Consider the following 57,443-nt stretch of genomic DNA (forward strand, 5'->3'; position numbering starts at 1 on the left):
GCTTCGGCCAACGCCAGAATCGCTTGCTCGCCCAACTCGCCCTTGTCGCCTTCGAGCGCCAGCTTGGCCGAACCCTTCACGATCGGCGTATCGTCGCCCGGAAAGTCGTACTTCGACAGCAACTCGCGAACTTCCATTTCCACCAGCTCGAGCAGCTCGGCGTCATCAACCATGTCCGCCTTGTTCAGGAACACGATGATGTACGGCACGCCAACCTGGCGGCTCAGCAGAATGTGCTCGCGCGTTTGCGGCATCGGACCGTCTGCGGCCGACACCACCAGGATCGCGCCGTCCATCTGCGCTGCACCCGTAATCATGTTCTTGACGTAGTCCGCGTGACCCGGGCAGTCAACGTGCGCATAGTGCCGCGCTGCCGTCTCGTATTCCACGTGCGACGTGTTAATCGTAATACCACGCGCCTTCTCTTCTGGCGCCGCGTCGATCTGGTCGTAGCCGCGGGCTTCCCCACCAAACTGCGCCGACAACACCGTCGTGATCGCTGCCGTCAACGTCGTTTTGCCGTGGTCAACGTGACCAATCGTACCCACGTTCACGTGCGGCTTGGTACGTTCAAACTTGCCTTTTGCCATGGCTGACTCCTGACCTGGATTGAAGCTTCTGACTAGAAGAGAACAAAAAAATTTGTGGTGCCCATGACGCGGATCGAACGCGTGACCTCTCCCTTACCAAGGGAGTGCTCTACCACTGAGCCACATGGGCAATCTTGGAGCGGGTGAAGGGAATCGAACCCTCGTCGTAAGCTTGGAAGGCTTCTGCTCTACCATTGAGCTACACCCGCGGGCCACCTTTCACCACTCGTCCCACATTTGCTACACCCAGGCTGTCGTACGATCAGTCGCAAACAACAGGGCTTTACATCAAGAATCCAGGCAGACTGCCTGGATTCAGAATATGGGTCTCTGGTGGAGGAGGTTGGATTCGAACCAACGTAGACGCAAGGTCAACAGATTTACAGTCTGCCCCCTTTAACCACTCGGGCACCCCTCCGGAGAACTTGAAATTATGGACACTTTTAAAATGAAAGTCAAATCCAGTGACTGGGTTTTTTAAGGATTTGGCATTTTTTTTAATAGCGATCGAAAAAATCTTGTAGCTGAGTGGAATTTTGCGTCTTCGACAGGCCCAGCATCAGCAAGATACGGGCCTTTTGGGGACTCAGCTCACCCGCGGCGATGAATCCCGCCGCGTCGTCGTCGACTTCGACATTGCGGCCAACGTGCCCACTGCCAGTCCGGCTGGATCTCACCACCGCCACCCCGTTGGCCATTGCACGTGCCAGGGCTTGCATCGCCACATCCGTGGCATTGCCGTCGCCGACCCCCGCCAAAACGATCCCCTGCACACGCGTCGCCAGAAAATCGATCAGATCGCTGCCCAGATCGACGCCCGCATGAATCACCTCTACACGCGGCCAACCGGCCTTGTCGAGCATTTCGAGCGAGAATTCGCTGGCCGTACTATGCACGCTGTCGTTGCGAGAAAAAAAATGAACGGCCGGCCCACGCATGACTGCCGCCCTACCCCGATTGGGCGAGGCAAAGGCATTGACCCCAGCGCAAGCAACCTTTTGGACTTCGCGCGCGTAGTGGACGTCTTCGTTCATGACGACCAGCGGTCCGCGTCCGGCCGCTTCGGCGCGGCCCGCCAAGGCAACGGCGTGGAACAAGTTCGCCGGCCCGTCGGCACCCGGCGCGGTGGCGGGACGCATCGCACCCACCAGCACGAGCGGCTTGTCATGCCGAATCACCAAACTGAGAAAGTACGCGGTTTCCTCGAGCGTATCGGTGCCGTGGGTCACCACGATACCGTCTACGGAGGGATTCCGGCTCAGCGCCTCCACGCGCCGGGCCAGGTCGGCCCATACGGCGTGGGTCATATTCTGGCTACCCACACTGGTCACTTGCTCTGCTTGAATGTGCGCCAATTGCGCCAGAGCGGGTGCGGCAGCCAACAATTGGCCAACATCCAGTGCGCCGGCACGGTACGCGTGCGTGGCAGCCTCAGCTTGGGCGCCCGCGATGGTGCCGCCCGTCGCCAGGACAACAATCGTCGGCAAGCGCCGTTCAGGCATCCAGCACTCCCGAGAGCCCCTGGCGCTCCAGTAGTGAGTTCAGGTGTTCCCAACCGTGAAAATCGATCACGATCTGCCCCTTTTCTTTCGTGCCGACTTTCAAGGCCACACGCGTGCCCAACTGATCCGACAAGGCTTCTTCCAGACGCGTCACGTCTCGCGAAGCACCGTTGCTTTTTTTGCGAATCATCGATTCGCTATCTCTGTCTTTGACGGCTTTGGTAACCAGCTTCTCGGCTTCACGCACGGACAAACGCTTGGCAATGATCACGTTAGCCAGTTGAATCTGCATAGCGGCCTCGACCGCCAACAACGCGCGAGCGTGGCCCATGTCGACGTCGCCCGCGAGCAGCATGGTCTGTACCGGCGCCGCGAGATTCAACAAACGCAGCAGGTTGCTGGTCGCCGAACGTGAACGACCAATCGCCGTCGCGGCCTGTTCGTGAGTCAGGCCAAAATCATCAAGCAGACGGCGCACACCGTGCGCTTCTTCGAGCGGGTTGAGGTCTTCGCGCTGGATGTTCTCGATCAGCGCCATGACAGCCGCATTTTCATCCGCGACTTCTCGAACCAGTACCGGAACCTCTTTCAGCCCAGCCAACTGGGCCGCACGGTATCGACGCTCGCCGGCAATGATCTCGTAATGCCCGGGCTCATCATTGAGTGCGCGCACCAGGATGGGCTGCATGATGCCTTGCGTACGAATGGACTCCGCCAGCTCGTTCAAGGCGCCCTCGTCCATGCGTGTACGTGGCTGGTACTTGCCCGCGCGCATCTTACCTACGGGCAATATCGATGGCGGACCTTCTGGTGCTTCGGCGGCTGCAGTGGGTTTACCGATGGTATCGATCGCGGGCCCATCTGCACCGAGCAGGGCATCCAGCCCACGACCCAGACCTTTGGGTTTTTTGGTGGCCATGTGGCAAATCCTTTTTACAACTTGCTATGCGTGCTGTGGATATCTTGTGAGTGGCATAGATGGCGAGAATCCAAGGAATACGCTTGGAACGCAAATGGGAACGATACGCCCGATCATCTATGTCGTGAACGTGTGGATAACCCCAGCAAGACGATATGAATGGTCATGAAAAAATCAGTCCATGGCTTCGACGCGCTTGACGACTTCGGCGCTGAAAGAAATATAAGCTTGGGCGCCACGCGATCCCTTGTCGTACACCACGCCAGGCAAGCCATAGCTAGGCGCCTCGGCAAGGCGGACGTTGCGCGGGACGACGGTCTTGAAGACTTTTTCGCCAAAGTGCGATTCCAGCTGCGCCGAAACCTGCTGCTGTAGCGTGATGCGCGGGTCGAACATCACGCGCAACAGGCCGATCTCGCGCAGATCCGCGTTGATATTGCGATGCACGCGCTTGATGGTGTTGACGAGATCAGACAACCCTTCGAGGGCAAAGTATTCGCACTGCATCGGAATGATGACGCCATGCGCGGCCGCCAGACCATTGAGCGTCAACAACGATAACGTCGGTGGGCAGTCGATCAGGACAAAATCATATTGCGTCGCGACAGCTTGGATCGCGGACTTCAGTTGCCGTTCGCGCTCTTGCATGTTGACCAGGTCGATTTCGGCGCCGGAGAGCTCACGGTTGGCTGGCAGTACGTCATAACCACCGGCCTCGGAAGGTACGCGGGCCTGTTCGATCGTGGTATCGCCAATCAGCACGTCGTATAGCGTGGATTGCAGCGTACTCTTGTCAACGCCGCTACCCATGGTGGCATTGCCTTGTGGATCGAGGTCTATCAACAATACGCGCTTGCCTAGCGTGGCCAGGCCTGCAGCCAGATTGATGGTGGTCGTCGTTTTGCCGACACCGCCTTTCTGGTTCGCAATGCAAAACACGCGGGTGGAACGCGCGTCGGACGATGGTTTGTTCATAGAGTTCCTTGACTGCGACGCATCCAGACCAGGCAACGTTGCGCATCCAATTGCGGCACCTGCAGAGGCTGGACATTTTCAACCTGCCACGCGCCCTGTTGATGCAAGACTTGAATCTCGTCTTCAGGAAGCTTTCCCTTCATGGCGACGAGGGTACCATCGTTGGATACATGATGACCGGCCAACGATGCAAAATCATTAAGCGAGGCAAATGCACGCGAGATGACGATGTCGCAATCTGCCGGCGTCAGGTCTTCGACCCGCGCATGCTTCGCAGATAAATTGGGTAGGGACAGCACCCCTGACATCTGGCGTACGAAAGCCATTTTCTTCTCGACCGCATCCACACAACTGACTTGCCAGGCAGGCCGCATGATAGCCAGCACCACGCCTGGCAAACCGCCACCCGAACCGATGTCATATAGTTTGGCGGTGACAGCGCTATCGAACTTGCGCACAAGCGGATTCACCACGCTCAGGCTATCAAACAGATGCTGCACCAGCATTTGCTCGGGGTCGCGGATTGCCGTCAGGTTGTAGGTACGGTTCCACCGTTGCATTTGCGCCAGATACGCTAGCAACAGATTGATTTGTACACTCGTAACGGACAAGCCCAAGGTATCGCAGGCTTGTTCCAGCTGCTGTGCCAGACCGGCGTCAGACACGGTGCTCATGCGGCTTGTTGGCGCGTGCCGTAATGCAGGCGCTTGAGGTGTATGAGCAATAGCGAAATCGCGGCCGGGGTAACGCCAGAAATGCGCGCTGCCTGTCCGATCGTTTCAGGGCGGTGCGTTTTGAGCTTTTGGCGAACCTCGAAAGACAGGCTGCTGACCGCATCATAGTCGATGTCTAAGGGGATATGCTGTTGTTCGTGCGAGAGATGCTTTTGCACTTCGTCTTGTTGCCGCGCGATATAACCCGCGTATTTGACCTGTATTTCGACTTGCTCGGCCAGAACATCCTCATCCGAAACCCCTGGACCCGCCAGCAAGGTGCCATCGACGTTGTGAGCCGCCATGAGCGTGGCGTAAGAAACACCGGGGCGTTTCAGCAAATCTGATAGTGAGTACTCACGTTCAATTGCTTTGCCCAGTAATGGCTCGGCCACTTCAGCAGGAAAACTTCTGGGATTTACCCACGTCGATTTCAGGCGTTCAATCTCTTTCGCCACGGCATCACGTTTGCGGCTAAAGGCGTCCCAGCGCGCATCGTCGACCAAGCCTAATTTGCGTCCTGTTTCGGTCAGGCGTAGATCGGCATTGTCTTCACGCAAACTGAGCCGATATTCGGCACGTGAGGTAAACATGCGATAGGGTTCTGTCACGCCGCGCGTGACCAGATCATCGACCAATACACCCAAATAGGCTTCATCGCGACGAGGAGTCCAGACCTCTCGATCCAACGCTCGCAATGCCGCATTTGCACCCGCCAGCAATCCTTGAGCGGCCGCCTCTTCGTAACCAGTCGTACCGTTGATCTGACCCGCAAAGTACAAACCCGCAATTGCCTTCGTTTCAAGCGTCGATTTGAGACCGCGAGGATCGAAATAGTCATATTCGATAGCATAGCCTGGTCGCAAGATGTGTGCGTTCTCCAGACCCGGCAGCGAGTGGATCAGATCCCATTGCACATCAAACGGCAGGCTGGTGGACACGCCATTGGGATAGACCTCGTGGGTATCCAACCCTTCGGGTTCCAGGAACACCTGATGCGACGTCTTGTCTGCAAAACGATGGATCTTGTCTTCGATGGACGGGCAGTAACGTGGCCCGACTCCTTCAATGACGCCGCTATACATCGGCGAGCGGTCCAATCCCGCACGGATGATGTCATGCGTGCGGGCGTTGGTATGCGTAATCCAGCAAGGCAACTGTCGGGGATGCATCGCCGTGTTCCCCATGAAAGAAAACACTGGCACTGGATCCAGATCACCGGGTTGCTCTTCCAGGGCGCTGTAATCAATCGTGCGTCCATCAATACGAGGAGGCGTGCCCGTCTTCAGTCGACCCTGTGGAAGCTTCAACTCTTTTAGACGTTGCCCCAGCGAGGTGGCGGGAGGGTCTCCCGCACGGCCACCTGAATAGCTCTGCAAACCAACATGGATCAGCCCGTTAAGGAAAGTACCGGCTGTCAGTACGACGGTGCGTGCACGAAATTTCAATCCAATTTTGGTTACCGCACCGATGACGCGATCGCCTTCGACCATAAGATCGTCAACGGCTTGCTGAAAAATCCACAGGTTGGCCTGATTTTCTAGTCGATGCCGGATCGCTTTTCGATAGCGCACACGATCGGCCTGTGCCCGGGTAGCACGGACGGCAGGGCCCTTTGAACTATTCAGGATACGAAACTGAATCCCAGCCTCGTCCGTGGCGATGGCCATGGCACCGCCCAGGGCATCGATCTCTTTGACCAAATGGCCCTTGCCTATCCCGCCGATTGACGGGTTGCAGGACATCTGGCCTAAGGTCTCGATGTTGTGGGTCAACAGTAATGTCTTAGCACCAATGCGGGCTGCGGCGAGGGCAGCTTCGGTGCCGGCATGACCGCCTCCGACGACTATCACGTCAAATTCGCGCGGGTAATTCATGATGAGGGCTGGGAGAAAGAGCTTGTTAGACTCCATTATAGAGGTGCCAGCGCCGATGTTTCACGTGAAACATGCAACGGAGTTGCAACGGTGGGCATTTTTTCGCCGTGCGTGTGCTGTAGCCACGGCTATTCTCGAACGATCCCTTGTTCCACGTGAAACAATGGAAGTCTAGCCACAGGAATAGGCGTGCCTATCAACAGCGGCGTGAAGGTCGGAAGATGTTCCACGTGGAACATTACCAGCAGGCATCGATCACTGGCAGGCCCTATACGGATACAAGCACATAGATCAATTTTTCAGAAATACGCGCATATCTACAGCTTCATGTGATGCTATCGCGTCTATGACAAACTAGGATTATTTCACCGTGGACTTATTCTCCGGCACCACGTGGAACAGAGGTGCCGACTCAGTCAAACACGATGATGGGGCCACCAAGCCTATTCGCAATTTGCAGCCTGCTCTTCCAAGTCAGTCCTATGAAGATGAATCCGAGCTATTCAACACCAATACCACATAGAAGAATCCAAAATGAAATTGTTTCACGTGGAACAGTCTTCTCTTCCACTGGAATGGTAGGAAGCCTTCGCGCTGGATGCACCAAGTCAAAAATGGGGTGATAGGTGTCTAGTGGAGGAAATAGACATGTTCCACGTGGAACATACATAGCGGAAACTCCATGAAGATGTCATTTCACAAAGCTAAAGCACGGAACGGCTACCCGTGACATGACATACATCGGTAAACCTACATATCGAAACCAGTAGCTAATAGAACAACCAGCTCATAGCACCCACATATTTTTCACAGTACGAAGCGAATAAAATTAGATTCACGGAGTGTTTATCAGAAAGAGAAGGGCTGAGCATTGATAATGTCCACCACCGGTAGGCAGCGGCATAACCCAATGTTCAAGTACTGGATTGATCTCACGTTTCACGTGAAACACAAAGGGACAGTGACTCCGTGAGCTTTCACAACGTAAGCGAAAAACGCGCTTAACCAAAGACCATTTTCAATATCTTCTAGAAAATTTGCGAAGAAGGTCTGGTCTACTGGCCCCAAGAAAACCATAGCTGTAACGGAGGATCCACGACCAAAGCTCGCAGTTGGATGCCAATTCCTATGTTCTTCTTTATCCCAAAAATCCTCGGACAGTTTGTTATCTGGGAATAGCTCGGTACATACGATGGAGTAGGAAGAAGCGAGGAGTTCGATCTATATACCCTAGACAACTACCAAGGTATTTTTAATCATCGCTACTCGTATTCAACGCCGAGTGCCACATTTAGCGCTTCACGTGCACCAACCCATCACCACTTATCCACACCGATATGTGGTCAATTGCAGCTTCTGTGAATATCGTTGTGGGGTCAAATAATAAGACTGGGGTTCAACCCCCTATCTACACGTCACGGCAACACTTTCTACGTAGAAAACTCGCACGATCCCGCGGGAATCACAAAGCTATCCACAAACTAATCCAAGATTTTCAGTGATCAGAATTTGGAAGAAAAGGGTGCAAAATCGCCTGGGGATATCTTTGTGAACAACTCTGATCAAGCAACCAAGAATCGGACCGAGAAAACCATAGACCAGCTTGCGTATCTGTCGAGGTTTTACCGTCCAACTAGAAGAACCTCGGCTTAAGCCTTGAAAAACCTAAGAAAAATATCAACAGCTAGCGGATGCTCAGTTATTTCTGTCCTGATAGCCTACACACTATGAATCGAGACATTCATATAGCGTCACTGTGCAAAACCCAGGATTTTTTTAATATGTGGCAACGCCTCGTGATTTTCACGTAGGTTGTTTATTCACACCTTGTCCACACGCTTACTCCCAATGTTATCCACAGCCCGGGATAACTAGGCCCCAATGACCTTCATGAGTGATCTGCACTAACGCAGGTCGCCGAGCGCAGATGCAACAACGCCCCGGAGCCAAGCGGCCAAGGGGCGTTGTAGGCCAGGTCGAACCTGGCTCACGGGAAAGCGGGATTTCCCGAATTAAAGCGGGCGAATCTCGGCCGCTTGAGGCCCTTTCGGACCATCCTTTACTTCGAATTCCACTTCCTGACCTTCGTTCAGGCTGCGGTAACCGCGGCCCTGAATAGCCGAGAAATGCGCGAATACATCAGTACCGCCGGTGTCCGGGGTAATAAAGCCGAAACCTTTGTCGGCATTGAACCATTTAACCTTGCCCTTCTGAACCATTTGTATAGCGTCCTGGTAGTAAAAACGAATTGCCAGTGAATCAAGGACGCCGACTGGAAAGGTCGGTACAACGCTTGAATCAACCGCGATAGTCAGCATACTCACGCATATTGCGTTAAACAAATAGTTGTTTACCCCTATGTCGCTTTTTGCCCATGCTGCAGGCGGCGCAATACACCGGTCATAAAAGCCGGCTATCTGGCGTGCAGACGGTCGAGTTAATGGGATACTTACCAGGTCCTTTACTCCACTGAAACTGTGTCATTGCCATGATCCGATCCAAGCTGCCCGATGTGGGCACCACCATTTTTACTGTCATGAGCCGCCTGGCCATCGAGCATCAGGCCATCAATCTCGGGCAGGGATTCCCCGATTTTGATCCAGACCCCCGCTTATGTCAGTTGGTGTCGGATGCCATGGCGGCCGGCCATAATCAATATCCGTACATGCCTGGCGTCGCGCCGTTGCGCCAGGCGATTGCTCAAAAAGTCCAGGCGCTTTACGGCCATACCTACGATCCGGAAACCGAGATCACGATCACCAGCGGCGCAACAGAAGCCTTGATGGCGACCGTACTGGCAGCCGTCAATAGTGGTGACGAAGTCGTCGTCATCGAGCCCTGCTATGACTCATACCTGCCCGCGATACGTTTGGCAGGAGGCACTGCCGTGCCCGTCCCCCTGCGCGCACCAACCGCCGAGGATCCTTACTACCGCATCGACTGGCAACGCGTACGCGACGCGATTACCTCGCGGACTCGGCTGCTCATGCTGAACTTTCCGCACAATCCTACGGGCACCGTGCTGGATTCAAGCGATCTGGATGCCCTGGAAAGTATTGTCCGCGAAACCGGCGTCCTGCTGCTATCGGACGAGGTGTACGAACATATTGTCTTCGACGGTAAGCCGCACGCCAGCCTGGCCACGAGACCGTTGTTGGCCGAACATACTTTCGTGATTTCGTCGTTCGGGAAAACGTATCACACCACGGGATGGAAGATTGGCTATTGCTGCGCACCCCGTCAATTAAGCGCCGAACTGCGCAAAGTGCATCAGTTCATGGTGTTTACCGTACCGTCGCCCATGCAATTCGCGCTAGCCGAATTTATGCAGGACCCCAAACCCTATACCGAGTTGCCCGCGTTTTATCAAGCCAAACGCGACCGGTTGGCGGCAGGCTTGGCCAACACGCGATTCAAACCGCTGCCCAGTCCTGGTACCTTTTTTATGTTGGCGGATTACAGCGCAATCTCTAAACAATCCGAGGCCGATTTTGCGCGGGATCTGACTGTGCGACACGGCGTGACGGTGATACCGATCTCTGCCTTTTACCAGCACCCCGATGCAGAGGCCTCTAATCATCGCCTGGCGCGGTTTTGCTTCGCAAAGAAGGACGCAACCCTGGATGCAGCAATTGAACGCTTAGCGGACGTTTAAACCCGTTTACACGTTATTGGTTTATCCAGAAAAATGGGCCGAAAGAAACATTTCTTTCGCCCCATTTTCTGCAAGTCGTGCGACTAAGCCGTAACTTGCTCCGACTTTTGACGTTTGCGTAATTTGCGCACGATCTGCGGAACCACCACCACAGCAATTGCCGCTGCCCATAATCCGATCGATACCGGGCTGTCGAACAGCACGGAGATCTCGCCATTTGTGATCGACAAGGCGCGACGCAGATTCTGTTCCATCATATTGCCGAGCACGACACCAAGCACCAGGGGCGCCATAGGTACACCAAACTTGCGCAGGAAATAACCGATCGTGCCAATGCCGGCGACCAACAGCAGATCAAATGTACCCGCGTTGATTGCATAAACGCCGATGTAACTGACGGCGAGAATACCCGGCACCATCAACCAACCCGGCACAGACAAGACCTTGGAGAATACCCGCACTAACGGTACGTTCATGACGAACAACATCACGTTGGCGATGAACAGCGAAGCAATCAGCCCCCACACCAACTCCGGCTTGGTATCGAACAACACCGGACCCGGTGTAATGTTGTAGAGCGTCAGTGCGCCCATCATGACTGCGGTCGTGCCTGAGCCCGGCACACCCAGCGTCAACATTGGAATAAAGGACCCGATCGCGGAAGACGTGGCCGCAGATTCAGGCGCAACCAGACCCCGCATATCGCCTTTGCCGAATTTGGCATTGGGGTCTTTCGCTTCGATGATGCGCTTTTCCTGCGAGTACGCCACCGCCGCGGCAACACTGGCCCCGGCACCCGGTAACACCCCCACGACAAAGCCAACCAATGAGCTGCGAACAATACTCCACCACGTAAAGGCCAGCTCTTTCAGATTGAATAGTTTGCGGCCACTGGATGTCACTTCGACGCTTTGGCCCGCTATGACTTTCTCCAGCATTTCCAGCATTTCCGCGACAGCAAACAGCGCAATGACGACGACGACAAAATCGATGCCATCGGCCAGGTGAACGGACTCGAAGGTATAGCGATACACCCCCGAGTTGGCGTCCACACCGATCACCGAAATGCCCAGACCGATCATCGCTGCCAACACCCCTTTGACAGGCTCTTTACCCAACAGGCTAGTCAGGCAGCAAAATGCGAAAACCATCAGTACAAAGTACTCGGCAGGCCCGAATGCCAATGCCCATTTCGCCAATAAGGGTGCCAACAAAATGATGCCGGTCACGGACACGATGGCGCCGATAAACGCCGAACAAGCCGACAAGGACAGCGCAACGTTAGCCAGTCCCTGCCGTGCCAAGGGATAACCGTCCAGCGTCGTCATGATCGCGCTGGCTTCACCCGGCACGTTCAACAAGATGGACGTAATACGGCCACCGTACTCTGCGCCGACGTATACCGCGGCCAGCAGAATCAGCGCGGTTTCCGGAGGCAAGTTCATGGCAAAGGCAATCGGAATCAGCATTGCCACGCCGTTGACCGGGCCCAGGCCGGGCAACACGCCCACCATGGTGCCAATAAAAGAGCCTATGGCGGCGACCAACAGATTGTTCAGCGAGAACGCAACGCCAAAGCCAATGGACAAATGATCCATGATGCCGCTCATAGCAGATCTCCCAGCAGACCGGTGGGCAAGACAACATCCAACAGTCTGTCAAACAAGAAAAAGAAGAAAACGCCCATGATGACGCCACCCGCCACGCATTTCAGCCATCCACCGCCAAACAGGCGACCGACATAAACCGTCATCAGCGCCGTCGCAATAATGAAACCCAACCACTGGAATAGGAATGCGTAACCTGCAGCCCCCAATACCATCAATGCAATACGCGAATTCGCCGCCAGCGAATTCCCTTCGATAGGATTGCCGCCCTTGATTGCCAGACGCAAACCGCACAGGCCGATGATCAAGGCAACCAACATGGGGAAGGCGCGCGGCCCGACAGGCTCATAGGCAAAAGGCGCTTCGATGTCCCAGCCCGCCCATGTCATGAAGGCAGCCAGAATTAGGGCACAAATGCCCAGCGTTCGATCATTCATGATCCCGATTCCTGAAATCGATGTGCGTCAACCGTTCATCCACGCTTGGTCAAGCGCAAAGATGACGCAAAACAGGGCGCCACGAGCGGGCGCCCCCCAACACTACGTTTTTATTTTTTGATCAAGCCGAAACTATCAGCCAGCTCTCGGTACTTTTGCACCTGCTGTTTCACGTACGCATCAAGCTCGGGACCCGTTTTGTTAAACGGGAACAGGCCTTGCTGGTCGCGCAACTTCGCGTATTCCGGCGAGGCCATGGTCTTGTTAAATGCATCGACCCAGAATTGATAGTCTTCGTCGGAGACTTTGGGGCCTACGTAAAAGCCACGGATGATGGGCCAGGTGATGTCATAGCCCTGTTCTTTAGCGGTCGGCACGGAATTCAGCTTGCCTGGCAGACGTTCGTCGTTGAACACGGCCAACACACGAATCGGCGCGCCCCCTTCGAGCATGGTAAAAGCCTCGGCAGCATCACCCATATAGGCCTGAATGTGCCCGCCACGCAGCGCCGTGACGGCTTCGCCACCCCCTTCAAAGGCCACAAAGCGCATTTTGCGGAAATCAACATCCGCAGCCTTGGCCGTGAGGGCGGCTTTCATCCAGTCCTGGCTACCCACGGTACCGCCGGCGCCCAACACAACCTTGGTCGGATCCTGCTTGAAGGCCTCCATCAAGCTCTTCAGGTCGTGGTAGGGCGAATCGTTGCGGACCACGGCGACACCGTAATCCGTACCAATCCCCGCCAACCAGCGCACGTCATTGACGTTGTATTTGCCGAATTTTCCTTGGGCAATGTTCAGCAATGAACCTCCCGAAAACGCCACGACCTTGCCTGGCTCATCAGGGTGTTGTGCAACGATGTTGTTGTAGGCCACTGCGCCAATGCCACCCGGCATGTAGACGATGCGCATGGGGGACTTTAGTGCGCCGCTCTGTTTGAGGCCTTCGACCGCTAGACGGCAGGTCAAATCAAAACCGCCGCCCGGTTGAGCGGGAGCAATGCACTCGGGCCGACGGGGTTCGTCAGCAGCATGGGCGGTTGTTATGCCCAAAGATAGGGCACATGCGCCAAATACCGCAGCAAGGCGGGCTTTTAGGAAGGGTTGCATCTTGCGGTCTCCGTGAATCGCATTTTTTGGATGTCGTCGTAGGCGGGCCACTCCCATAAAAACGGGATCATGGCCAACGGATCAGAACCGTACCCAATAATGCCTTTCCGGAACCTTTCAATTTCCTGCAATTTCATGCCGCATTGCAGCATCCGGGAATGAATCCACGGTAAACACCAGTGCTGCACGCAAGCCGGGCAGAGGATCTCGGTTTTCGAGAACGATCTTGCCACCATGAAGTTCCACGATCGTGCCGACGATGGCCAGACCCAAGCCCGCGCCAGATTTGTTTTTCCCGGCGGCCCCCCGGCGGAACCGGACGGTGGCCTGAGAAATGTCGCTGGCCGACATGCCGGGCCCATGGTCTTGGACCGTGACCCTGGCATGGCGATCATCGGCATACACCCTAACGGTGACCTCGCTATTGGCTGCGGTATAGCGAATCGCGTTGTCGACCAAATTGCTGAGGGCTTCGCGCAATAGCCAGTCTATCCCCTGGATGCGAACCGGGCGGGACGCCTCCAACCCCAGATCCAGGTGACGTGCCCGGGCGGCCGGCAACAGCGTGCGGATGACGCCTTCCGCTATCTCGACCAGATCGACGTCCTCGGGCATCAGGCCGGCTTCTGCGAACGAGGCGTTCTTGGCGCGAGCCAGTGCCAGCATCTGGTTTGTCGCGCGGACGGCTCGATCTAGGCCGTCCTGCATGGCCAGCAGGACCGCGCGGATTTCTGCAGGATCCGATTCGCGTAACGCATAGGCGGTCTGAGTTCGCAAAACGGACAATGGCGTGCGCAACTGGTGAGAAGCGTCGTCCAGGAACTGTCTTTGTAGCCTCGCCTGGGCCGTATAACGGCTCATGTGACGATTTACGGCATCAACCAAGGGAGCGACCTCACCCGGAATATCTGGTGCGTCTACGGGCCTTAAATCGTCTGCCGAGCGTTTCTCCACATCCTGACGTAATCGTTCCAGGGGACGAACCGTCCGAAAAACGCTCCAGACCACGACCAGCACCACGATCAGAATGACCAGGATGTCTCGCTCGACCGAGCGCAGCAATGCCTGGTTGAGGAAACTTTGGCGCGAATCGATCGCTTCGGCAACCTGCACGACAACGCGTCCCCCGTAGTTGTTGTACAGGGGAGGATCCATTGGCCGGGCCATCGCGGCAATACGCAACGCCAACCCTTGATATTCGGCGTTAAAAAACTGAGCTTGACCCGAAATCAGCGGTGCCTTGGGCAAGGGCAGGTCTTGATTGCCAATTTCCGCCAAACCGTCTTCTGTCGCAACGCGGTAGTACAGGCTGCCATTGGCTGTGAGCTCGAAAAACTCCAGCATCAGGTAGGGCTGTTCGAGACTGAGTCCGCCGCTTGCTGTGGATATGTTGTGGTCGATGGAACGCAGTGCCCCCGCCAGAGCACGATCGTAGGCGCGATCGACTTGTTCGCGCAGTTGATAATTCGACAGCCACAAAGCGATCAACATGATGAAAACCAGCGCGGGAATCAGCCACCACAACAGCAGCGATTTCAGCGTGCGCCGATGGGCAGGCTGTGCCCAACGTAGCGGCCTAATCTTCAAGAACCGTCTCCAGGCAATAGCCTATGCCGCGCAAGGTGACGACTTGTACACCGGTGTTGGCGAGTTTTTTACGCAGTCGATGTACAAGAACCTCGATGGCCTCGAGGTTGATATCGGAATCATCAGTCTGGATGCGATCAAGAATTTGCTGTTTATTGATCGGTTCGCCGCTGCGTTGGATAAGTACGCGAAGCACAGCTTGTTCACGGGGAGATAGCTGTAACGGTTGACCGCGAACGGTAAACCGCTGTGCAGAAGTATCCAGCACCAAATCACCCAGTGTCAGTCGCGGATGTTCGCGTCCGCGACTGCGGCGAATCAAGGCAACAAGCCTGGCCTCGAGTTCTTCGAGAACAAAAGGTTTGGGCAAAAAATCATCAGCACCCTGATGCAACGTACCGACACGTTCGGTCAACGAGTCGCGGGCCGTCAGCACCAACACCGGTGTTCGGTCATCGCGACCTCGAATTTTAGCCAGCAAACTGTGCCCATCCATGCCGGGCAGGCCCAGATCCAAAATAACGGCGTCGAACTCCTCCACAGCGAGCCGTCTTTCGGCGATGTGTCCATCGTCTGCCCATTCCACCACAAATCCGGCATGACGCGCAAGGCTGCGCGACAGCCAACGTGCCAGTTCGGATTCGTCTTCGATGAGGAGTATACGCATGGCTTATTTTCGCACTGGTTGCCGCCGGCGATAGAGTATCTATGTTTTCTCTTATCTTTTTCTTTATATAAAGACTAATGATTAATGGGTGTCTGTGGATAACTGCATCAACTCAAAAAAAACATTTTATTTCATGGACTTGTAGAGGTTTTTGCTTGTGCAGCAGTTGTGTTTAGTTGGGCGAACGAAGTTGAACAACTTTTGAGGGACAGGCTAAAAGGGGGACTTGTTCAATTTGCGTCCACACGCTGTGCACAGTCTCGCGTTCTAGAGGTTATCCACAGGGGCGTTTTCGGGGAATGACGGATTTTCAGATAGTGTGTGAATGCTTACTTTCTACTAATTTCGGCAGAAAAATTTTTGTTAGAGAATTCAAGCGCAAGATATGGAGTTCTTGTGCTTGAATTCTGATTTACCGTGATATTTCCATCGAAAGGGTGATTTTTTGGTGACTATCATGTCAACCGTGCTGACTGACGTAAACCCGTCCAGCGATCATTTGTACACGACTGAAGAAGCCCGCTGGCGAGCGGTACAAGAAAGAGATGCTACTGCCGACGAGCATTTTGTCTACGCTGTATGCACGACCGGGATTTACTGTCGTCCCAGCAGTTCGGCACGCTTGCCACGCCGTGAGAATGTCAGATTTTTTGATAACCCGGCAGCGGCGCAAGCGGCGGGTTATCGACCTAGTCAGCGCGCCAGTGCAGATCGTAGCGTGGCGGCTGCTCGTCGCGCGGCGCTTGCTGCGCAGGCTTGTCGCTGGATAGAAAGTGCGCAGACGCCCCCCAGTCTGGAAGCCTTGGCTAAACAAGCGGGTGTCAGCGCCTTTCATTTTCATCGCTTGTTTAAGGCCGAAACCGGATTGACGCCGAAAGCCTACGCCAGTGCGCATCGGGCCAAGCGTTTGCGTCAGGAACTGAGCGGCGCTTGCACTGTTACGCAGGCCATCTACGAAGCTGGGTTCAATTCCAATAGCCGATTTTATGAGGCGTCGGCGGATATGCTGGGAATGCGCCCACGCGACTATAAGGCGGGAGGCGCGAATACGGTTATACGTTTCGCGGTGGGTGAGTGCTCACTTGGATCGGTTTTGGTGGCTTGTAGCGAACGAGGGATTTGTGCGATCTGGTTGGGTGATGATGCGGATCAGTTGGTAAGAGATCTGCAGGATCGCTTTCCTAATGCCCAGTTGAGCGGAAACGACCCTATTTTTGAACAGTGGGTTGCCCAAGTGGTCGGGTTTGTCGAAACACCGGCGCTGGGATTGAATCTGCCTTTGGATGTGCGTGGAACGGCATTTCAACAACGTGTCTGGCAAGCGTTGCGTGATCTGGCCCCAGGGACCACCGTCAGCTACGCCGAGATTGCCCAACGAATCGGGGCGCCCAAGGCGGTACGCGCGGTAGCCCAGGCTTGCGGCGCCAATCAGTTGGCGATTGCAATCCCTTGTCATCGTGTTATTCGGCGAGACGGGGATATTTCAGGGTACCGATGGGGCGTGGAACGTAAGCGGGAATTATTGCAACGGGAGAGGGAGTCCGATAGCGTGACCCAGGACAATTCAGGCTGTTGATGGCATCGGCGTGCCTAGCGAAACGCCAATAGCATGATGACGATGGCGACCAGTATCACGCTCAACCCTTTCCAGAAGGCGAGCGGGTTGCGCTCTAACAGAGATATGTGCCCGCGCCCGGTGTTTGCATGAGGATGCTGCAATGCGTAGACGAATTCGGACAGTTCTTGATAACGCGCTTGCGGATCGGGATGTACGGCTTGACTCAATACCCTATCGACCCAGGCAGGAATTGCGCGTTGATCATTCAAGACGGAGTCATATTGCAAACGGCGTTGGGCGGCACGCGTCCGGACTTTTGCCACTTGCGTACCGTAGGGCAATCGACCTGTGAGCATCTGATAGGTAATGACCCCTAAAGCATAGATGTCAGAGACGGTAGAGCCGGATTCGCCTAAGAAATATTCAGGAGCCGAATATTGCGCGGTGCCAAGTATTTGTGGGATGGGATGACCAATCGCTATTTCCGCGATGCCCGCAACCCGTGTCGAACCAAAATCAATAATTCGAGCTGTTCCGTCTGGGTCGATCAAGATGTTGTCGGGACGTAGATCTTGATGGATCATTTCTTGTCGATGAAATGCTTGTAGACCTTTTGCGATCTGCTCGATGATGTGAATGACTTGATCGAGCGTCGGGTCGGGGTGTTCATCCATCCACTGTGTCAACGTGATGCCTTCGAGATATTCGCAAACGGTGTAAAGACTCAGGCGGGTGCGCGTTTGCGGCCAGGCTTTGAGCACGTGACGACTATCAATACGCCTGGCTATCCATTCCTCCATCAATAGCCGTTCCAGATAAACGGGATCGTGACGTAGATCTAACGACGGAATCTTGATCGCGACGTGAACGTCGGTGCCGATATCAACGGCGCGATAGACATGACTGCGGCTGCTGGCATGGCGCTGTTCAATAATCCGGAAACCTTCGAACACGGTACCGGCGGTTAACAGAGGCGGGCATGGCAATGTCCCCGCTAGATGGGCGATTTCGCTCGTATCAGCCGACGGCAGTTCATCGATTCGCACGATTTGCACGGTCAGGTTGTCGGTGCTGCCGCAGGTGTAGGCAATGTCCCGCAATGTCTGTGCGGCGAGATCCAGCACATCGGCATGCATGGCAATGGCATTGACGATGGCTGCGGGGTGAAGATGTTCGTACACGCCGTCCGTCGCCAAGATAAAGATATCCCCGATTTCGAGGCGCTGGGTGTGATAGTCGATCTCTACATGGCGAGACAAGCCCAATGCTCGACTGAGATAACTTTTATCGTGCGCGAGCCAGATACGATGGTCTTCGGTGAGTTGCTCTAGCGTTTCACCACGCAGTCGAAAAATACGGGCATCACCGATATGGAAAAGATGGGCCGTGGTGGATTTCAACACCAAGGCACTCATTGCACAGACGTAGCCGCGATCTTGATCGTGACGGTGCTGACTCTGGCGTGTCTGTGCATGCAGCCAGCCGTTGGCGGCGTGCAAGACGCGTTGCGCCGATTTTTTAACCGACCAGGTTTCGGGGGTGCAGTAATAGTCTTCAAGAAAACTCGCGACAGCGGTTTCGCTGGCGATGTGGCTGACGCCGCTGCTGCTGATGCCGTCGGCGATGGCGACGGCAATGCCTTTCGTGTCCAACAACGGCTTGCCTGGAATACATAGGCCGTGAAAGTCCTGGTTGCTGGGCTTACGGCCCCGGTCGGAATACTGTCCTGCCGTGACGCGTAATTGCTTTACGACAGGTTGGAATACGAAGCGATCCATGTGTGGGGCCGGCATAACGATGCGGACGTTAATCGGTACTGCGATTAGTTAAAATGACGTTTGGGCGCAGTCCTGATATGGGTGGTGTACAACGTCAGTCCGGTCAATGAGATACCACCGATCAGGTTGCCCAGTACCACGGGGAGTTCATTCCAGATCAGATAGTCCATCACAGAGAAATTGCCACCCAGGATCAGTGCCGACGGGAACAAGAACATGTTGACCACGGAGTGTTCAAATCCCATGTAAAAAAACAGCATGATGGGCATCCACATGGCAATGACTTTGCCGCTGACACTGGTGGAGATCATCGCACCGACAACGCCCAGCGACACCATCCAATTGCACAACACCGCGCGGATAAAAATCGTCAACATACCCGCCGCGCCGTATTCTTTGTAGCCTAGCGTACGACTTTCCCCGATATGTGAAATCACCTCTCCGACCTTCCCGGCGGGGATAGAAAATCCATACGTGAACACAATGGCCATCAATACGGCGACGGTAAGCGCACCGATAAAGTTGCCGACAAAAACGATGCCCCAGTGCTTCAGAATGGCGCCGGGTGTGACACCGGGTCGCTTGTCTAACCAAGCCAGGGGCGTCAGCATGAATACGCCGGTCAGCAAGTCAAAACCCATCAAATACAGAATGCAAAAACCGACGGGGAACAGGGCGGCTCCCAGAATAGGCAATCCGGTTTGCACATTGATCGTTACCGCGAACACGGCGGCAATCGCCAGAATGGCTCCGGCCATGCAAGCGCGAATCAACGCGTCGCGCGTGGCCATATAAATTTTCGACTCGCCCGCGTCGACCATCTTGGTGACGAATTCTGAAGGGACCAGGTAGGACATATGTTGCGTTCCTATATCGGGAAAGAGGCTTTCAACAGCCAAAAAAACAAAAAGGCGCCCATGACCGGAGAGGGTCAAAGGCGCCATTGCCTGGGACTTGAATGAGTTGTCGTGCCGAACGGAGTTCGTCAGGAGAGATAAAGCAACAAGTGTGCCAACGCAGGAAGGCTGGTGATTACCCCGGCCAAGTCGGGCCTCGGGGGCGGTACATCCCTGGCTTGTTCTTCAATGTGGTGCAAAAAATGGGGCTAGCGCACGGGCATGCACTGTTCTGATGCATGGTTATCGGTCGATGTCAGGTCTGATGCCGACCGCCCAGATGCGTCAGAAGGCTCTGCATAGGTGGTGTCAGTGTTTTCCATTCTCGGAAGCACAGACACAGTTGCCGGCGTGCCCAGTCTTCGGCCAGTGCCAAGGTGTGGTAACCCAGCTTGCGTTGATAACGGTGGGCAATGCCTTGCGGCACGATGCCCACACCGATGCCGTGCGCCACCATTTCGCACAGCCCTTCGAAGGTTTTCATGCGTATGCGTAATGTCAGCGTCCCACCGACGGCATTGGCCTGCTCATTGATGTGATCCTGTAATGCGTTGCCGTACGCCAGGCCGACAAACGACTCACCCAGAAGGTCAGTCAAGCGGAGGGTGCGGTGCTGTTCGAAACGGTGTCCTGCCGGCACGATTAAAACGAGGTGGTCCTTTGCGACGGGCTGTAGCTCAAGGCCATTCGCGTCGACGGCATCGGACACGATGCCGGCTTGTGCCAGGCCAGCCGTAATGGTTTTGACGATCTCCGTACTGGTGCGTTCTTTTAGATCGAGATACAACTGTGGTCGGCTGGCTAACCAGGGGGCGAGCCGCTGCGGCAGAAACTCCGTGAGTGCTGCCGTGTTTGCGTACAGATGTAGCGTGCCGCGCGCGCCTGTGGAAAAGTCTTTGAGTTCAACCTTAAGCAAATCCTGTTGGCGCAGGATCAAGCGGGCGTGATGTGCCAAGGCCTCTCCGGCTTCGGTAGTGAGGACACCGCGCGAGTGCCGCGTCAGCAAGGCGACGCCGGCGTCCGTTTCGATATTGCGCAGCCGTTCACTGGCAGAAGCCAGTGCCAAGTTCGCACGCGCGGCACCCTGAGTGATGCTGCCGGCATCCACCACGCACAGAAATAGTTGTAGATCTGCCAGGTCAAACCGCATAGCGTCACGCGCTTCCTTTCAGCCTTCGGATGGTCCGAAGGCAAACACCCGAAAACCGCATTGTGCCAAGCTATGAAAAAGACTCCAATAGCGACATGACTGAATCCACGATTTTCTTTTTATCTTTCACCCTGACGTTTCTGGCCGCTGGATTGGTGAAGGGTGTTACTGGAATGGGCCTGCCCACCGTGGCGATGGGATTGCTGGGCTCGGTGGTCCCACCCGCGACAGCGGCAGCGATATTGGTGATTCCGTCATTTGTGACCAACGTCTGGCAATTGCTGGCGGGACCCGCGACGGCGTCGTTGCTACGCCGTTTGTGGCCCATGATGCTGGCGGTCATGGTGGGAACGGTAGGGGCGGCGGCGCTGTTGGTGCGCGTGGACCCGCTGTGGTCGGCATTTTCGCTAGGTGTGGCGCTGGTCGTGTACTCGGTGTATTCGTTGTTTGCACCGGCGTTGTCCGTTGAGCCGCGAATTGAATCTTGGCTATCACCGGTGATTGGCATGTTGACCGGTGTTGTGACGGGCGTCACAGGCGTGTTCGCTATCCCGGCCGTGCCTTACTTGCAGTCCCTGAACTTGGACAAGGACGAATTGGTCCAGGCGCTGGGCCTGTCATTCACCGTATCCACGATTGCACTGGCGATTGGCCTGATGGTGTATGGGGCGTTTCAGTTGAATCAGTTGGGGTTATCTGCCCTGGCCATCGTTCCAGCATTGATTGGCATGTGGTTGGGACAGAAAGTGCGGGCGATGATCAGCCCCAAGCGATTCCGCCAGTGCTTTCTGGTGTTTATGGTTTTGCTGGGATTGGAGTTGACTTCGCGACCGTTTTTTTGAGATTACTTCCCAATACAAAAACTCGAAAAAATCTCCCCCAGCAGATCATCGCTGGTAAACCGGCCGGTAATACTGCTCAGGCTGTCATGCGCCAACCGCAACTCTTCGGCAAATAGATCCAATACGCGGTCGTCCTGCGCGGCGTGTTCAGTCGCGGTGCTGAGATGCTCGGCGGCGTCTTGTAGTGCGTGTAGGTGGCGTTCTCGTGCCAGCCAGGGGGATTCCGCACCGGGGTTCCAGCCAGCCAATGCAAGGAGCTGATTGCGCAGCTCATCCAGACCCGCGCCTTCGCGAGCGGAAATACCCAATTGCCCTTGAACGGCGACAAAGGGCTGATCCAGCAGATCTACCTTGTTAAATACCGTTAGTAATGGCGTGCGCGCAGGCAAGCGTGCGACGATTTGCGTATCGAGTTCGTCCGCGGGTTGGGTGGCGTCTTGCAGGTGCAGGATAACGTCGGCGCGCTCGATTTCCTTCCAGGTGCGCGCGATGCCGATGCTTTCGACGGTGTCGTCGGTCTCGCGCAGACCGGCCGTGTCGACGATGTGCAGGGGGACGCCGTCGATGTGGATTTCTTGTACGACCTTGTCGCGCGTCGTGCCGGCAATGGGGGTCACGATGGCGATGTCGTCGCCGGCCAGCGCGTTCAAGAGGCTGGATTTTCCTACATTGGGCTTGCCTGCCAGCACCACGTGCAGTCCTTCGCGCAGGATGACGCCCTGGCGGGCCTGGGCGATGAGGGTGTTCAGGTCGGCGGCCAGGGCTTCCAATGTGGGGCGTGCCTGGTATTTTTCGAGAAAATCGATTTCTTCTTCGGGAAAATCCAGGGTGGCTTCGACCAGCATGCGCAGGTGAATGATCCGATCTGACAGGGCATTGACCTGGGCGGAAAATTCGCCGGACAATGAGGCCATCGCGCCGCGGGCGGCTGCTACGGACGATGCGTCAATCAGATCGGCCACGGCTTCGGCCTGAGCGAGGTCCATTCGGTCATTCAGAAACGCGCGACGGGTGAATTCGCCGGGCTCGGCCAGCCGAACACCAAGATCGGCGCCCGCTTCGAGGCAGCGATCCAGAATACGTCGCAAGACGGCGGGGCCACCGTGCCCTTGTAACTCGAGTACGTCTTCGCCGGTATAAGACTGCGGCGCCCGGAAATATAAGGCGATACCTTCGTCCAGTTGTTCGCCGTTGGCAGCCATGAAGGGCAAATAGTGGGCGTGGCGTGGCGTGAGTGCGCGGCCGAACAGATGACGTGCCAGGGCCGATAAATCAGGGCCAGACACCCGAACAACGCCGATGCCGCCACGGCCGGGGGCGGTGGCGATTGCGACGATGGGGACCTGTGTAGACGGGGACATGGGTGATTCATTCAATACGGCAATAAGGGAATATAACTGTTGCGCAGGCAAGTGTTTGCTGGTTAATGTTTGCCGGCAGTCCAACCTACACAGCCACATTGCACAGGCTAGGAGAGCACGATGGCGTCTCATTGGTTACGTTTATTGGCGGGCGGCACACTATCGGCGGCGATCGCGTTAAGCATGATGGCGCCTGCCGCGGCGCGAGATCTGGTGGTAGCGCTCAAAACTGAGCCCAGCTCGATGGATCCGCAATATCACGCGCTGACGCCCAACACGCAGATTTCTCAAACGCTGTTTGATCCGCTGGTGCGTTCTGACTCTAAATTACAGCCGATACCGGCGCTGGCTGAGTCCTGGACCGTGGATGGAAATGTCTGGACATTCAAGCTGCGTCCGAATGTCAAGTTTTCGGATGGCTCGCCGTTTACCGCTGAGGACGTCGTGTTTAGCTACGACCGTATCCCCAAGGTGCCTAATAGTCCGTCACCGTTCACGCTGTATTTGGGTTCGGTCGCCAAGACCGAAGCGGTGGATCCGCTGACGCTGCGTATTACGACCAAAGCGCCCGCGCCGAATCTGCTGATTAATCTGGCGCAGCTGCCGATTCTGTCAAAGACCGCGGCGGCGGGCCCTGCCCCGGAAGGCAAAACGACGACCGAGCTCAATAGCGGCAATGGGTTGGCGGGGACGGGCCCCTATAAATTTGTGTCCTGGAAGCGGGGCGCGGAGTTGGTGTTTGCACGCAATGAGAACTATTGGGGCAAAGCGCCAGAATGGGATCGCGTGATCTATCGTCCAATGTCTAATGCGGCGAGCCGCGTTGCCGCTTTGCTCGCGGGCGACGTGGACTTGATTGAGGATCCTCCCACCGACGACTTGGCCAACCTGAAAAAGAACAAAGATTTGTATGTCCAGGAAACGCCTTCGGTGCGGGTGATGTATGTGGCGATGGACCAGTTTGCCGAGCCCTCGCCAGGGATTCCGGGGCTGACTAAAAATCCGCTAAAGGATAAGCGGGTGCGTGAAGCGCTGTCGCTGGCGATCAACCGCGATGCGATCGTTGACCGCGTGATGGGCGGCGTGGCCAAGGCGGCGGGCAATATGCTGCCAGTCCCCATGTTCGGGGCATCGAAAGCGCGTGCCGAGGCACCCAAGGCCGATGTGGAAAAAGCCAAAGCGCTGTTGAAAGAGGCGGGCTATCCCGACGGGTTTTCAATCACGCTGGGCGCACCCTCAGGTCGTTATGTGAACGACTCCAAGGTCGCGCAGGCAGTGGCTTCCATGTGGTCGCGCATTGGGGTTAAAACGAACGTTGAAGCGCTTGCTCCATCGGTGTTCTTCAAAAAGCGTGATAGCTATGCGTTCAGTGCTTATCTGGCGGGCTGGTCAGTGACCAGCGGCGAAATGTTGAATCCGTTAGCGTCGCTGCTGATGACCCGCAATCCGGATGCCGGCGAAGGCACGACCAACCGGGGTCGTTATTCCAATCCCGAAATGGATAAGCTGGCGCGTGAAGCCGCCGGCACCATGGACGAGGCCAAGCGCGAGGAGTTGCTGATCAAGGCCAGCGACATGGCGATGGACGATTACGCCATGCTGCCGTTGCATTTCGAGCTGTCGGTTTGGGCGATGAAGAACGATATCCGTTATGAGGGTCGACCCGATCAGACCACCTTGGTGCAATACGCGACGTTGAAAAAATAAGCCAGGAGTCGACTCGACGTGCTGGCCACTATCATTCGCAGGTTGTTGCAGACGCTGGTTGTGATGCTGGTCATGTCGGCGTTGGTCTTTGCAGGGATTTATCTGGTCGGCGATCCGATATCGATGCTGGCCAGTCCGGAGGCGACCGATGCCCAGCGTGAGGCGATTCGCGTCTCGCTGGGCTTGGACAAGCCTCTCTGGATGCAGTATCTGGTGTTCCTGGGACACGCGATACAGGGGAATTTCGGAAGCAGTTTTTTAACCGGCGAGCCGGCCATGCGCTTGATTCTGGAGCGCATGCCGGCAACGCTGGAGCTCGCCTGTGTTGCGATGCTGATGTCGGTGCTCATCGGCGTCCCGCTGGGAATTTTGGCGGGCTTGCGTCCCACGGCCGTAGGATCACGCGCCATCATGACGGGATCCGTGCTGGGATTTTCCTTGCCGAATTTTTGGGTCGGGTTGATGCTGATCATGCTGTTCGCCGTCATGCTGGGTTGGCTGCCTGCAAGCGGACGCGGTGATACGGTACCTGTGTTTGGTGTGCAGTTGAGCGTATTGACGCTGGATGGCTGGGCCAGTCTGATTTTGCCTGCGACGACGATTGCGCTGGCCAAGTGCGCCATGATTGTGCGAGTAACGCGCGCGGCTACGCGGGAAGCGCTGCCCATGGACTACATCAAGTTTGCGCGCGCCAAGGGATTGGCGGAAAAGCGCGTGCTGGGCGTGCACTTGCTCAAGAACATCCTGATTCCCATCGTCACCATTGCCGGGCTGGAGTTTGGTCAGGTGGTCGCATTTGCGGTCGTTACCGAGACCGTATTTTCATGGCCGGGCATGGGCAAGCTGTTGATTGATTCTATCGTCAATCTGGATCGCCCCGTGGTGGTGGCCTATTTGATGTTGATCGTATTTTTCCTGGTCACTTTGAATCTCGTGGTGGACATCATCTATACCGTATTGGACCCGCGCGTACGTTTGGAGCGCCGAGCATGACGACGCCGGTTTCCCCGGTGGAGACGGCCGCGCCGTCCCTACCTACCGCTCGGGTAGAGACCCCGCTGCGTCGCTTCATGGTGGATTTCTGTGCCAGTAAATTGGCTTTGCTGGGGGTGTTTCTGCTGCTGTTGACAGTAGGCGCTGCGTTGTTTGCGCCGTGGCTGGCGCCGCAGAATCCGTTTGATATCGCTACGCTGGATATTATGGATTCCAAATTACCGCCGGGCAGTGTCAGTAGCGATGGCAGCATCACGTATTGGTTGGGTACCGATGGTCAGGCACGGGATGTGTTCTCGGCGATTTTGTATGGTATGCGGACCAGCTTGATGGTGGGGGCGATTTCGGTCCTGGCAGCCTTCGCGATTGGGGCGACGGTCGGGTTGATTGCCGCGTATTTTGGGGGGCGGATTGACGCGTTTCTGATGCGCGCAGTGGATATTCAGCTGTCATTCCCAGCGATCTTGGTGGCGTTGATATTGCTGGCCATCCTGGGCAAAGGGGTGGATAAGGTCATCATCGCGTTGGTGGTGGTGCAATGGGCGTACTTTGCGCGTGCGGCGCGTGGCGCGGCCCTGGTGGAGCGCGGTAAAGAATACGTTGAGGCGGCACGATGTCTGTCACTGGGGTGGGGGCGGGTGCTGTTTCGCCATGTTCTGCCTAACTGTATGCCGCCGCTGATCGTGATCGCGACCATTGATTTGGCCCATGCAATTGCCCTTGAGGCCACACTGTCGTTTTTGGGAGTTGGCGTGCCGGTGACCGAACCGTCGTTGGGCATGCTGATCTCGAACGGTTTTGAATACTTGTTGTCAGGGCTGTATTGGATCTCGTTTTTCCCTGGGATCGCCTTGGCGGTCGCCATCATCGGCATCAATCTTGTGGGCGATCACTTGCGTGATGTGTTGAACCCGCATAACGCGGCTTAACCGGTGCACGGGCCATGAGTTCTCCTACCACAATGAGTTCCCCCGAGAGCGTCGAAAGCATGGCCCATGCTAAGCCGCCCGTGCTGGAAGTCCGCGAATTAAAAACCCACTTTTTTACGCGTGCCGGCGTGATCAAGGCCGTGGATGGCGTGGACTTGTCGGTAGGTCCGGGCGAAATTCTGGGGTTGGTCGGCGAGTCGGGTTCTGGCAAAAGTATCACTGGGTTCTCTTTGCTGGGCTTGGTCGACGCGCCTGGTCGGATCGTGGGCGGCGAGATTCGTTTTAATGGGGAGGATCTGCGCGGCGTGACGGCGCAACGCTGGCGTGAGTTGCGGGGCAACGATATCGCGATGATCTTTCAAGATCCCATGATGACGCTGAACCCGGTGCTGCGTGTTGATACGCAAATGGTAGAAACGGTATTGGCGCATCGCCGTGTCAGCCGTGCCCAGGCACATGCCCGCGCACTGGAGGTGTTGACCAAAGTGGGCATTCCCTCGCCGCAGGAGCGATTGCGCGCCTATCCGCATGAGTTATCGGGCGGTATGCGGCAGCGTGTGGCGATCGCGATTGCCCTGTTGAATGATCCACGCCTGATCATTGCCGATGAGCCAACGACGGCATTGGATGTGACCATTCAAGGGCAGATCCTGTACGAGATGCAAAAGCTCTGCCGCGAGACGGGCACCGGACTGATCTGGATTACCCATGATCTGGCGGTCGTCGCTGGCTTGGCGGATCGTGTGGCCGTGATGTACGCGGGCCGCGTGGTGGAGACGGGGACGACAACCGACGTGATCAGTCACGCACTGCATCCGTACACCCATGGCCTGATCGCGTCGATTCCGACGCCGCATACGCGCGGCAAGCCGCTCGATCCGATACCCGGCATGACGCCGTCGCTATTGAATCTGCCAGAAGGCTGTGCGTTCCGTACGCGCTGTAGTCGTGCGACGGATGCCTGTCTACAGGGGCCGCAAGCCGTCGAGCATCGGCCCGGGCATTGGGCGCGTTGCTGGCATGCAGGAGAACGCTAGTGCAGACTGTTGAGCTCGAAAAGCCGGATCCTATCGCTCGCGAGATCACGGCGCCTATCTTGTCGTTGCGGCAGGTCGAGCAACACTTCGTGCAGCCCGTCGATATCGCCGGCCGTATTGCCAATCTGTTCGGCGCTGGCCTGAAGACGTTGGTGGTCCAAGCGGTGGCCGGCGTGGATCTGGAGGTCTATCCCGGCGAGGTGATCGGGATCGTCGGAGAGTCGGGCTGCGGTAAGTCGACGTTGGGTCGGATGGTGTCAGGTATTCTGCCACCGACGCGGGGAGAGATTGATTATCAGGGCACGCCGGTCGCGCAGATGTCGGGCAAGCAGCGGCGTGCCTATGAGCTGGGCGTGCAGATGATTTTTCAGGATCCGTACGCATCACTGAACCCTCGGATGCGAGTGCTGGATATCGTTGGCGAGGCGCCTGTCGCACACGGCCTGATCCGATCAGGTGACAAGGCGAACTATGTGGCTGGGCTCATGCGTCAGGTGGGTCTCGATCCGACGTATGCACAGCGTTATCCCCATCAGTTTTCGGGCGGACAACGTCAGCGTATAGGTATTGCACGCGCCTTGGCGCTTAAACCGTCGATTATTGTGTGCGATGAAGCGGTCGCGGCATTGGATGTGTCGATCCAGGCGCAGGTATTGAATCTGTTCGCGCAATTGCGTCGCGAGCTGGACCTGACCTATCTGTTCATCAGCCATAACCTGAGTGTGGTGAGCCACATTTCTGACCGGGTGGCTATTATGTATTTGGGGCGCATAGTTGAGATTGCGCCCACGGATGAGGTGTTTTCGCGGGCGAATCATCCCTATACACAGGCCTTGCTGAAAGAGCTGCCGGATCTGCGCCCGGGTCGTCGCGATTATCGGCCTATCAAGGGTGAGTTGCCGTCGCCGCTGTCTCCCCCTACCGGCTGTGCTTTTCATCCGCGTTGTCCGCACGCCATGCCACGTTGTGCCACGGAGCGCCCGTTGCTGCGCGCTGTGGCGACCGGCCATGCCAGTGCCTGTCATTTGAACGACGAGCTGTCCGGTCGCTCACCGTCCGGTTAATGCCTGACGTGTGATGGTGATGTGCTAAAAGTTAGACATCCGACGCGGTTTCTTGTTGTCTTGCCTCTATTTGTTTTGCCCTATTGCCATGAAAACTCTAGATGAAATCGAACGTGCCCACGCTGATCTGACCGCTTTGCGACGTGATATTCATGCACATCCCGAACTGGCCTTTCAAGAAACCCGCACCTCGGCGCTCGTGGCCGAGCGTTTGCGCAGTTTGGGTATAGAAGTGCACACGGGGCTCGGAAAAACGGGTTTGGTGGGGGTGCTGAAATCAGGCAACAGTGGCAAGACGGTAGGGCTGCGTGCCGATATGGATGCCTTGCCGATGCCTGAGCACAATCGCTTTGCGCATAAATCGACGATCGCCGGACGTATGCATGGTTGCGGCCATGATGGGCATACGACGATATTGTTAGGAGCGGCGGCGTATCTGGCGAAACACCGGAATTTTGACGGCACCGTGCACTTCATTTTTCAGCCTGCGGAAGAAGGCGGCAATGCGGGCGCGCGCGCCATGATGGACGATGGTCTGTTTGATCGGTTCCCTTGTGATGCGGTGTTTGGGTTGCACAATATGCCAGGCATGCCTGTCAACCAGTTCGGTTTTCGCAGTGGCCCGGCCATGGCGTCGAGCAATCGGTGGGATATCACCATTCGTGGCGTTGGTGGCCATGCGGCGCAACCGCATGCCGCGGTGGATCCCATCGTTATCGCGGCCGATATGGTGCATGCCTTGCAGACCTTGATTTCGCGTAGCAAGGATCCCCTGGCGTCGGCGGTGTTGACGATTACGCAGATTCACGCGGGCGATGCCTATAACGTGATTCCGGGCGAAGCCATTTTGCGTGGCACGGTACGTACCTATACGGTCGAGGTGCTGGACAAGATCGAAGAAGGCATGCGGCGTATCGCCACGACGCTGCCCCAGGTGTATGGCGGGACAGGTGAACTGGATTTCGTGCGCGCGTATCCTCCCCTGGTGAATTGGGAAAAGGAAACCGCGTTCGCCGCGGACGTGGCACGCGAGGTGTTTGGCCAAGAGCAGGTCAACTGCGATATTCCTGCCTTTATGGGTGCGGAAGACTTTTCTTTTTATCTGGAGCAAGTACCGGGTTGTTATCTGTTTTTGGGTAATGGCGAGGGTGACCATCGCATTGCCAGCTATCATGGCATGGGGCCTTGCCAGTTGCATAACCCGAATTACGACTTTAATGATGCGTTGTTGCCGGTTGGCGCCACCTATTGGGTCAAGTTGGTCGAGAGATTCCTGGCCAAGGCATAGTTTGCTTATAAGTTAATAGCTCGATGTTTATATGAGAAAAAGCTCTGATCAAACACCGATAACGTTGTTTGGGTTTGAATAAGGCTTTTGCATAATGGGTCGCTCAGAGTTCCGGAGCGACCCATGTCTACACAAAGCAACGCGGCACGTCTTGATGAGGTGTCCGACGACACCGCCCAGGCATTCGAGGTATTGCCTCTGCCGGGTGGTATCGGTGCGGAAATTGTCGGCATTAACCTCGGGCTCCCGCTAAATACGAGCGATTTTGCGCGCGTGCATCGCGCCCATCTGGATCACCACGTGGTGGTGTTTCGCGATCAACGCATTACGCCGCGGCAGCACATCGACTTTAGTCGCCGTTTTGGCAAGTTGATGATCCACGTGCTGCATCAGTTTCACCTGGCGGGGCATCCCGAGATCCTGATCGTCTCGAACATCATCGAGGACGACAAGCCGGTGGGTCTGGGCGACGCGGGCAAATACTGGCATTCCGATATTTCCTACAAGCCGCTGCCCAGTCTGGGGTCGCTGCTGCATGCGCAGGAATTACCGGCCGAGGGCGGCGATACCTTGTTCGCTGATATGCATCTGGCTTATGACTCGTTGCCCGCGCATCTGCGCCAGGCACTCGACGGTCGTCAGGCGGTGCATTCTTACTTGGCCAAATACGGCCAGATGCAGAAAGAAGCGAATTGGCGCCCTACCCTCAGCGCCGAGCAATTAGCACAGGTCAAAGAGGTCGTGCACCCTGCTGTGCGTATACATCCCGAGACGGGGCGCAAAGCGCTGTTTGTCAGCGAAGGCTTCACCACGCGCATCGAAGGAGTACCCGCCGATGAAAGCCAGCAGATCCTGGATGAGGTTTTTGCGCACAGCGTCAAGCCCGAGCACATTTATCGCCATCAGTGGCGTGATCACGATTTGGTTTTTTGGGACAACCGATCCTTGATTCATTTGGCTGGCGGCACGCCGACGCACTTGCGCCGAAAACTCTACCGAACCACCATTGAAGGCGATCTGCCATTCTAATCATGCCTATTTCTCGAAGTTTTCAGGAACGTGTGGGGCACGCTGTTGGCGCGGGCGTGCTGGCCGTTGTCATTGCAGTGCTGGCGCTTGCATCACCGACGCCGGCTATCGCAGCAGAACGTCTGCGTATCGCGGAGCAGTACGGGATTGTCTATTTGCTGTTGAACGTGGCACGTGATCAGCAATTGATCGAAAAATACGGCAAGCAAGCGGGTGTCGATATCGAGGTCGAGTGGGTCAAACTATCGGGCGGGGCGGCAGTCAATGATGCGCTGCTGTCCGGTGGTGTGGACATCGCGGCAGCGGGCGTCGGGCCCTTGCTGACGATTTGGGATCGCACGCATGGCCGCCAGAACGTCAGAGGCGTCGCGTCGCTGGGTAATTTCCCGTACTACTTGGTGTCGAATAACCCCGCCGTGAAAACCATTGCCGACTTTACGGACAAGGATCGTATTGCCCTGCCGGCAGTCAGCGTATCGGTGCAAGCGCGCGTATTGCAGATGGCCGCGGCAAAGCAATGGGGCGATGCCGAGTTTGCCAAGCTCGACAACATTTCAGTGGCCCTGCCACATCCCGATGCTACGGCGGCGATTATTTCGGGCGGGACGGAGATCACGGCCCATTTCGGCAATCCGCCTTTTCAAAATCAAGAGCTGGCACAGAATCCGGATGCTCACATCGTGCTGAACTCGTACGATGTACTGGGCGGGCCCGCGGCCTCGACCGTGTTGTTCGCAACGGAGAGGTTTCGCAACGAGCATCCTGAGACCTATGGTGCGTTCCTGAAGGCGTTGCTGGAGGCGGCCGAGTTTGTGACTGCGCATCCGCAAGAGGCGGCTGATATCTATCTGCGTGTCACGGGCGCCAAGTTGGATCGCGATTTTCTGATCAAGGTCATTACCGATCCAGAGGTGAAGTTCACGTTGCAGCCAAACAATACCTTGGGCCTGGCGAAGTTCATGCACAAGGTTGGGGCGATCAAGCGTCCGGTCGAAAGGTGGCGTGATTACTTTTTCGACGACCCTGCGATTGGCGAGGGGAGCTGATATGCCCGGCCTCCCATCCCCGTTGCTGCAGGTCCGCGATCTCACCCTGGAATACAAGACGCCGCAGCGCCGCGTCCGTGCGACACACGAGGTCAGCTTCGATGTCTATGACGGTGATCGGTACATTCTGCTGGGGGCATCGGGGTGCGGAAAATCGACGCTGCTCAAGGCGATTGCGGGGTTTGTGCCGCCCGCCTCCGGACAGATTTTGCTGGATGATAAGGCGGTCGCGGGCCCGGGCCCGGACCGCATCGTGGTGTTCCAGGAGTTCGATCAACTGCCTCCGTGGAAAACCGTGTTGCACAACGTGGTGTTTCCACTGGTGGCGACAGGGAAACTGCGTCGTGCCGAGGCGCATGAGCGTGCCCTGCATTACCTGGACAAAGTCGGGTTGGCCGCGTTTGCAGATGCTTACCCGCATACGCTGTCGGGTGGCATGAAGCAGCGCGTGGCGATTGCCCGCGCGCTGGCCATGCAGCCGCGCGTGTTGTTGATGGATGAACCGTTTGCGGCGCTCGATGCATTGACGCGCCGCAAGATGCAGGAAGAGCTGCAAGCCTTGTGGGAAGACGCGCATTTCACGTTGTTGTTTGTGACGCACTCTATCGAAGAAGCGCTGGTGCTAGGCAATCGTATTTTGCTGTTGTCGCCGCATCCGGGCCGGGTCCGTGCCGAACTGAATGCGCACCAGTTCAATCTGCGCAGCCAAGGGTCCGCGGCATTTCAATCTGCCACGCGACGCATTCATGACCTGCTGTTTGATGCGCCTTCGCATCAAGATTCTGATCAAGAAACGCAGCGGCTCGCCGCTTGATTTACCTAACCAAGGAATGTGCCATGACGCTAGGCGCAGAGGGTGCCTTGGCGCGCCCGGAAGTCGAATACGTATTGCCCCCTGTACCGGGATTGGCCGCCGAGGCGCCTCTGCCCTGGTACGAACGCTTGCGGCAACATGCGGCGTTTCGCAAGACATTGATCCTGCTGGCGCTGGCCCTGCTGTGGGAGGCGGCGGCCCGCTATACCGATAACGATTTGCTGTTGCCCGGGGCCTGGCAGACAGCTCAAGCCTTTGTACACGGGATGATCGACGGAGAGTTGCCGGCGCGTGCGCTGCAATCGCTGTTGGTGTTGCTAAAGGGCTATGCCGCCGGCATTGTGTTGGCCTTCTTGTTGACGACGCTGGCGGTCTCGACGCGCGTGGGCCGCGACATTTTGTCGACCTTGACGGCCATGTTCAACCCCTTGCCCGCGATTGCTTTGCTGCCGTTGGCTTTGCTGTGGTTTGGTTTAGGTGAAGGCAGCTTGGTGTTTGTGCTGATTCACTCGGTCTTGTGGGCGCTGGCGTTGAATATTTATTCGGGGTTCCTGGCGGTCCCGGAAACGTTGCGCATGGCGGGTCGCAATTATGGGTTACAGGGACCGCGCTATGTGCTGAGTATTTTGGTGCCCGCCGCCCTGCCCGCAATCGTCGCCGGGTTGCGTATCGGCTGGGCCTTTGCCTGGCGTACGCTCATTGCTGCAGAGCTGGTGTTTGGGACATCCAGCGGCAAGGGTGGCTTGGGCTGGTATATCTTCCAGAACCGCAACGAGCTCTATACCGATCGCGTCTTTGCGGGCCTGGCCGCCGTGGTGATTATCGGGTTGGTGGTAGAAAATCTGGTTTTCAATACGCTGGAGCGGGTCACGGTGCGGCGTTGGGGGATGCAGCGCTAACCTGGCCTCGTTAGCCCGCCTGTTGGTGGCCTTCGGCTATTTCAAGCGCAGCGCGGCGGCGTGAACAGATTGAGTGAGTTGCCTGATGTTAAGGATACAAATCAAGTTTCCTCGTTGATATTTTTTAGCTAGAGATTGGTGTGGCCAGGATGGAACTACGGTAATCGGGGTGTTACTTACACCACACGTATTACATTTCAGGAACTAGGTATGGCCATATCTATCGACAATTACGCGTTTAATGAGTCGCGCATTCAGACCATTCTCAATTCGAAATCGTTAGCCGACGCCCAGCGCATGGGGATCATCGACTACGTCATGGATTTTCTGCGTGGCTGGGTTAAGCATGCGCAGATTCAGAAACTTTTCGAGCAGATAGATGATCTTTCAGCTGGACTCGATTCGGAGGTTGAGCGCTTGGTGCGTTTCGAGACACTTCGGGGGTTGGCCGCACAACATCATCTCGATAAATTCAGGGTGGATGTGTCGATAGCGCTTGATCGAAGCGCCTGGAGCTATACGTTTTCTGTGGGCGATAGACAGATATTCGCGAAAGAGAATATCGCCTTGGATTGTGAACGGGGCGATTACGATGTGTACCTGGAGGCTGCCAGACGGAATAGTTCTGCCATGCCCGACGAAGCATCTCATCACGCGCCCGCCACTAATGTCGCGGCCTTAAAACGCGACATGGCGGCTTTTCTCAAGGAGGAACTCTTTGAAAAGGAAAACGAGCCTATTGGGTTCTATTTGGCGGATGCGGTGATCACTAACCTCAAGGATCTTGCGCACGACGACCCAATTTGGCGTGGCGAGCCAGGCAACGGAGGCGCGTTCAAGCGTCGAATGAGGGAGGAGATTTTTCCCCACGAAGACCGGGCTGCTGTTATGGAATATTTGTCGGGTGATCGAACCTATACTGACACGCAAAAATCAGCACTGATTGATCTGTTAGTGATCACCGACAAGGAACATCAATACCGGGCGTTCGCCGAGATCTACTGTGACAACAGGCAGCTCGATTTTTCCAAGATTGCATTCGCAGATAATCACTTTTATATCGATGGCAAGGATACGGACTTTATTCCTGGCGACGGGAACTGCTTGTTTCATTGCCTGGACTATCTGCAACAACAAAAGGACGTCGCCGCCAGAATCTCTGCGTATGTGTAGAACATACCGACCTGCGTAAAACAAAAATCCCCAGCCTTGAGCTGGGGATTTTGCTATGTGGGCCGNGCGCCACGAGATGGCGCGCGTGGCGGTGACCGCTATCGGTTCGCTGCTGCCGCCGCTTTGCGTTCAATGCCGCGAGTGATCGTCCACTGTTGTGCGATCGACAAGGTGTTGTTGACGCACCAGTACAGCACCAGACCCGCCGGGAAGAAGAACATCATCCCGCCAAAGACCAGCGGCATGATCATCATGACCTTGGCCTGGATGGGATCCGGAGGCGTGGGGTTCAGTCTGATCTGCAGGAACATGGTAGCCATCATCACGGCGGGCAGGATGAAGTACGGGTCACGCACCGACAGGTCGTGTACCCAGAGAATCCAGGGGGCGCCCCGCATTTCGACGCTGGCCAATAACACCCAGTACAGGGCGATGAACACCGGAATCTGAACCACCATGGGCAAGCAGCCGCCCAACGGATTGATTTTTTCGGTGCGATACATCTCCATCATGGCCTGGTTAAGTTTCTGGCGATCGTCGCCAAATTTCTCTTTCAGGGCCTGCAGGCGAGGCGCGACTTGTTTCATGCGCGCCATCGAGCGGTAGCTGGCCGCGGCCAGCGGGAAAAACACCGCTTTGATGATGACGGTCAGGGCGACGATGGACCAACCCCAGTTGCCCAGCAAGCCGTGCAGCCACGTCAGCAACAAGAACAGGGGTTTGGCGATGATGGTCAGCCAGCCGTAGTCAACGACGAGATCCAGACCCGGGGCCAGTGCGCTCATGGCTTTCTGGTCTTGGGGGCCTACCCATAGGTGGGAGTCGACCTGCGTGGTTGCGCCAGGTTGTACGGCACCGACGGCTTCGATGCTGCGCGCGGCGTACAGGTTAGGCTGGACTTGCAGCAATTCGTTGCTGCGGGGTTTGCCTTCAGGAGGGACCCATGCCGTCGCAAAGTAGTGCTGAACGATTGCCAACCAGCCATTATCCGTCTGCCGAATGTAGTCGCCCTTGTTTTTGGCGATGTCCGAGAAGGTGACTTTTTGGAATTTGTCTTGCTCGGAGTAGACCGCAATGCCGGTAAACGTGTGATAGAAACTGGACGTATCGGCCGGGTCGTTACCATCACGCTCGAGCTGCAGATACAGCGAGGGAGATAACGGCTGGCCGGAGGTGTTGGTCAGCGCATGCTGGACGGCGATGTCGTAACGGCCACGGTGCAGCGTGTAGGTCTTGACGACCTTGAGGCCGCCGGATTCGGCTTCGAACGAGACATTCAGCGTGTCACCGGACAGTTCGCGCTCGCTCGAGACAAAACGGAACGGCGTCAGGTGATTCGGGAAGCTCTGTCCCTCGGCGGCGCCTACCAGACCGGATTGCACCACGTAGGTAAGCTCAGGAGACCGATCGAGCAGCACGGTCGGCTTGTTGGGCTGGCCGGCGGTCGGGTATTTCAGTAGCTCGGCGCGGACGAGCTGGGCACCGGCCGGGTCGAAAGTCAGCCGCAGCACGTCAGTCGTAATGACGACGGATTCGGTCGACGACACGGCAGCCGGTGCGGTGCTCGCGCCGGGTACGGTGCTGGTTGCGGCGGCTGCCGTGGCAGGTGCCGTTGGCACCGACGGCGTCGCGGCTTGCCCGTCGGCGCCTGCCTGCGGTGCGGCGGGGGATTCTGAGCTGGCTGCGGGAGGCGTGCCAAAGAGCGACGGTTTGCCGCTGTGGACTTGCCAGTTGTTCCACAGGAGCAACAGCGAGAAGGAGAAGATCATCCAGAGGATGGTTCGTCGGATATCCATGGTGCCTACGGTAGGTTTGCGGGCTGGCCGAAAAAGGAGCGGCAAACCCACAAGTTTAGCGTCAATTGGGATCCGTGCGGCGATGATGTGCGCAGCACGAGGCCCCATCGGAGTGGTTCGAAGGCGGAACCGGGTCGTATCCCCCGGGTGACCAAGGGTGGCAGCGGCCAATGCGGCGCGCCGCCAGCCACCCGCCGCGCCATGCGCCATGTTGCTCAATCGCCTGGATCGCGTAGGCCGAGCAGGTCGGGGTGAACCGGCACTGCCGCCCCAGCCACGGGCTGAGGAAAAATCGGTAAAACCGGATCGGCGCGATTAGCAAGGCCTTGATCATGACGTCATTCCCGTGGCTTGACGCGCGATAAGTGAGCGTCCACTTCGGCGCGTGCCTGCCGTTTCAGGGCAGTCAGGGACGTCGGGGTCAGCTTGCTGTGCAAGCGCAGGACGTAGTCTTGCGCGGGCAGTTGCAATCGACGATGACGGAAGGCCTCGCGGATGACTCGCTTTAAGGCGTTGCGGGTCGACGCATGTGCGGCAAAGCGTTTGGCAATGACCATGCCCAGACGTGCTTGAGCGGCTTGACCTGTGGGCAAGCCACTGGGCGCGGCGGCACTGAGAATGAAGAAAGCCCCTCGGGCCAACCGTCGACCTTTTAGAGCGACAGCAAACTCAGAGGGGCGATGCAGCCGCGCCTCTGGGGGAAGCGTGGCGCGCGGCATGAACGAACAACCGAGGTCGATACGCGAAAAACGAAAGACCAGGGCGGCTGGCGTTAGACGGCCAGGCGCTTGCGGCCCTTGGCGCGGCGAGCGTTCAGCACGGCACGACCGCCGCGGGTTTTCATGCGCACGCGAAAGCCGTGGGTGCGCTTGCGGCGGGTAACTGAAGGTTGGTAGGTGCGTTTCATGGACGATCCACAAAAAGAACAAAAGTCAGAAGGGACCTGCCCGACGGGTTCCTGGCCATACAAATGCGTACATGCATTTGTATGGCACATTACATTAACACCGGAGGTAAGACCCTCGGCGTAGAGATAAAAGGAACCTTCTGACAGACAGAATTCGGAAAAGCCCATTATTTCAGCAAGTTTTCTCTGCTTTGTCAAACAGTTACGCCAACGACTGGGGGACGGGACGCGATCTGCCTGTGGATAACCTGCCCTCAACCAAGGTAGAATCGAGGTTTGAATAAGAGCGACATGAAAGAATTTTGGCAGACCTGCGTCAGTCGTCTAGAGCAGGAACTCCCCCCACAGCAAATCAGTGCCTGGATACGGCCGCTGGTACCACTTGCGTACGACGAAGCGCAGGCCGTGTTGCGCGTATCCGCTCCCAACCGGTTTAAGCTGGATTGGGTGCGCAAGAACTTTTCTCACCAAATCGAAGCGCTGGCAGCGGAATGGTTTCAGCGCCCGGTGCAGGTATCGTTTGAGCTGCCGGCCAACGGCACGGTGGCGCGCATACCCATCGCGGCTCGAGCGGGCTCTGTACCCAGCGCCGCGCCACCAGGTCCGGTCGCTGTCGGCGCCGCGATTGCCGCGGCGGCGCCGCAAGCGCCAGCGGCCGCTGCATTAGCCGCCCCGACGACGCAAGTCGCCGCGGCGCTGCAGGCCGATGCCGCCGGCGTGGTGTACGAACGTTCGCGCCTGAACACCGATTTAACCTTCGAGAACTTTGTCACTGGCAAGGCCAACCAACTCGCGCGCGCGGCGGCGTTGCAGGTGGCCGAAAATCCCGGCATTTCCTACAACCCGCTGTTTTTGTACGGTGGCGTGGGGTTGGGCAAGACTCACTTGATTCATGCCATTGGCAATGCCATGGTGGCGGCAGGTACAGGGGTGCGTGTCCGTTATGTCCATGCGGATCAGTACGTGTCCGACGTGGTCAAGGCCTATCAACGCAAAGCGTTTGACGATTTCAAGCGTTACTACCACTCGCTGGATCTGCTGCTGATCGACGATATTCAGTTTTTCTCCGGCAAGAGCCGCACACAAGAAGAATTCTTCTATGCGTTTGAGGCCATGGTGGCGCAGCGCAAGCAGATCATCATTACCAGCGATACGTATCCCAAAGAACTGGCCGGTATCGACAGCCGTTTGATCTCGCGCTTTGACTCGGGCCTGACGGTCGCTATCGAGCCGCCCGAGCTGGAAATGCGCGTCGCCATTTTGCTGCGCAAGGCCGAGTCCGAAGGCGTGCCCATGCCCGAAGAGGTGGCCTTCTTTATCGCGAAGCATTTGCGCAGCAATGTGCGCGAACTCGAAGGCGCGTTGCGCAAGGTACTGGCCTACGCCCGCTTTCACGGCCGCGACGTGGTGTCGGTCGACGTATGTAAAGAGGCGCTGAAAGACCTGTTGTCCGTATCGAACGGACAAATCACGGTGGAAAATATCCAAAAAACCGTGGCTGATTTTTACAAAATCAAGGTCGCCGACATGTATTCGAAACGACGCCCGGCCAATATTGCTATGCCGCGCCAGGTCGCGATGTACCTGGCCAAGGAGCTCACTCAAAAAAGCCTGCCCGAAATCGGTGATCTGTTCGGTGGACGTGACCATACGACCGTACTGCATGCGGTACGCAAGATTTCCGATGCCCGCGCCAAGCAGGCAGAGCTGAACCATACCCTGCACGTGTTGGAACAAACTCTAAAAGGATGAACATGCAACTCGTACAAACCTCGCGCGATGCATTGCTGAAACCGCTGTCGACAGTGGCGGGAATCGTCGAAAGACGCCATACCCTGCCCATCCTGGCGAACATCCTCATGCGCAAGGAAGGCAGCAAGGTCGCCTTTATCGCGACCGACCTCGAAGTGCAAATCACGACGCATGCGGATTTCGGTGTTGGCCAGGACAACGAGTCCACCACTGTGGCAGCGCGCAAGCTGCTGGATATTTTGAAAGCGTTGCCCGATACGGGCGAAATCAAACTGGGATTGGCCAGCAATAAGCTGTCGGTGCAGGCGGCAAAGAGCCGCTTTGCGTTGCAAACCCTGGCCGCCAGCGAATTTCCCACCGTCGCACAGCCCGAAAAATGGGATGTCTCGCTGACCCTGCCGCAACGTACGTTGCGTCATTTGCTGAACATGGTGCACTTTGCCATGGCGCAACAGGACATTCGTTATTACCTGAACGGCATGCTGCTGGTGTTCGAGGCCGGGCATATCCGTGCCGTGGCGACCGATGGCCATCGTCTGGCGCATTGCGCCACCGAGGCTGAGGGCATCGCTGAACGCCACGAAGTCATTGTGCCGCGCAAGACCGTGCTGGAAATGCAGCGTTTGCTCGAAGACTCCGACGAGCCCGTCTCGATTGATGTGGCGCCGGGTCAGATTCGTTTCCGTTTCGGCGAAGTCGAGCTCGTGTCCAAGCTGGTCGAAGGCAAGTTTCCCGATTTCACGCGTGTGATTCCTTCGAACTACACGCGCCAGTTTGTGATCAATCGCGAGGCCCTGCAAGGCAGCTTGCAACGCGCCGCCATTTTGACGACGGATAAGTTCAAGGGCGTGCGACTGCAATTGGCGCAGAATGTGATGAAGATTTCATCTTCGAACGCCGAGCAAGAAGAAGCCCAGGAAGAACTCGACATCGATTACGGTTACGAGCCCCTGGACGTGGGTTTCAACGTCAGCTATTTGTTGGACGTTCTATCCAACGTCAAGACTGAAAACATTCAGTGGTCAGTGATGCCGGATGCCAATGCGTCGGCATTGATTACCCTGCCCGATGATGATCAGTTCAAGTACGTCGTCATGCCCATGCGGATTTAATCCGCGTCATGGGTTGATGTCGTGGGGGCGAGTATGTACCCGCCTGCCACGCTCTGGCCGTTAGGCCGTCTTTTGAAGTGTTAGCGATACAAACATGTCAGATCAGCAGAACAGCAATCCCGAGAACACCGGCTACGGCGCCGATTCGATCAAGATGCTCAAAGGGCTGGAGGCCGTGCGCAAGCGCCCCGGCATGTACATCGGCGATACCTCCGACGGCACCGGCCTGCATCACATGGTGTTCGAGGTCGTTGATAACGCCATCGACGAAGCGCTGGCCGGCCATTGCGACGACATCGTGGTCACGATCCACACGGATAACTCGATCTCGGTGACCGATAACGGTCGTGGCATTCCGACAGACATCCACAAGGATGACGAATTTGGCCGTAGTGCGGCGGAAATCGTCATGACGGAATTGCACGCCGGAGGCAAGTTCGACCAAAACTCGTACAAAGTGTCCGGTGGCTTGCACGGGGTGGGTGTGTCGTGCGTCAACGCATTGTCCGAGTGGCTGCGCCTGACGATTCGTCGCAATGGCCAGGTGCATCAGATGGAGTTCCGCCAGGGTGCACGCGTCGCGCCGCTCTCGGTCACGGGCACGACCGACAAACGTGGTACCGAAGTCCGATTTCTGGCTGATCCGGTTATCTTCAATAACATCGAGTACCACTACGATATTTTGTCCAAGCGCTTGCGCGAGTTGTCGTTCCTGAATAATGGCGTGAAGATCCGTTTGGTGGATCAGCGTCAGGGCAAGGAAGAAAACTTCGCGTTTTCGGGCGGTGTGCGTGGCTTCGTGGAATACATCAATCGTTCCAAGACCGTGTTGCATCCGAACGTGTTCGCCGTGTCGGCCGAGTCCAGCGCGGGCGGAGTACCGGTTGGTGTGGAAGTCGCCATGCAATGGAACGACACGTACGGCGAAACGGTGTTGTGCTTCACCAACAACATTCCGCAGCGTGATGGTGGCGCCCACATGACGGGTCTGCGCGCTGCCATGACGCGCATTATCAACAAGTACATCGCAGACAACGAGCTGGCAAAAAAGGCCAAGGTCGAAACGTCGGGCGATGATATGCGCGAAGGCTTGGCTTGCGTATTGTCGGTCAAGGTGCCTGAGCCCAAGTTCAGTAGTCAGACCAAAGACAAGCTGGTGTCCAGCGAAGTGCGGCCGGCCGTCGAAGACGCCGTGGCACGTACGCTGGAAAGCTGGCTGTTGGAAAACCCCAACGACGCCAAGGCACTGTGCGGCAAGATCGTCGAGGCTGCGCGCGCGCGTGAGGCGGCTCGTAAGGCGCGTGAAATGACGCGTCGCAAGAGCGTGCTGGAGGGGGCGGGCCTGCCTGGCAAGCTGGCAGACTGCCAGGAAAAAGATCCGGCATTGTGCGAGCTGTACATCGTCGAGGGTGACTCGGCAGGCGGCTCGGCCAAGCAAGGCCGCGATCGTAAGTTCCAGGCCATCCTGCCGCTGCGCGGCAAGGTGCTGAACGTGGAAAAAGCGCGCTTTGATCGCTTGATTGCCAGCGAGCAGATCGCAACATTGATTACGGCGCTGGGAACCAGCATCGGGCCGGATTTCAACGTTGACAAATTGCGTTATCACCGCCTCATCATCATGACTGACGCGGACGTCGACGGTGCGCACATTCGTACGCTGTTGCTGACGCTGCTGTACCGTCAGATGCCCCAGCTGCTCGAGCGTGGCTATGTGTATATCGCCCAGCCGCCGCTGTACAAGGTCAAGGTTGGCCGTGATGAGCGTTATCTGAAAGACGACCAGGAAGAAGCGCAGTTCATGCTGCAGTTGGCACTGAAAGACGCACAACTGATTCCATCACAAGGCGCGGCCCCGATCACGGGGGAGGCCTTGGCCGAGTTGGCGCGTCAATATGTGCTGGCCGATGCCGTGATCGCGCGCTTGTCGCGTTTGTTCGATGTGGATGCGTTGTCGGCCATGGCCGAGGGCGCGGAAATCGATCTGTCGTCGGGTGAGGCTGCGACTGCGTCGGCTGAACGGTTGACGGATGCGTTGCGTGATGCGATCTCTGGCAATGGGGTGAAAGTCAGTGCCGAATTTGACGAGGTGAACGAACAGTATCGTTTGATGGTACGCCGTATGCATCACGGCAATGTGCGCGTGAGCGTCATCGATGCCGATTTCGTTAATGGCGCGGATTACGCGGTGCTGGTCAAGTCTGCCAAGACGTTCCTGGGCTTGCTCGGCGCGGGCGCCGTGGTGGCACGTGGCGAAGGCGACAAGCGCAAAGAACAGTTTGTCAGCGACTTCCGCGAAGCCATGCAATGGCTACGTAGCGAGGCCGAGCGCGGTGTTTCCAAACAACGCTACAAAGGTCTGGGTGAAATGAACCCCGAGCAACTCTGGGAGACCACCATGGATCCCAAGGTGCGCCGTCTGCTGCGGGTGAAGATCGAAGACGCGATTGCGGCGGACGAAGTCTTTACTACGCTGATGGGCGACGATGTCGAACCCCGCCGGGCGTTTATCGAAACGCACGCGTTGTCCGCATCGAATATTGACGCGTGACCGTGTAACAGCCTATTGAGATCCGGATTTTTCCGAGTCACGGTAGATTGCGCAAAAAAAGCTGCCCACGGGCAGCTTTTTTAATTGGTTCCATCATTCGTAACGGTTGTGATAGGGCGAGTCAAATCTCGCAAACTAATTTAGAATCGATGTAACTGTGTCAAACAAACCGCATCGAGGCGCTATGTCGCTTTGGCGTGCGCCAAACGATACGAAGTCCGGAGTCGCCTGCTTGCTGAAGGCATACGAACGTTTCAGCATGCGGGGCAGTCAACTGCACCCGTTAACCTAACAGGAGGTCGTCTATGCACTTCACCCCTCGGGAAGTCGACAAATTACTGATTTATATGTTGGCACAGGTCGCCCAGAGTCGTAAAGACCAGGGCTTGAAGCTGAATCATCCCGAAACGGTATCGCTGATTTCGGTCGCCGCTTTGAATGGCGCGAGGGAAGGAAAAAAACTTGAAGAAGTCATGGAACTTGCCAGACACGTCCTAACGCGTGAGGACGTGATGGAAGGGGTTCCGGAAATGATTCCCTATGTACAGGTGGAGGCGGTTTTCACCGATGGAAGCCGCCTTGTCACGGTTCACAACCCGATTGCCTGAGCGAAAGGAGCCACAAATGGAAAAGAACAAAAAGTCAGGCAAAGTTGCTGTTGGCGGAATTATATTCGGCAAAGGCGACATTGAATTCAACGCCGGGTACCCCGTCACGGAATTGACGGTTCGAAATACTGGGGATCGCCCTATCCAGGTGGGCTCGCATTTTCATTTTTTTGAGGTCAACTCATGGCTGGAGTTTGACCGCGAAAAGGCTTTTGGGATGCGTCTGAACATCCCCGCGACGACCGCACTGCGCTTTGAGCCGGGCGACGAAAAAAAAGTGAGCTTGGTTCCCTATCAAGGCAAGCAGCGTGTGCTGGGTTTCAACAACTTGGTGGACGGATGGGTGGGAGATGTCAACTACGACAGCTACCGTCCCCGCCTCACGGATGCCGTTGAACGGGCCGCACGCTACGGCTTCAAAAGCAAAGTCGACTGACTAAGCCTTTCACAAGATAGGGAGTGCACGAGATGGCAAAGATTTCGAGACAGCAGTACGCGGATCTCTACGGTCCCACCGTAGGCGACAAAATTCGCCTTGGTGATACGGATCTATACGTCGAGATCGAAAAAGATCTGCGTGTCTATGGCGAGGAGGCGGTATACGGTGGCGGCAAGACGCTGCGCGATGGAATGGGCTACGACAATGAGCTCACCAGTGCGGCGGGCGCCCCTGATCTGGTCATTACCAATGTGACGATTATCGATGGTGTGATGGGCGTCATCAAGGCCGATGTCGGGGTCAGGCAAGGCCGCATATGTGGTATCGGGAAAGCCGGCAATCCATCTACCATGTCGGGAGTTACGCCAGGGCTGGCGCTCGGATCCGCCACTGAAGCCATATCGGGCGAACATCTGATTCTGACCGCCGGCGGGATTGACGCTCACGTTCACTTCATCGCCCCGCAACAGGCTCAGGCGGCGTTGAGTAATGGCGTCACGACGCTGTTTGGTGGGGGCGTCGGGCCGACCGATGGCACCAACGGAACGACGATTACGCCGGGTACCTGGAATATCGAGATGATGCTTCGCTCATTCGATACGTGGCCCGTCAACGCCGGGGTGCTTGCTAAAGGGAACTGCTCAACATCTGCGCCCTTGGTCGAACAGCTGCACGCGGGGGCAATGGGCTTCAAAATACACGAGGACTGGGGGTCGACACCCGGAGCCATTCGTAGTGCGCTTTCAGTCGCCGATATCCACGACGTTCAAGTCTGCATTCACACTGACACGCTCAACGAGGCAGGCTTCGTCGAGAACACGATTGCGGCATTTGAAGGGCGAACGATCCACACGTACCACACTGAAGGCGCCGGTGGCGGCCATGCACCGGACATCATCCGCGTGGCATCGCTGTCCAATGTCATCCCCAGCTCTACCAATCCTACGTTGCCCTACGGGATCAACTCGCAGGCGGAACTGTTCGATATGACAATGATTTGTCATAACCTCAATCCGCGTATTCCGACGGACGTCGCCTTCGCCGAAAGTCGCGTGCGTGTGGAAACCATCGCCGCCGAGAATGTCCTGCACGACATTGGGGCGATCTCGATTCTCTCAAGTGATAGCCAGGCCATGGGGCGCGTGGGTGAAAACTGGACGCGAACCATTCAGACGGCACACCTGATGAAGCACAGGATGGGTGCTTATGACGGCGATCGATCGGGCAACGATAACCAGCGTGTGCTGCGATTTGTCTCCAAGGTCACCATCAACCCTGCCATCGCGCAAGGCGTCAGTCACGTTATCGGGTCAGTCGAAGTCGGAAAAATGGCAGATCTGGTTTTGTGGGAGCCAGCATTCTTCGGTGCGAAACCGAAATTAGTCATCAAGGGCGGCATCATTTCCTGGGCGCTGATGGGCGACCCTAATGCCTCACTGCCCACGCCGCAGCCGGTCATCTACCGACCGATGTTCGGCACGATGGGCTCGACGGTGTCCAAGACCCGCGTGACCTTTACATCGCATGCTGCGTTCGAAGACGGAATTGTTGATCGCTACCAACTCCAGTCCCAAGTCATGCCGGTCTACAACACGCGGTCGATCTCCAAGCAGTCTATGGTGAGGAATTCGGCTCAGCCGTCGATCGAAGTGAACCCCGAGACCTTCGCGGTCAAGGTCGACGGCAAGCATGCAACCATTGAGCCCGCCGAGACCTTGCCTTTGAACCAGCTGTATTTCTTTAGCTAAAGAGGTTCATGCATGCGGGCGTTGGATGGGATTGGGGGTCGGCGTAGGGGGGGTGAGATCATTGATCCGGTGGCAGATCGGAACGTCCATTGCAAGTCGCATTAACGCGCGTCTCAAGATCGGAGCGGTCTTCATCAACGTATCGGACGCGTTCTTCTTAGCCTATCTCGCAACCGCGTGTCTTTGGAGTAAATATGATTCTTGTAGAACGTGTCCTGGGCAATATTCATGAAGCCGAGTGGAAAGAAAAATCCGCAAAGGCGACAGTGGATTATCTCGTGCTCGAGCAATGGGAGGCACCCAAGAATCGTCTAAGAAAGGCAAGCGAAGGCGGCGTCGAGCTGGCGATATCGCTAGACAGAAGCCGGCACCTGCACAATGGCGATGTTTTGCACTTCGACGAGGCTAACAACGTACTCGTTGTGGCGAAGGTGTCTCTTAAAGAGGTCCTGGTAATAGAGCTCGAGAGCCTTGAGAAGCTGGCGCCGCAAGAGATTTTGCGCGCCTGTTTCGATCTCGGCCATGGACTGGGAAACCAACACTGGCCGGCTGTCATCAAGGGATCCACGGTTTATGTGCCGCTGTCGGTCGATCAGAGAATGATGGCCTCGGTCATGCGGACCCATGGCTTTCAGAACATCAAGACGCGTTTCGCTCCTGGCGAGGAGATTGCCGCCTTGCTCGATGCGAACGAAGTCCGGCTGCTGTTCGCAGGCGCTGACGCCACCCCACATCACCATCATCCCAAGGCCGCCGATCACGGGCATTCGCACAATCACGAGCATTCGCACGACCACCATCATGGGCATCATGAAGGCCATAAACATTGAGATGCCGGCTGAAATAAGTAGCGCTGGCACGGCCGGCATTTCCAGTCATGGCGCAATGCTGCGGCTGGCACGTCTGCTGCAGTTTTCCGACTCTACATTGCCAGTGGGCGCTTTTGCATTTTCCAACGGTCTGGAATCCGCGATACAGACAGGGGTGGTTTCCGATCGGGCAAGCTTGCATCAATTTGTTGAACTGGTGATCCGGCAATCGGCCAGGATGGATGGCGTCGCGTTCATCCACGCATACCGGGCGGTTCGCGATGCAGATTATGAGGGCGTCAGGCAGGCCGATGCAGCGCTCTGGCGCAGACGAGTCGGTCGAGAACAGCAGCAGATGCTGGCCAGAATGGGCAAAAAACTCGCCGAGCTCAGCTTAAAAATGGGAAACTTCCCCACTCTCGAAATTTGGCTGCAGGATATTAAATCGCAGATGACACCCGGATGCTTTCCGATAGGGCAGGCGATTTGCCTATCGCAACTTGGCGCCAGCGAACAGGAGGCGTTCGTTGTGCATCAATATGGGGTGGCTGCCATGGTATTGAGTGCGGCCGTGCGGCTGATGCGGATCGATCATATCGATACGCAGCGAGTATTGTTCGAGAGCCAAGAGCGCGTAGAGGAAGACTATCTTGCGGTCAAGGACCGCAAGCTCGATGAGATGTCATCGTTTGCGCCTGTTTTTGATGTGTTGGTTGCTCATCACACCCGAACACATCTGAGACTTTTCATGAATTGAACTTGTTGACCCGTTGGAGCGCTCTATGAAGAAAATTACGAGAATTGGCATCGGTGGGCCGGTAGGTTCCGGTAAGACGGCCGTCATCGAAATGATTACGCCGAGATTGATCGACATGGGTATCAAACCTTTGATCATCACGAATGACGTGGTGACGACCGAAGATGCCAAGCAGGTCAGACGGACATTAAAAGGCATTCTCGTCGAAGAGAAAATCGTCGGTGTTGAAACCGGGGCTTGTCCGCACACAGCCGTGCGCGAAGATCCATCCATGAACCTCGCGGCCGTCGAAGAGCTCGAGGAATCTTATCCAGACAGCGATGTGATCCTGATTGAGTCGGGCGGAGATAACCTGACGCTGACTTTCAGCCCGGCACTGGCGGACTTTTACATCTATGTGATCGACGTAGCGGGCGGCGATAAGATACCGCGCAAGAATGGCGCTGGGGTGTGTCAGTCAGACATTTTGGTCATTAACAAGACGGATTTGGCGCCGTATGTCGGCGCGAGTCTAGAGGTGATGGATCGCGATTCAAAGCTGATGCGGGGCAAGAAGCCGTTCGTATTTACCAACTGCAAGACAGGGGAAGGGGTCGAGTCGCTGATTGACTTGATTCTCGACATGGCGTTATTCGATGTCGAGGTCAGCCGTCCCGAACAGACGGTGTAGGGTCTTTCGCCATGGAATTGCATCCAGAATTGCGCAAACTCGATGATGCAACGGAACTGAGAGCGTTTCAGAGCGAGCCTGGGCAAATGCGAGCGGCTGCGCCGGGAAAAATCGGTGTTTTGCGCCTCGGATTTTCCATGCGGGACGGACGATCGATTCTCGACGAGCTGTACCGTGCCGCACCGCTGCTGGTCCAGCAGGCGCTTTACTGGGATGAGGCGATGCCCGAGCTGCCGATTTGCTCCATTATCTCGGTGGGCGGGGGCATTCTGCAGGGCGATCGCTACAAAATTGACATCACGGTGCGTAAAGGGGCTTGTGCGCAGGTCACTTCACAAAGCGCCAATAGAGTGCACCAGATGGATGCGAATTACGCATCTCAACATCAGACCGTTGTGCTGGAGGAAGAGGCCTATCTTGAGTACCTGCCGGATTTCACGATCCCCTACCGGGAATCCAGGTTTATCAACGTCACTGACTTGTTTGTTGCCGAGGACGCTGTAGCCCTTTATGGGGAAATGATGATGTCCGGGCGTAAGCATCATCACGTAGCGGAACGTTTCGGTTGCGATGTGTCGTCCATGGCGGTCAACGTCTACAGGCCGGACGGGTCCCCCCTTTTTTCTGAGAAGATTCTGATCGAGGCGCGAGACGCGACAGTAGAGTATCCGGCGGTGATGAAGGGATTCGACGCCTTCGCGAACATATTGCTGATCGCGCCTGCGGGCGTGCAGGACGAGGTCCTGGAGCGGTTTGAGCCCTTATTTGACTCGGTGAACTCTCGTGTAATTTCCGGCGTATCAACGTTGCCCAACAGCGCCGGATTGATGCTTAGAGCGGTAGGGGTCGAATCTTATGATGTCAGGGGTGAGGTAAGGCGTTTCTGGAAAACGGTCAGGCAAGCGGCCCGTGGCAAAACGTTGCCTGAAGAATTTCTGTGGCGGTAAAAACTCATTGGAGAAGGGTATGCACAATGCTCGTCCCGGTTTCGTAAGAGCATGCCTTAACGGAACTAGCCAAGTGTTCTTCATGGAGAATGCCTGGACTGGAGTGTTGTTCTTTATCGCGATCGGCTACAGCTCGTACGGCACCGGTGCGTGGGCCACGACGATCGGCGCGCTGATAGGCGTTGTCGTGGCTACTCTGACGGCCATTGCACTGATTGATGATGGCGACTCGATATCCGCGGGACTTTATGGATTCAACGGGATTCTCGTCGGGGCTGCGCTTCCCACATTGATCGAACCGTCTTCGCTACTGTGGTTCTACATCGCATTTGGTGCAGCCGCATCGACAGTAGTCACCGCGGCGCTTAGCGCCACGTTGACCAAAAGTTGGGGAATACCAGGCTCTACTGGCCCTTTTGTTTTGCTAGGGTGGCTCATGGTTGCGGGCGCATACTCATTTGGTGGTTTACAGGTCAGCTCGCTGGGGCCTGTGCTTGCAACGGATTACCTTCAGGGGGCTTCCATCATTCCATCCATCACCGAGCTGATCGAGATTTTTTTCAGGAACATTGCTCAGGTCTTTCTCTTGGGCAGCGCTGTCAGTGGCGCGATTATTTTATTGGGAATCTTCATTGCGTCGGTACGAGCGGGTATCGCCGCTTGTCTTGGCTCGATAATCGCAATCGTCGCTGCGATAGTGTTGCGTGCGGATCCGGCTTCAGTCTCCCAAGGGCTGTATGGCTTTAGCGCGGTACTTACGGCAATGGCAGTCGGTGCGGTGTTTCTCGCCCCTGGTTGGCGGGTTGCAGCCTACGCGGGACTGGCGACGATTTTGACCGTAGTCATACAAGGAGCGTTGGATGCGATCATGCTTCCTGATGGATTGCCTTCATTTACTATGCCCTATGTAGCGGTATTGTATTTATTCATGGCGCCGAAAAAACTGATGTCTCCTCATGGTCATGTAGGGACCTCATCGGACCACCTGCTTTCCGATTAATATCGTCTTTGAGTGCTCATATTCATTAAACAGTTCGACCATTAAAAATTAACTATAAGGATTGAATTATGTTGAATATTAATCCGGGTGACACCGCATTTGTACTCATCTGTACTGCGCTAGTGTGCATGATGACGCCGGCTCTCGCGCTCTTTTACGGCGGTCTCGTGAAAGAACGGGACATGATGTCAATCATGATTCAGAACTTTGTATGTATGGGCGTCATTGGAATTATCTGGGTTTTCGGCGGATTCAGCCTGGCATTTGGCCCCGATATCGCTGGGGTAATCGGAGACATCCGACCTTATTTTGGTATGTATCACATCGGCGTGGAGCCCAACTCGGCATACTCCGACAAGGTGCCATTCATCATGGTATTCGCCTATCAGATGATGTTTGCCATCATCGCCCCTGCGCTGATGACCGGCGCTTTTGTGGGGCGAATCCGGTTTGGTGGATATCTACTATTTATCTCACTCTGGACGATCATCGTCTACCTTCCCGCAGCCCACTGGATATGGGGGGGCGGTTTCCTTGCGAAGCTTGGCGTAGTCGACTTTGCGGGCGGTATTGTGATCCATACCGCGGCAGGTTTTTCGGCCTTGGCCACGGCTAAGTATCTTGGCAAGCGAAAGGCCGTTGTCGGCGAATCGAGATCCGACCCTGCCAGCATGCCGCTCGTTGCACTGGGCGCGGGCTTGCTGTGGTTCGGCTGGTTCGGGTTCAACGCCGGCGGGGCTTACGCAGCGGATGCGCTTGCCGCTTACGCTTTCACTAACACGATGCTCGCGGGCGCTGCCGCAATGCTGGTCTGGATGTTTTGGGAGTGGCGTAAAGAAGGCCGCGCGTCCTTTGAGGGGGTGCTGGTCGGAGCCGTGGCGGGTCTGGCCACCGTTACCCCGGCGGCAGGTTATGTCGAACCCATGTTCGGCCTGTTGATCGGCGCGATCGGGGCGACGGTGTGTTTTCATGCGAAGTATGTTCAAAGACTCCTTCGGATTGACGACACGCTCGAAGTCTGGCGCGCACACGGCGTTGGCGGAATGACGGGAGCGATCCTGATAGGGGTGTTCGCCAGCCCCCATATTAATGCGGTGGACGCCAGTCTGGCGCAGACGGGCGTTCAGGCGCTGGCCGTTATCGTCGTTGCTGCCTTCGCCTGGACGGCTACGGTTGTCATTCTCAAAATTATCGATACCTTGGGTATCTTGCGCGTACCGCCGGAGCTACAGGAGGCGGGACTCGACGCGCTGTATGGGGAGCGTGCATATGGACTTTGGGAGATGAACAGCAAGCGCCAAAAGATCGACTGAGCTGATCACACTTCCCGGTAGCTGATTCAATGCCATACCGCATTGAATCAGCCCGTTTTTTTACTAATCAGTATGACGATTTAGCGGAATTGTATGCACCGCAATGACAACCGAACGCAACTGATCACGGGGCCCATATTCATGCACCGGGATCGTTTCCTGGGCAACTTCCTGTTGACGTTCAAGTGGATTCGGCGCAGAGCAATACTGTTCTTGCTAGTGGCTGCAACATGTTCGAGCGCAGCCGCGTCAGACCACGAGTTGAGTTTTGCCTGGCCGGTGGATCTCGGCCCGCTTAATCCGCATCTATACGCTCCGAACCAGATGTTCGCCCAATCGATGGTGTTCGAGCCGCTGGTGAAGTATCGAAGCGATGGGAGCACAGTTCCATGGCTGGCCCGCAGTTGGACCGTGTCCGAGGATGGCCGTACGTATCGATTCAACCTGCGCGACGATGTGCGTTTTTCTAATGGTGAACAGTTCACCGCCCATACGGTGCAGGAAAATTTTCGGGCGATCCTCGACAACATTGACCGCCATAGATGGTTGGAGCTTGCGAATCAGATCAGGCGGTTCAAGGCGATTGACGATTACACGTTCGAACTCGAGTTGAAGAATCCGTATTACCCGATTTTGCAGGAGCTGGCGCTGGCGCGTCCATTCCGATTCATCGCGCCCTCACAGTTCGTAGATGGAGGCACTAAAAAAGGAATCAAAGCGCCAGTGGGAACCGGCCCCTGGAAGTTGGTGCAGTCGAATCTTGGACAAGACTATCGTTTTGAGCGCAACGAGGGATATTGGGGGGATAAACCGGCCTACGGTGCTGTCAAGGTCAAGATATTGCCTGATCCTAACAGTCGTTCCATCGCATTCGAGACCGGCCAAATCGACTTTCTATATGGTACGTCCGGCCCCATATCGCCGGATTCCTATGAGAGATTTTCTAAAAAGCCGGAATTGAGCGTTCAGCTGTCCGAGCCCTATCAGACCCTGACGTTTGCCCTGAACTCATCCCGGGGACCTACGGCCGATTTGAGCGTTCGCAAAGCGATCAATCACGCGGTAAACAAGGATTTGATCGTTCAAACAATACTCCACGGTACTCAAAAGAAGGCCGATACTCTCTTCGCGTCAAACGTACCTTATGCGGATATCCATCTGCAGCCGTACAAATTTGATCCTGAGTTGGCCGAGCGTATGCTCGAAACGGCGGGCTGGACACGTTCGGCGGCCGGCGCTATACGCGTACGAGGTGGGACCTCATTGGAAATCGATCTGGCTTTCATCGGAAATGATCCTGTTTCACGGTCGATCGCCGAGGTGGTGCAAGCTGATCTTGCGAAGGTGGGGATCGCTATCACGCTAATCGGCGAAGAAGAGAGCAGTATCTATGCTAGACAGCGGGATGGCCGCTTCGGGATGATATTCAATCGTACATGGGGCGCACCTTACGATCCCCACGCCTTCGTCAGCTCAATGAGGTTCCCCACGCATGCGGACTATCAAGCTCAGTCGGGCTTGCCCAGCAAGAAGCATATTGACGCGCTGATCGGTGAGGTATTGAGCAGCACAGACGAACAGCAGCGACAGGCGATATACCGTTCCATTTTGAGTGAGTTGCACGAGCAGGCTGTCTATTTGCCTCTGACTTATATCACGGCCATGGCATTGGCTCGGCCTGGTATCAGCAACATATCCTTCGGGGCCATGGCCAGCGACATACCGTTCGAAACCCTCCAGCCCGCCCCGGAATGATCTAAATGCTGCGATTCATTTTCTGGCGACTAGTCTGGCTGCCTCCGATGCTCCTGAGCGCCTCGCTGATCATATTTTTAGTGTTGAGGCTTGGGCCGTCAGATCCGGCGTTGGACTACTTGCGGTTGTCCAGTGTTCCGCCGACACCTGCAGCGATCGAGTCTGCTCGGGAGTTGCTTGGCCTTGATCGGCCAATATTCTCCCAGTATCTGGATTGGTTATGGAGAGCGTTGCATTTGGACTTTGGGATCTCTTACGCATCGCAGCGTCCCGTGCTTGCTGATGTTGTGCATTTTTTGCCTGCGACCTTACAACTGGCGGCAACGGCGCTCATCATCATGATGGCGTTTTCTATACCGCTAGGCATATGGGCGGCGCGATATAAGAACTCTTCCTTCGACCATATCGTGCGCTTGGTCGCCACTCTCGGCGTGTCCATGCCGAATTTCTGGCTCGGCTTTCTCTTGGTTCTTGTTTTTTCCGTGCACCTCGGATGGTTGCCTCCGATGGGTCGGGATGGCTGGAGCTACGTCATCATGCCGGCGGCGGCTGTCTCCTTCATGTCGCTCGCGATTAATGCGCGCCTGCTCAGGGCCAGTATGCTGGACGTATCAGGCCAGCGGCATGTGGCTTACGCGCGGCTTCGGGGGCTTTCCGACAGGGAAGTCGAGCGTCGCCATATCTTGCGTAATGCTTTACTGCCAGTGATTACGGCCACGGGTATGTACGTGGGCGAACTGATCGGCGGGACCTTGATTATTGAGAGTGTATTTGGCTGGCCGGGCCTCGGCCGATATGCAGTCACGGCGATTTTTAACAGGGACTACCCTGTCATTCAATGCTTTACGCTCATGATGGTTGTCATCTTCGTCCTTTGCAATCTGGTTGTGGACATTGTGTATGCGTCGGCGGACCCCAGGATTCGCGTATCGGCAAAGGGCGTCCACTGACATGACGACGGCCATTATCCATTCAGGGGCGATCTTTCAGTTTTGGCGAGGCAGCAACTGGTTCGTCCGTTTATGCGCGGTAATCGCAATGGCCTTTGCGATCATTGCCATCACGGGCACGGCCCTGGCGCCATACGACCCGAATCTGGTCGACCTTTCTAGCCGCTTGAAAGCGCCCGATCTTCATCATTGGCTAGGTACGGATCACCTGGGAAGAGACATGCTATCTCGCTTGATTTCAGGCGCGCGCATTTCATTAGGTACTGTAGCCGCCTGCCTGGGGTTGATACTTGTACTCGGAATCGCCATTGGCGGTACGGCCGCGTATCTGGGCGGCAGAGTCGACCAGACCATCATGCGTATTACGGATGTTTTCCTTGCGTTCCCGACTGTGGTTCTATCACTTTTCCTGGTTGGAGTACTTGGGATGGGGCTGGTCAACGTCATCATTGCAATCGTGTTATCCCATTGGGCATGGTATGCACGCATTGTGCGCGGCGTCGTACTGTCTTTGATCCATCGGGATTACATACTCGCCGCAAAAATGGCGGGATTAACGCGCCTCGAACTGTTTTTTAAGCACCTCCTACCAAGCACGTTTGTCCAATTGCTGGTACTGGCGACTTTAGACATTGGACACATCATGCTGCACGTGTCCGGTCTGTCTTTTCTGGGTCTGGGAGTGCGAGCGCCCACGGCTGAGTGGGGTGTCATGATTTCCGACGCGCGTCAGTATATCTGGACCGAACCGATGCTGATATTTTGGCCAGGCCTGGCGCTTTTCCTGAGTGTGTTGGCGTGTAATACGCTTGGTGACGCGGTCCGCGATGTTCTGGATCCTGCCGTACGTATGCAGCATGGGCATTAAAGATGAAGACTCTCACTGTCCGAGGTGTAACGGTTCAAACCCAAGTCGGCGGATGTCAGCATTTGCTGCTTGAGGATGTATCGTTTGAATTAAAAACAGGCGAAGTGCTGGCATTGATAGGGCAGAGCGGCTCAGGCAAATCCATGACTTGTGCGGCGGCATTGGATCTACTGCCCCCGGGTGTTCATAAAGTTAAAGGTTCGGTGGCGGTCGATGACGTCGTGCAACCTGCGGGCTTTATTCGGGGCCGGCTGGTTGCCAGCATCCTTCAGAATCCTCGCAGCGCTTTCAATCCGGTTCGCACTATCCGATCTCACGCATACGAAACGTTCAAAGCGCTCGGCTTCGATAAGCGATCCTGGACCCAACGAATTGAAGCGGCACTCATCGAGGCGGGTTTGAAAAATCCGGCACATCTCCTGAACCTTCACCCATTTGAAATGAGTGGCGGAATGCTCCAGCGTACGATGATCGCTCTTGCACTGGCCAGCGAGGCGCCTTTTTTGTTTGCGGATGAGCCGACAACCGATCTTGATCTCGTCGTGCAGCGGGAAATCCTGGACCTTCTCAATAGCATTCGGGCGAACCGAGGGCTGGGGATACTGATGGTCACCCATGATATGGGGGTAGTTGCCAGCCTGGCTGATCGCGTTTGTGTCATGCATGCCGGAAAAATCATCGAGCGAGAGCATACCGCTGAGGTGTTCTACCAGCCCAGGACCGCGACAAGTCGACTGCTGATTGACGCGCACTTGTCGCTTTACGAAAGGAAAAACGCAGCATGAGTTTGTTGAGAGCTCTGCAGATCAGCAAACATTTTCGCCAGCGGTCGGGCCCCTGGCAGTCCAGTGATCGGCCGATTCTTGACCAAGTTTGCCTATCCATAGGGTATGGGGAGACAATCGCGCTGGTCGGCAAAAGCGGGTGCGGCAAAAGTACGCTCGCGCGTATTCTGATGGGCTTGGAGTCGCCAAGCAGCGGTTACGCCATGTTTGAAGAGCAACGTGTGGATCCAAGGGACAAAGCATTGATGCGACGTCTATTTCTAAGTGTCCAGATGGTGTTTCAGGACCCGATAACCGCGGTCAGTCCCAGATATACGGTGGGAGAGATCATTTCCGAACCGCTTCGATTTCTAAAGCGCTTCACCCGGGTGCAGATACGTGAGCGTGTATCCGAGTTGTTGGCGGCGGTGCATCTGTCCGACCGCGATTATGACAAGTATCCTCAACAGATGAGCGGTGGCCAGCTGCAACGGGTATGCATTGCCAGGGCGCTGGCGCCGGGCCCGCGGTTGATTATCCTGGATGAAGCCGTCTCGAATCTGGACCTGCACTTGCAGATTCAGATACTCGATTTATTCTCGGAGTTACAGCATAGCCAGGACGTGTCCTATCTATTCATCTCCCATGACTTACGGCTGGTGGAAAGATTCTGTACGAAAGTGTTGATCATGGATGAGGGAAGAATTATCGAAGCCGCGTCGGTCCAAAGCCCTTTGTTCTTGAAATCGAGACAAGGCAGGGCCCTTACCGACGCCATCTTGCCGGCTTTTCCTGTGTCGCTCGCAAGTTGACTCGAGCATAGCCCCCCAAGGCACTTGAGGACGGCTGTGGACATCAAACAGACCAGTGAGCCAGCGATCAGTGGGGGTCGTTCCTGTCAGAGGCGAGAACGTGCAGGTTTCCCATGCGAACTCCTCTTTGATTGAACTGCCCATCGGCGAACGCTCTGAGTTCTGACAAAGGACCTTTTAATACGGTGACCTCCAGACATTCTCTTTGCGAGATGTGAACGTGGAGCGTTGCCACGGATAAATCGTGTTGTTCATGCTGAGCTACCGCCAAACGTTTCGCCAGATCGCGGGTTCCGTGCTCGTACACGCAACTGAGTGTCGCGTAACATGGCATGCGCGGTGAGGTTTGCTCTCGCTCTTTGGTCTGTGCTTCGCGCAGGATATCTCTGACCGCTTCCGATCTGCTGGAATACCCATGACGCTCTACATGCTGGTCTAGACTTTTAAGCTGGTCGTCGTCGATTGTTATCGTGATTCGTTCCATCGCATGTACTCTCAAGTGGAAATATGACTCACATAAAACGGCGACCGTTCCAATGGAACAGTCACGCAGCGCGATTTGGTGCGATTGAATTGTGCCCTTTTCTTCCATAACGATACCGTACGCTTTCCGACAACGACAAAACGCCACAGGTGGAACGCACGCATGACCGAGACTCAGCTTATCAATTACAGCATCGGCGCCA

General features: G+C 56.1%; 53 protein-coding genes and 3 tRNA genes (1 of these 56 only partly in view). 32 read left to right on the forward strand and 24 right to left on the reverse strand.

The features are described from left to right. The 10 genes from ACNAZS_RS16795 to ACNAZS_RS16840 form a co-directional block, all read right to left on the reverse strand. Window positions 1–590 (reverse strand): GTP-binding protein (locus ACNAZS_RS16795; RefSeq protein WP_415791330.1); only part of this gene is annotated, 590 nt, incomplete at its 3' end. A 55-nt stretch (window positions 591–645) separates the two neighbouring features. Then, a tRNA-Thr gene (locus ACNAZS_RS16800) sits at window positions 646–720 on the reverse strand. 5 nt (window positions 721–725) lie between these two features. Beyond that, a tRNA-Gly gene (locus ACNAZS_RS16805) sits at window positions 726–799 on the reverse strand. A gap of 122 nt (window positions 800–921) precedes the next feature. Then, window positions 922–1,008, reverse strand: a tRNA-Tyr gene (locus ACNAZS_RS16810). Window positions 1,009–1,087: 79 nt separating this feature from the next. Continuing rightward, window positions 1,088–2,092, reverse strand: coding sequence for an asparaginase (locus ACNAZS_RS16815; RefSeq protein WP_415791332.1), 1,005 nt, complete (start codon window positions 2,090–2,092; stop codon window positions 1,088–1,090). Next, entirely contained in the window at window positions 2,085–3,011 is a 927-nt protein-coding gene (locus ACNAZS_RS16820; protein ID WP_415791334.1) for a ParB/RepB/Spo0J family partition protein, read from the reverse strand. The genes ACNAZS_RS16815 and ACNAZS_RS16820 overlap by 8 nt, the downstream gene beginning before the upstream one ends. Window positions 3,012–3,185: 174 nt before the next feature. Next, window positions 3,186–3,986: a ParA family protein gene (locus ACNAZS_RS16825; protein WP_415791336.1), complete on the reverse strand. Its 801-nt coding sequence runs from the start codon at window positions 3,984–3,986 to the stop codon at window positions 3,186–3,188. Then, window positions 3,983–4,660 carry a 16S rRNA (guanine(527)-N(7))-methyltransferase RsmG gene (gene rsmG, locus ACNAZS_RS16830; RefSeq protein ID WP_415791338.1) on the reverse strand — a complete coding sequence of 226 codons (678 nt, stop codon included), beginning with the start codon at window positions 4,658–4,660 and terminating at the stop codon, window positions 3,983–3,985. The genes ACNAZS_RS16825 and rsmG overlap by 4 nt, the downstream gene beginning before the upstream one ends. Next, window positions 4,657–6,576 (reverse strand): tRNA uridine-5-carboxymethylaminomethyl(34) synthesis enzyme MnmG, encoded by a 1,920-nt coding sequence (gene mnmG, locus ACNAZS_RS16835; protein WP_415791340.1) that lies wholly within the window; start codon window positions 6,574–6,576, stop codon window positions 4,657–4,659. The genes rsmG and mnmG overlap by 4 nt, the downstream gene beginning before the upstream one ends. Window positions 6,577–8,588: 2,012 nt before the next feature. After that, the gene (locus tag ACNAZS_RS16840) at window positions 8,589–8,795 is read right to left on the reverse strand and encodes a cold-shock protein (protein ID WP_415791464.1); all 207 of its coding nucleotides are present in this window, start codon (window positions 8,793–8,795) and stop codon (window positions 8,589–8,591) included. 269 nt (window positions 8,796–9,064) lie between these two features. On the opposite strand from ACNAZS_RS16840, the gene ACNAZS_RS16845 reads away from it, so the two are divergent. Continuing rightward, window positions 9,065–10,231, forward strand: coding sequence for a pyridoxal phosphate-dependent aminotransferase (locus ACNAZS_RS16845; RefSeq protein WP_415791342.1), 1,167 nt, complete (start codon window positions 9,065–9,067; stop codon window positions 10,229–10,231). A gap of 83 nt (window positions 10,232–10,314) precedes the next feature. On the opposite strand, the gene ACNAZS_RS16850 is transcribed toward ACNAZS_RS16845, so the two are convergent. The 5 genes from ACNAZS_RS16850 to ACNAZS_RS16870 form a co-directional block, all read right to left on the reverse strand. Continuing rightward, window positions 10,315–11,841 carry a tripartite tricarboxylate transporter permease gene (locus tag ACNAZS_RS16850; protein WP_415791344.1) on the reverse strand — a complete coding sequence of 509 codons (1,527 nt, stop codon included), beginning with the start codon at window positions 11,839–11,841 and terminating at the stop codon, window positions 10,315–10,317. Beyond that, entirely contained in the window at window positions 11,838–12,275 is a 438-nt protein-coding gene (locus ACNAZS_RS16855; protein ID WP_415791346.1) for a tripartite tricarboxylate transporter TctB family protein, read from the reverse strand. Before ACNAZS_RS16855 ends, ACNAZS_RS16850 begins: the two co-directional genes overlap by 4 nt. A gap of 110 nt (window positions 12,276–12,385) precedes the next feature. After that, window positions 12,386–13,384 (reverse strand): Bug family tripartite tricarboxylate transporter substrate binding protein, encoded by a 999-nt coding sequence (locus ACNAZS_RS16860; RefSeq protein ID WP_415791348.1) that lies wholly within the window; start codon window positions 13,382–13,384, stop codon window positions 12,386–12,388. Window positions 13,385–13,501: 117 nt separating this feature from the next. Continuing rightward, on the reverse strand, window positions 13,502–14,914 hold the full coding sequence (locus ACNAZS_RS16865) for a sensor histidine kinase (RefSeq protein WP_415791466.1): 1,413 nt from the start codon (window positions 14,912–14,914) through the stop codon (window positions 13,502–13,504). Window positions 14,915–14,960: 46 nt separating this feature from the next. Then, on the reverse strand, window positions 14,961–15,638 hold the full coding sequence (locus tag ACNAZS_RS16870) for a response regulator (protein WP_415791350.1): 678 nt from the start codon (window positions 15,636–15,638) through the stop codon (window positions 14,961–14,963). A gap of 457 nt (window positions 15,639–16,095) precedes the next feature. On the opposite strand from ACNAZS_RS16870, the gene ada reads away from it, so the two are divergent. After that, window positions 16,096–17,214 carry a bifunctional DNA-binding transcriptional regulator/O6-methylguanine-DNA methyltransferase Ada gene (ada, locus tag ACNAZS_RS16875; protein ID WP_415791352.1) on the forward strand — a complete coding sequence of 373 codons (1,119 nt, stop codon included), beginning with the start codon at window positions 16,096–16,098 and terminating at the stop codon, window positions 17,212–17,214. Window positions 17,215–17,228: 14 nt separating this feature from the next. Here the strand turns inward: ada and ACNAZS_RS16880 are convergent, their stop codons facing one another. The 3 genes from ACNAZS_RS16880 to ACNAZS_RS16890 form a co-directional block, all read right to left on the reverse strand. Then, on the reverse strand, window positions 17,229–18,974 hold the full coding sequence (locus tag ACNAZS_RS16880) for a protein kinase domain-containing protein (RefSeq protein WP_415791354.1): 1,746 nt from the start codon (window positions 18,972–18,974) through the stop codon (window positions 17,229–17,231). Window positions 18,975–19,018: 44 nt separating this feature from the next. Continuing rightward, window positions 19,019–19,831: a formate/nitrite transporter family protein gene (locus ACNAZS_RS16885; protein WP_415791356.1), complete on the reverse strand. Its 813-nt coding sequence runs from the start codon at window positions 19,829–19,831 to the stop codon at window positions 19,019–19,021. 295 nt (window positions 19,832–20,126) lie between these two features. Further along, window positions 20,127–21,020: a LysR family transcriptional regulator gene (locus ACNAZS_RS16890; RefSeq protein ID WP_415791358.1), complete on the reverse strand. Its 894-nt coding sequence runs from the start codon at window positions 21,018–21,020 to the stop codon at window positions 20,127–20,129. A 95-nt stretch (window positions 21,021–21,115) separates the two neighbouring features. Between ACNAZS_RS16890 and ACNAZS_RS16895 the strand changes: the two genes are divergently transcribed. Next, complete coding sequence (locus ACNAZS_RS16895; protein ID WP_415791360.1) at window positions 21,116–21,862, forward strand: sulfite exporter TauE/SafE family protein; 747 nt, start codon at window positions 21,116–21,118, stop codon at window positions 21,860–21,862. 2 nt (window positions 21,863–21,864) lie between these two features. On the opposite strand, the gene mnmE is transcribed toward ACNAZS_RS16895, so the two are convergent. Beyond that, window positions 21,865–23,223, reverse strand: coding sequence for a tRNA uridine-5-carboxymethylaminomethyl(34) synthesis GTPase MnmE (gene mnmE / locus ACNAZS_RS16900; RefSeq protein ID WP_415791362.1), 1,359 nt, complete (start codon window positions 23,221–23,223; stop codon window positions 21,865–21,867). Between the two features lie 183 nt (window positions 23,224–23,406). On the opposite strand from mnmE, the gene ACNAZS_RS16905 reads away from it, so the two are divergent. The 11 genes from ACNAZS_RS16905 to ACNAZS_RS16955 all read left to right on the forward strand — a co-directional run bounded on the left by ACNAZS_RS16905 (window position 23,407) and on the right by ACNAZS_RS16955 (window position 35,202). Further along, window positions 23,407–24,930 (forward strand): ABC transporter substrate-binding protein, encoded by a 1,524-nt coding sequence (locus ACNAZS_RS16905; RefSeq protein ID WP_415791468.1) that lies wholly within the window; start codon window positions 23,407–23,409, stop codon window positions 24,928–24,930. An 18-nt stretch (window positions 24,931–24,948) separates the two neighbouring features. Further along, entirely contained in the window at window positions 24,949–25,923 is a 975-nt protein-coding gene (locus tag ACNAZS_RS16910) for an ABC transporter permease (protein WP_415791364.1), read from the forward strand. Further along, complete coding sequence (locus tag ACNAZS_RS16915) at window positions 25,920–26,852, forward strand: ABC transporter permease (RefSeq protein ID WP_415791366.1); 933 nt, start codon at window positions 25,920–25,922, stop codon at window positions 26,850–26,852. Before ACNAZS_RS16910 ends, ACNAZS_RS16915 begins: the two co-directional genes overlap by 4 nt. A gap of 32 nt (window positions 26,853–26,884) precedes the next feature. Further along, complete coding sequence (locus ACNAZS_RS16920; RefSeq protein ID WP_415791470.1) at window positions 26,885–27,889, forward strand: ABC transporter ATP-binding protein; 1,005 nt, start codon at window positions 26,885–26,887, stop codon at window positions 27,887–27,889. Beyond that, complete coding sequence (locus ACNAZS_RS16925) at window positions 27,889–28,953, forward strand: ABC transporter ATP-binding protein (protein ID WP_415791368.1); 1,065 nt, start codon at window positions 27,889–27,891, stop codon at window positions 28,951–28,953. The genes ACNAZS_RS16920 and ACNAZS_RS16925 overlap by 1 nt, the downstream gene beginning before the upstream one ends. Before the next feature lie 88 nt (window positions 28,954–29,041). After that, window positions 29,042–30,241 (forward strand): M20 aminoacylase family protein, encoded by a 1,200-nt coding sequence (locus ACNAZS_RS16930; protein ID WP_415791370.1) that lies wholly within the window; start codon window positions 29,042–29,044, stop codon window positions 30,239–30,241. Between the two features lie 123 nt (window positions 30,242–30,364). After that, entirely contained in the window at window positions 30,365–31,270 is a 906-nt protein-coding gene (locus ACNAZS_RS16935) for a TauD/TfdA dioxygenase family protein (protein WP_415791372.1), read from the forward strand. Between the two features lie 2 nt (window positions 31,271–31,272). Continuing rightward, a complete protein-coding gene (locus tag ACNAZS_RS16940; protein WP_415791374.1) occupies window positions 31,273–32,316 on the forward strand; it encodes an ABC transporter substrate-binding protein in 1,044 nt (347 codons plus the stop codon). Between the two features lies 1 nt (window position 32,317). Continuing rightward, a complete protein-coding gene (locus ACNAZS_RS16945; RefSeq protein WP_415791376.1) occupies window positions 32,318–33,130 on the forward strand; it encodes an ABC transporter ATP-binding protein in 813 nt (270 codons plus the stop codon). A 23-nt stretch (window positions 33,131–33,153) separates the two neighbouring features. Further along, window positions 33,154–34,029 (forward strand): ABC transporter permease, encoded by an 876-nt coding sequence (locus ACNAZS_RS16950; protein WP_415791378.1) that lies wholly within the window; start codon window positions 33,154–33,156, stop codon window positions 34,027–34,029. Window positions 34,030–34,239: 210 nt separating this feature from the next. Next, window positions 34,240–35,202, forward strand: a complete 963-nt coding sequence (locus ACNAZS_RS16955; RefSeq protein WP_415791380.1) for a hypothetical protein — start codon at window positions 34,240–34,242, stop codon at window positions 35,200–35,202. Window positions 35,203–35,300: 98 nt separating this feature from the next. On the opposite strand, the gene yidC is transcribed toward ACNAZS_RS16955, so the two are convergent. The 4 genes from yidC to rpmH form a co-directional block, all read right to left on the reverse strand. Next, entirely contained in the window at window positions 35,301–36,998 is a 1,698-nt protein-coding gene (gene yidC / locus ACNAZS_RS16960; RefSeq protein ID WP_415791382.1) for a membrane protein insertase YidC, read from the reverse strand. Between the two features lie 61 nt (window positions 36,999–37,059). Beyond that, window positions 37,060–37,332 carry a membrane protein insertion efficiency factor YidD gene (yidD, locus tag ACNAZS_RS16965; protein ID WP_415791384.1) on the reverse strand — a complete coding sequence of 91 codons (273 nt, stop codon included), beginning with the start codon at window positions 37,330–37,332 and terminating at the stop codon, window positions 37,060–37,062. A gap of 4 nt (window positions 37,333–37,336) precedes the next feature. Beyond that, on the reverse strand, window positions 37,337–37,717 hold the full coding sequence (locus tag ACNAZS_RS16970) for a ribonuclease P protein component (RefSeq protein WP_415791386.1): 381 nt from the start codon (window positions 37,715–37,717) through the stop codon (window positions 37,337–37,339). Between the two features lie 53 nt (window positions 37,718–37,770). Next, the gene (gene rpmH / locus ACNAZS_RS16975; protein ID WP_003800771.1) at window positions 37,771–37,905 is read right to left on the reverse strand and encodes a 50S ribosomal protein L34; all 135 of its coding nucleotides are present in this window, start codon (window positions 37,903–37,905) and stop codon (window positions 37,771–37,773) included. A gap of 291 nt (window positions 37,906–38,196) precedes the next feature. Here rpmH and dnaA point away from each other — a divergent pair, with 291 nt between their 5' ends. The 17 genes from dnaA to ACNAZS_RS17060 all read left to right on the forward strand — a co-directional run bounded on the left by dnaA (window position 38,197) and on the right by ACNAZS_RS17060 (window position 56,757). Then, window positions 38,197–39,657: a chromosomal replication initiator protein DnaA gene (gene dnaA, locus ACNAZS_RS16980; protein WP_415791388.1), complete on the forward strand. Its 1,461-nt coding sequence runs from the start codon at window positions 38,197–38,199 to the stop codon at window positions 39,655–39,657. Between the two features lie 2 nt (window positions 39,658–39,659). Continuing rightward, window positions 39,660–40,769: a DNA polymerase III subunit beta gene (dnaN, locus tag ACNAZS_RS16985; RefSeq protein ID WP_415791390.1), complete on the forward strand. Its 1,110-nt coding sequence runs from the start codon at window positions 39,660–39,662 to the stop codon at window positions 40,767–40,769. Between the two features lie 94 nt (window positions 40,770–40,863). Then, window positions 40,864–43,317, forward strand: coding sequence for a DNA topoisomerase (ATP-hydrolyzing) subunit B (gene gyrB / locus ACNAZS_RS16990; protein WP_415791392.1), 2,454 nt, complete (start codon window positions 40,864–40,866; stop codon window positions 43,315–43,317). Between the two features lie 305 nt (window positions 43,318–43,622). Continuing rightward, a complete protein-coding gene (locus ACNAZS_RS16995; RefSeq protein ID WP_415791394.1) occupies window positions 43,623–43,925 on the forward strand; it encodes an urease subunit gamma in 303 nt (100 codons plus the stop codon). A 16-nt stretch (window positions 43,926–43,941) separates the two neighbouring features. Then, window positions 43,942–44,361: an urease subunit beta gene (gene ureB / locus ACNAZS_RS17000; protein WP_415791396.1), complete on the forward strand. Its 420-nt coding sequence runs from the start codon at window positions 43,942–43,944 to the stop codon at window positions 44,359–44,361. 32 nt (window positions 44,362–44,393) lie between these two features. Then, window positions 44,394–46,112, forward strand: a complete 1,719-nt coding sequence (locus tag ACNAZS_RS17005) for an urease subunit alpha (RefSeq protein ID WP_415791398.1) — start codon at window positions 44,394–44,396, stop codon at window positions 46,110–46,112. A gap of 194 nt (window positions 46,113–46,306) precedes the next feature. Further along, complete coding sequence (locus ACNAZS_RS17010) at window positions 46,307–46,942, forward strand: urease accessory protein UreE (protein WP_415791400.1); 636 nt, start codon at window positions 46,307–46,309, stop codon at window positions 46,940–46,942. Continuing rightward, window positions 46,914–47,678: an urease accessory protein UreF gene (locus ACNAZS_RS17015; RefSeq protein WP_415791402.1), complete on the forward strand. Its 765-nt coding sequence runs from the start codon at window positions 46,914–46,916 to the stop codon at window positions 47,676–47,678. Before ACNAZS_RS17010 ends, ACNAZS_RS17015 begins: the two co-directional genes overlap by 29 nt. A 25-nt stretch (window positions 47,679–47,703) precedes the next feature. Continuing rightward, window positions 47,704–48,348 carry an urease accessory protein UreG gene (gene ureG, locus ACNAZS_RS17020; protein WP_415791404.1) on the forward strand — a complete coding sequence of 215 codons (645 nt, stop codon included), beginning with the start codon at window positions 47,704–47,706 and terminating at the stop codon, window positions 48,346–48,348. A gap of 11 nt (window positions 48,349–48,359) precedes the next feature. Next, on the forward strand, window positions 48,360–49,295 hold the full coding sequence (locus ACNAZS_RS17025; protein ID WP_415791406.1) for an urease accessory protein UreD: 936 nt from the start codon (window positions 48,360–48,362) through the stop codon (window positions 49,293–49,295). A 19-nt stretch (window positions 49,296–49,314) separates the two neighbouring features. Further along, window positions 49,315–50,295 carry an urea transporter gene (yut, locus tag ACNAZS_RS17030; RefSeq protein WP_415791408.1) on the forward strand — a complete coding sequence of 327 codons (981 nt, stop codon included), beginning with the start codon at window positions 49,315–49,317 and terminating at the stop codon, window positions 50,293–50,295. 68 nt (window positions 50,296–50,363) lie between these two features. Further along, window positions 50,364–51,608, forward strand: coding sequence for an ammonium transporter (locus tag ACNAZS_RS17035; protein ID WP_415791410.1), 1,245 nt, complete (start codon window positions 50,364–50,366; stop codon window positions 51,606–51,608). Between the two features lie 93 nt (window positions 51,609–51,701). Further along, window positions 51,702–53,363 carry a nickel ABC transporter substrate-binding protein gene (nikA, locus tag ACNAZS_RS17040; RefSeq protein WP_415791412.1) on the forward strand — a complete coding sequence of 554 codons (1,662 nt, stop codon included), beginning with the start codon at window positions 51,702–51,704 and terminating at the stop codon, window positions 53,361–53,363. Between the two features lie 5 nt (window positions 53,364–53,368). After that, the gene (nikB, locus tag ACNAZS_RS17045; protein ID WP_415791414.1) at window positions 53,369–54,313 is read left to right on the forward strand and encodes a nickel ABC transporter permease subunit NikB; all 945 of its coding nucleotides are present in this window, start codon (window positions 53,369–53,371) and stop codon (window positions 54,311–54,313) included. A gap of 1 nt (window position 54,314) precedes the next feature. Then, window positions 54,315–55,181 (forward strand): nickel ABC transporter permease subunit NikC, encoded by an 867-nt coding sequence (nikC, locus tag ACNAZS_RS17050; RefSeq protein ID WP_415791416.1) that lies wholly within the window; start codon window positions 54,315–54,317, stop codon window positions 55,179–55,181. 2 nt (window positions 55,182–55,183) lie between these two features. Next, window positions 55,184–55,966 carry an ATP-binding cassette domain-containing protein gene (locus ACNAZS_RS17055; RefSeq protein ID WP_415791418.1) on the forward strand — a complete coding sequence of 261 codons (783 nt, stop codon included), beginning with the start codon at window positions 55,184–55,186 and terminating at the stop codon, window positions 55,964–55,966. Next, entirely contained in the window at window positions 55,963–56,757 is a 795-nt protein-coding gene (locus tag ACNAZS_RS17060) for an ATP-binding cassette domain-containing protein (protein WP_415791420.1), read from the forward strand. Before ACNAZS_RS17055 ends, ACNAZS_RS17060 begins: the two co-directional genes overlap by 4 nt. Window positions 56,758–56,824: 67 nt before the next feature. On the opposite strand, the gene nikR is transcribed toward ACNAZS_RS17060, so the two are convergent. Further along, complete coding sequence (nikR, locus tag ACNAZS_RS17065) at window positions 56,825–57,349, reverse strand: nickel-responsive transcriptional regulator NikR (protein WP_415791422.1); 525 nt, start codon at window positions 57,347–57,349, stop codon at window positions 56,825–56,827. 54 nt (window positions 57,350–57,403) lie between these two features. Between nikR and ACNAZS_RS17070 the strand changes: the two genes are divergently transcribed. Further along, window positions 57,404–57,443: the 5' portion of a mechanosensitive ion channel family protein gene (locus tag ACNAZS_RS17070; RefSeq protein ID WP_415791424.1), read on the forward strand. 1,007 nt of this gene lie beyond the right edge of the window; 40 of the gene's 1,047 nt are visible here — the first part of the coding sequence; the start codon lies at window positions 57,404–57,406; its stop codon lies off the right edge, out of view.

The organism is Bordetella tumulicola (assembly GCF_965138755.1).
Lineage (GTDB): Bacteria > Pseudomonadota > Gammaproteobacteria > Burkholderiales > Burkholderiaceae_B > Bordetella_A > Bordetella_A tumulicola.

What these genes read in the sequence shown, in the direction of transcription:
- ACNAZS_RS16815 (WP_415791332.1), bottom strand. Translation starts at nt 2,092, where the DNA reads ATGCCTGAACGGCGCTTGCCGACGATTGTTGTCCTGGCGACGGGCGGC.
- ACNAZS_RS16820 (WP_415791334.1), bottom strand. Translation starts at nt 3,011, where the DNA reads ATGGCCACCAAAAAACCCAAAGGTCTGGGTCGTGGGCTGGATGCCCTG.
- ACNAZS_RS16825 (WP_415791336.1), bottom strand. Translation starts at nt 3,986, where the DNA reads ATGAACAAACCATCGTCCGACGCGCGTTCCACCCGCGTGTTTTGCATT.
- rsmG (WP_415791338.1), bottom strand. Translation starts at nt 4,660, where the DNA reads ATGAGCACCGTGTCTGACGCCGGTCTGGCACAGCAGCTGGAACAAGCC.
- mnmG (WP_415791340.1), bottom strand. Translation starts at nt 6,576, where the DNA reads ATGAATTACCCGCGCGAATTTGACGTGATAGTCGTCGGAGGCGGTCAT.
- ACNAZS_RS16840 (WP_415791464.1), bottom strand. Translation starts at nt 8,795, where the DNA reads ATGGTTCAGAAGGGCAAGGTTAAATGGTTCAATGCCGACAAAGGTTTC.
- ACNAZS_RS16845 (WP_415791342.1), top strand. Translation starts at nt 9,065, where the DNA reads ATGATCCGATCCAAGCTGCCCGATGTGGGCACCACCATTTTTACTGTC.
- ACNAZS_RS16850 (WP_415791344.1), bottom strand. Translation starts at nt 11,841, where the DNA reads ATGAGCGGCATCATGGATCATTTGTCCATTGGCTTTGGCGTTGCGTTC.
- ACNAZS_RS16855 (WP_415791346.1), bottom strand. Translation starts at nt 12,275, where the DNA reads ATGAATGATCGAACGCTGGGCATTTGTGCCCTAATTCTGGCTGCCTTC.
- ACNAZS_RS16860 (WP_415791348.1), bottom strand. Translation starts at nt 13,384, where the DNA reads ATGCAACCCTTCCTAAAAGCCCGCCTTGCTGCGGTATTTGGCGCATGT.
- ACNAZS_RS16870 (WP_415791350.1), bottom strand. Translation starts at nt 15,638, where the DNA reads ATGCGTATACTCCTCATCGAAGACGAATCCGAACTGGCACGTTGGCTG.
- ada (WP_415791352.1), top strand. Translation starts at nt 16,096, where the DNA reads ATGTCAACCGTGCTGACTGACGTAAACCCGTCCAGCGATCATTTGTAC.
- ACNAZS_RS16880 (WP_415791354.1), bottom strand. Translation starts at nt 18,974, where the DNA reads ATGGATCGCTTCGTATTCCAACCTGTCGTAAAGCAATTACGCGTCACG.
- ACNAZS_RS16885 (WP_415791356.1), bottom strand. Translation starts at nt 19,831, where the DNA reads ATGTCCTACCTGGTCCCTTCAGAATTCGTCACCAAGATGGTCGACGCG.
- ACNAZS_RS16890 (WP_415791358.1), bottom strand. Translation starts at nt 21,020, where the DNA reads ATGCGGTTTGACCTGGCAGATCTACAACTATTTCTGTGCGTGGTGGAT.
- ACNAZS_RS16895 (WP_415791360.1), top strand. Translation starts at nt 21,116, where the DNA reads ATGACTGAATCCACGATTTTCTTTTTATCTTTCACCCTGACGTTTCTG.
- mnmE (WP_415791362.1), bottom strand. Translation starts at nt 23,223, where the DNA reads ATGTCCCCGTCTACACAGGTCCCCATCGTCGCAATCGCCACCGCCCCC.
- ACNAZS_RS16905 (WP_415791468.1), top strand. Translation starts at nt 23,407, where the DNA reads ATGATGGCGCCTGCCGCGGCGCGAGATCTGGTGGTAGCGCTCAAAACT.
- ACNAZS_RS16915 (WP_415791366.1), top strand. Translation starts at nt 25,920, where the DNA reads ATGACGACGCCGGTTTCCCCGGTGGAGACGGCCGCGCCGTCCCTACCT.
- ACNAZS_RS16920 (WP_415791470.1), top strand. Translation starts at nt 26,885, where the DNA reads ATGAGTTCCCCCGAGAGCGTCGAAAGCATGGCCCATGCTAAGCCGCCC.
- ACNAZS_RS16930 (WP_415791370.1), top strand. Translation starts at nt 29,042, where the DNA reads ATGAAAACTCTAGATGAAATCGAACGTGCCCACGCTGATCTGACCGCT.
- ACNAZS_RS16935 (WP_415791372.1), top strand. Translation starts at nt 30,365, where the DNA reads ATGTCTACACAAAGCAACGCGGCACGTCTTGATGAGGTGTCCGACGAC.
- ACNAZS_RS16940 (WP_415791374.1), top strand. Translation starts at nt 31,273, where the DNA reads ATGCCTATTTCTCGAAGTTTTCAGGAACGTGTGGGGCACGCTGTTGGC.
- ACNAZS_RS16945 (WP_415791376.1), top strand. Translation starts at nt 32,318, where the DNA reads ATGCCCGGCCTCCCATCCCCGTTGCTGCAGGTCCGCGATCTCACCCTG.
- ACNAZS_RS16950 (WP_415791378.1), top strand. Translation starts at nt 33,154, where the DNA reads ATGACGCTAGGCGCAGAGGGTGCCTTGGCGCGCCCGGAAGTCGAATAC.
- ACNAZS_RS16955 (WP_415791380.1), top strand. Translation starts at nt 34,240, where the DNA reads ATGGCCATATCTATCGACAATTACGCGTTTAATGAGTCGCGCATTCAG.
- yidC (WP_415791382.1), bottom strand. Translation starts at nt 36,998, where the DNA reads ATGGATATCCGACGAACCATCCTCTGGATGATCTTCTCCTTCTCGCTG.
- yidD (WP_415791384.1), bottom strand. Translation starts at nt 37,332, where the DNA reads ATGATCAAGGCCTTGCTAATCGCGCCGATCCGGTTTTACCGATTTTTC.
- ACNAZS_RS16970 (WP_415791386.1), bottom strand. Translation starts at nt 37,717, where the DNA reads ATGCCGCGCGCCACGCTTCCCCCAGAGGCGCGGCTGCATCGCCCCTCT.
- rpmH (WP_003800771.1), bottom strand. Translation starts at nt 37,905, where the DNA reads ATGAAACGCACCTACCAACCTTCAGTTACCCGCCGCAAGCGCACCCAC.
- dnaA (WP_415791388.1), top strand. Translation starts at nt 38,197, where the DNA reads ATGAAAGAATTTTGGCAGACCTGCGTCAGTCGTCTAGAGCAGGAACTC.
- dnaN (WP_415791390.1), top strand. Translation starts at nt 39,660, where the DNA reads ATGCAACTCGTACAAACCTCGCGCGATGCATTGCTGAAACCGCTGTCG.
- gyrB (WP_415791392.1), top strand. Translation starts at nt 40,864, where the DNA reads ATGTCAGATCAGCAGAACAGCAATCCCGAGAACACCGGCTACGGCGCC.
- ACNAZS_RS16995 (WP_415791394.1), top strand. Translation starts at nt 43,623, where the DNA reads ATGCACTTCACCCCTCGGGAAGTCGACAAATTACTGATTTATATGTTG.
- ureB (WP_415791396.1), top strand. Translation starts at nt 43,942, where the DNA reads ATGGAAAAGAACAAAAAGTCAGGCAAAGTTGCTGTTGGCGGAATTATA.
- ACNAZS_RS17005 (WP_415791398.1), top strand. Translation starts at nt 44,394, where the DNA reads ATGGCAAAGATTTCGAGACAGCAGTACGCGGATCTCTACGGTCCCACC.
- ACNAZS_RS17010 (WP_415791400.1), top strand. Translation starts at nt 46,307, where the DNA reads ATGATTCTTGTAGAACGTGTCCTGGGCAATATTCATGAAGCCGAGTGG.
- ACNAZS_RS17015 (WP_415791402.1), top strand. Translation starts at nt 46,914, where the DNA reads ATGGGCATCATGAAGGCCATAAACATTGAGATGCCGGCTGAAATAAGT.
- ureG (WP_415791404.1), top strand. Translation starts at nt 47,704, where the DNA reads ATGAAGAAAATTACGAGAATTGGCATCGGTGGGCCGGTAGGTTCCGGT.
- ACNAZS_RS17025 (WP_415791406.1), top strand. Translation starts at nt 48,360, where the DNA reads ATGGAATTGCATCCAGAATTGCGCAAACTCGATGATGCAACGGAACTG.
- yut (WP_415791408.1), top strand. Translation starts at nt 49,315, where the DNA reads ATGCACAATGCTCGTCCCGGTTTCGTAAGAGCATGCCTTAACGGAACT.
- ACNAZS_RS17035 (WP_415791410.1), top strand. Translation starts at nt 50,364, where the DNA reads ATGTTGAATATTAATCCGGGTGACACCGCATTTGTACTCATCTGTACT.
- nikA (WP_415791412.1), top strand. Translation starts at nt 51,702, where the DNA reads ATGCACCGCAATGACAACCGAACGCAACTGATCACGGGGCCCATATTC.
- nikB (WP_415791414.1), top strand. Translation starts at nt 53,369, where the DNA reads ATGCTGCGATTCATTTTCTGGCGACTAGTCTGGCTGCCTCCGATGCTC.
- nikC (WP_415791416.1), top strand. Translation starts at nt 54,315, where the DNA reads ATGACGACGGCCATTATCCATTCAGGGGCGATCTTTCAGTTTTGGCGA.
- ACNAZS_RS17055 (WP_415791418.1), top strand. Translation starts at nt 55,184, where the DNA reads ATGAAGACTCTCACTGTCCGAGGTGTAACGGTTCAAACCCAAGTCGGC.
- ACNAZS_RS17060 (WP_415791420.1), top strand. Translation starts at nt 55,963, where the DNA reads ATGAGTTTGTTGAGAGCTCTGCAGATCAGCAAACATTTTCGCCAGCGG.
- nikR (WP_415791422.1), bottom strand. Translation starts at nt 57,349, where the DNA reads ATGGAAGAAAAGGGCACAATTCAATCGCACCAAATCGCGCTGCGTGAC.